General features: G+C 73.6%; 40 protein-coding genes. 26 read left to right on the top strand and 14 right to left on the bottom strand.

The genetic code is table 11. The features are described 5' to 3' along the window. Positions 1-81 precede the first annotated feature (81 nt). Entirely contained in the window at positions 82-1,110 is a 1,029-nt protein-coding gene (locus AB0D08_RS25240; RefSeq protein ID WP_359891788.1) for a DUF4349 domain-containing protein, read from the bottom strand. Positions 1,111-1,426: 316 nt separating this feature from the next. After that, a complete protein-coding gene (cutA, locus tag AB0D08_RS25235) occupies positions 1,427-1,750 on the bottom strand; it encodes a divalent-cation tolerance protein CutA (protein ID WP_033820744.1) in 324 nt (107 codons plus the stop codon). Positions 1,751-1,873: 123 nt separating this feature from the next. On the opposite strand from cutA, the gene AB0D08_RS25230 reads away from it, so the two are divergent. The 4 genes from AB0D08_RS25230 (at position 1,874) to hemQ (ending at position 6,639) form a co-directional block, all read left to right on the top strand. Continuing rightward, the gene (locus tag AB0D08_RS25230) at positions 1,874-2,638 is read left to right on the top strand and encodes an SDR family oxidoreductase (protein ID WP_033820745.1); all 765 of its coding nucleotides are present in this window, start codon (positions 1,874-1,876) and stop codon (positions 2,636-2,638) included. Between the two features lie 92 nt (positions 2,639-2,730). Next, on the top strand, positions 2,731-4,380 hold the full coding sequence (locus AB0D08_RS25225; protein WP_359891784.1) for a leucine-rich repeat domain-containing protein: 1,650 nt from the start codon (positions 2,731-2,733) through the stop codon (positions 4,378-4,380). A gap of 52 nt (positions 4,381-4,432) precedes the next feature. Further along, entirely contained in the window at positions 4,433-5,929 is a 1,497-nt protein-coding gene (hemG, locus tag AB0D08_RS25220) for a protoporphyrinogen oxidase (protein WP_051812546.1), read from the top strand. Next, a complete protein-coding gene (gene hemQ, locus AB0D08_RS25215; protein WP_033820748.1) occupies positions 5,926-6,639 on the top strand; it encodes a hydrogen peroxide-dependent heme synthase in 714 nt (237 codons plus the stop codon). Before hemG ends, hemQ begins: the two co-directional genes overlap by 4 nt. 24 nt (positions 6,640-6,663) lie before the next feature. Here hemQ and AB0D08_RS25210 read toward each other — a convergent pair whose 3' ends face one another. The 4 genes from AB0D08_RS25210 to AB0D08_RS25195 all read right to left on the bottom strand — a co-directional run bounded on the left by AB0D08_RS25210 (position 6,664) and on the right by AB0D08_RS25195 (position 9,886). After that, positions 6,664-7,434: a TIGR04222 domain-containing membrane protein gene (locus AB0D08_RS25210; RefSeq protein ID WP_359891780.1), complete on the bottom strand. Its 771-nt coding sequence runs from the start codon at positions 7,432-7,434 to the stop codon at positions 6,664-6,666. Between the two features lie 81 nt (positions 7,435-7,515). Continuing rightward, entirely contained in the window at positions 7,516-8,550 is a 1,035-nt protein-coding gene (locus tag AB0D08_RS25205) for a TIGR04222 domain-containing membrane protein (protein ID WP_051812548.1), read from the bottom strand. 66 nt (positions 8,551-8,616) lie between these two features. Then, positions 8,617-9,045, bottom strand: a complete 429-nt coding sequence (locus AB0D08_RS25200) for a hypothetical protein (RefSeq protein ID WP_063794369.1) — start codon at positions 9,043-9,045, stop codon at positions 8,617-8,619. After that, entirely contained in the window at positions 9,038-9,886 is an 849-nt protein-coding gene (locus AB0D08_RS25195) for a DUF692 domain-containing protein (RefSeq protein ID WP_051812551.1), read from the bottom strand. Before AB0D08_RS25195 ends, AB0D08_RS25200 begins: the two co-directional genes overlap by 8 nt. Before the next feature lie 243 nt (positions 9,887-10,129). Between AB0D08_RS25195 and AB0D08_RS25190 the strand changes: the two genes are divergently transcribed. Continuing rightward, positions 10,130-11,038, top strand: a complete 909-nt coding sequence (locus tag AB0D08_RS25190) for a GNAT family N-acetyltransferase (protein ID WP_359891776.1) — start codon at positions 10,130-10,132, stop codon at positions 11,036-11,038. A 19-nt stretch (positions 11,039-11,057) separates the two neighbouring features. Here the strand turns inward: AB0D08_RS25190 and AB0D08_RS25185 are convergent, their stop codons facing one another. From AB0D08_RS25185 to AB0D08_RS25165, 5 genes are all read right to left on the bottom strand, one after another. Further along, positions 11,058-13,265, bottom strand: a complete 2,208-nt coding sequence (locus AB0D08_RS25185; RefSeq protein WP_359891773.1) for a restriction endonuclease — start codon at positions 13,263-13,265, stop codon at positions 11,058-11,060. A gap of 144 nt (positions 13,266-13,409) precedes the next feature. Further along, positions 13,410-13,817, bottom strand: a complete 408-nt coding sequence (gene msrB / locus AB0D08_RS25180; protein WP_033820133.1) for a peptide-methionine (R)-S-oxide reductase MsrB — start codon at positions 13,815-13,817, stop codon at positions 13,410-13,412. A gap of 204 nt (positions 13,818-14,021) precedes the next feature. Further along, positions 14,022-15,398, bottom strand: coding sequence for a UDP-N-acetylmuramate--L-alanine ligase (gene murC / locus AB0D08_RS25175; RefSeq protein WP_359891791.1), 1,377 nt, complete (start codon positions 15,396-15,398; stop codon positions 14,022-14,024). Positions 15,399-15,526: 128 nt separating this feature from the next. Beyond that, positions 15,527-15,991, bottom strand: coding sequence for an indole-3-glycerol phosphate synthase (locus AB0D08_RS25170; RefSeq protein WP_149038103.1), 465 nt, complete (start codon positions 15,989-15,991; stop codon positions 15,527-15,529). Positions 15,992-16,123: 132 nt separating this feature from the next. Next, a complete protein-coding gene (locus AB0D08_RS25165) occupies positions 16,124-16,903 on the bottom strand; it encodes a pyrimidine reductase family protein (RefSeq protein ID WP_051812255.1) in 780 nt (259 codons plus the stop codon). 64 nt (positions 16,904-16,967) lie between these two features. Between AB0D08_RS25165 and zapE the strand changes: the two genes are divergently transcribed. Continuing rightward, positions 16,968-18,038 (top strand): cell division protein ZapE, encoded by a 1,071-nt coding sequence (gene zapE, locus AB0D08_RS25160; RefSeq protein ID WP_033820134.1) that lies wholly within the window; start codon positions 16,968-16,970, stop codon positions 18,036-18,038. 78 nt (positions 18,039-18,116) lie between these two features. Here zapE and AB0D08_RS25155 read toward each other — a convergent pair whose 3' ends face one another. Next, positions 18,117-18,761, bottom strand: a complete 645-nt coding sequence (locus AB0D08_RS25155) for a lysophospholipid acyltransferase family protein (protein WP_359891768.1) — start codon at positions 18,759-18,761, stop codon at positions 18,117-18,119. A gap of 143 nt (positions 18,762-18,904) precedes the next feature. Between AB0D08_RS25155 and uvrB the strand changes: the two genes are divergently transcribed. The 5 genes from uvrB (at position 18,905) to AB0D08_RS25130 (ending at position 25,439) form a co-directional block, all read left to right on the top strand. Then, complete coding sequence (uvrB, locus tag AB0D08_RS25150) at positions 18,905-20,995, top strand: excinuclease ABC subunit UvrB (RefSeq protein WP_033820136.1); 2,091 nt, start codon at positions 18,905-18,907, stop codon at positions 20,993-20,995. Positions 20,996-21,186: 191 nt separating this feature from the next. Further along, on the top strand, positions 21,187-21,768 hold the full coding sequence (locus AB0D08_RS25145; RefSeq protein WP_033820137.1) for a TerD family protein: 582 nt from the start codon (positions 21,187-21,189) through the stop codon (positions 21,766-21,768). A gap of 79 nt (positions 21,769-21,847) precedes the next feature. After that, positions 21,848-23,704 (top strand): TerD family protein, encoded by a 1,857-nt coding sequence (locus AB0D08_RS25140; RefSeq protein WP_359891764.1) that lies wholly within the window; start codon positions 21,848-21,850, stop codon positions 23,702-23,704. Between the two features lie 240 nt (positions 23,705-23,944). Beyond that, positions 23,945-24,925: a TerC family protein gene (locus AB0D08_RS25135; RefSeq protein ID WP_359891761.1), complete on the top strand. Its 981-nt coding sequence runs from the start codon at positions 23,945-23,947 to the stop codon at positions 24,923-24,925. 163 nt (positions 24,926-25,088) lie between these two features. Continuing rightward, positions 25,089-25,439 carry a hypothetical protein gene (locus tag AB0D08_RS25130; RefSeq protein WP_033820140.1) on the top strand — a complete coding sequence of 117 codons (351 nt, stop codon included), beginning with the start codon at positions 25,089-25,091 and terminating at the stop codon, positions 25,437-25,439. 49 nt (positions 25,440-25,488) lie between these two features. On the opposite strand, the gene AB0D08_RS25125 is transcribed toward AB0D08_RS25130, so the two are convergent. Both AB0D08_RS25125 and AB0D08_RS25120 read right to left on the bottom strand, forming a co-directional pair. Then, positions 25,489-26,142: an MBL fold metallo-hydrolase gene (locus AB0D08_RS25125; protein ID WP_359891757.1), complete on the bottom strand. Its 654-nt coding sequence runs from the start codon at positions 26,140-26,142 to the stop codon at positions 25,489-25,491. A gap of 81 nt (positions 26,143-26,223) precedes the next feature. After that, a complete protein-coding gene (locus tag AB0D08_RS25120) occupies positions 26,224-26,988 on the bottom strand; it encodes a maleylpyruvate isomerase family mycothiol-dependent enzyme (RefSeq protein ID WP_051812258.1) in 765 nt (254 codons plus the stop codon). A gap of 313 nt (positions 26,989-27,301) precedes the next feature. Between AB0D08_RS25120 and uvrA the strand changes: the two genes are divergently transcribed. From uvrA to AB0D08_RS25045, 15 genes are all read left to right on the top strand, one after another. Then, on the top strand, positions 27,302-30,289 hold the full coding sequence (gene uvrA, locus AB0D08_RS25115) for an excinuclease ABC subunit UvrA (protein WP_033820142.1): 2,988 nt from the start codon (positions 27,302-27,304) through the stop codon (positions 30,287-30,289). 162 nt (positions 30,290-30,451) lie between these two features. Then, on the top strand, positions 30,452-30,898 hold the full coding sequence (locus AB0D08_RS25110) for a Rieske (2Fe-2S) protein (protein ID WP_033820143.1): 447 nt from the start codon (positions 30,452-30,454) through the stop codon (positions 30,896-30,898). Between the two features lie 224 nt (positions 30,899-31,122). Further along, complete coding sequence (locus tag AB0D08_RS25105) at positions 31,123-32,175, top strand: winged helix-turn-helix domain-containing protein (RefSeq protein ID WP_033820144.1); 1,053 nt, start codon at positions 31,123-31,125, stop codon at positions 32,173-32,175. Between the two features lie 104 nt (positions 32,176-32,279). Next, a complete protein-coding gene (gene uvrC, locus AB0D08_RS25100) occupies positions 32,280-34,391 on the top strand; it encodes an excinuclease ABC subunit UvrC (RefSeq protein WP_051812260.1) in 2,112 nt (703 codons plus the stop codon). A gap of 118 nt (positions 34,392-34,509) precedes the next feature. Next, positions 34,510-35,394: an RNase adapter RapZ gene (gene rapZ / locus AB0D08_RS25095; protein ID WP_033820145.1), complete on the top strand. Its 885-nt coding sequence runs from the start codon at positions 34,510-34,512 to the stop codon at positions 35,392-35,394. A 69-nt stretch (positions 35,395-35,463) separates the two neighbouring features. Continuing rightward, the gene (yvcK, locus tag AB0D08_RS25090) at positions 35,464-36,543 is read left to right on the top strand and encodes a uridine diphosphate-N-acetylglucosamine-binding protein YvcK (RefSeq protein ID WP_033820146.1); all 1,080 of its coding nucleotides are present in this window, start codon (positions 35,464-35,466) and stop codon (positions 36,541-36,543) included. Further along, on the top strand, positions 36,534-37,514 hold the full coding sequence (whiA, locus tag AB0D08_RS25085; RefSeq protein ID WP_033820147.1) for a DNA-binding protein WhiA: 981 nt from the start codon (positions 36,534-36,536) through the stop codon (positions 37,512-37,514). The genes yvcK and whiA overlap by 10 nt, the downstream gene beginning before the upstream one ends. Before the next feature lie 204 nt (positions 37,515-37,718). Beyond that, positions 37,719-38,723 carry a type I glyceraldehyde-3-phosphate dehydrogenase gene (gap, locus tag AB0D08_RS25080; RefSeq protein WP_033820148.1) on the top strand — a complete coding sequence of 335 codons (1,005 nt, stop codon included), beginning with the start codon at positions 37,719-37,721 and terminating at the stop codon, positions 38,721-38,723. A 194-nt stretch (positions 38,724-38,917) separates the two neighbouring features. Beyond that, complete coding sequence (locus AB0D08_RS25075; protein WP_033820149.1) at positions 38,918-40,123, top strand: phosphoglycerate kinase; 1,206 nt, start codon at positions 38,918-38,920, stop codon at positions 40,121-40,123. A 4-nt stretch (positions 40,124-40,127) separates the two neighbouring features. Beyond that, positions 40,128-40,913, top strand: coding sequence for a triose-phosphate isomerase (gene tpiA, locus AB0D08_RS25070; RefSeq protein ID WP_033820150.1), 786 nt, complete (start codon positions 40,128-40,130; stop codon positions 40,911-40,913). Between the two features lie 88 nt (positions 40,914-41,001). After that, positions 41,002-41,238, top strand: coding sequence for a preprotein translocase subunit SecG (gene secG / locus AB0D08_RS25065; RefSeq protein WP_033820151.1), 237 nt, complete (start codon positions 41,002-41,004; stop codon positions 41,236-41,238). A gap of 224 nt (positions 41,239-41,462) precedes the next feature. Continuing rightward, a complete protein-coding gene (locus AB0D08_RS25060; RefSeq protein ID WP_082526474.1) occupies positions 41,463-41,798 on the top strand; it encodes an RNA polymerase-binding protein RbpA in 336 nt (111 codons plus the stop codon). A 165-nt stretch (positions 41,799-41,963) separates the two neighbouring features. Next, a complete protein-coding gene (locus AB0D08_RS25055) occupies positions 41,964-42,386 on the top strand; it encodes a GntR family transcriptional regulator (protein ID WP_051812270.1) in 423 nt (140 codons plus the stop codon). Continuing rightward, complete coding sequence (locus AB0D08_RS25050; RefSeq protein WP_033820153.1) at positions 42,383-43,315, top strand: ABC transporter ATP-binding protein; 933 nt, start codon at positions 42,383-42,385, stop codon at positions 43,313-43,315. Before AB0D08_RS25055 ends, AB0D08_RS25050 begins: the two co-directional genes overlap by 4 nt. After that, positions 43,312-44,313 carry an ABC transporter permease gene (locus tag AB0D08_RS25045; RefSeq protein ID WP_051812265.1) on the top strand — a complete coding sequence of 334 codons (1,002 nt, stop codon included), beginning with the start codon at positions 43,312-43,314 and terminating at the stop codon, positions 44,311-44,313. The genes AB0D08_RS25050 and AB0D08_RS25045 overlap by 4 nt, the downstream gene beginning before the upstream one ends. Positions 44,314-44,427 lie beyond the last annotated feature (114 nt).

Genomic DNA, 44,427 nt, shown 5'->3' with positions numbered 1-44,427 from the left:
CGCGCGGGCCCGGCCGCGCGCCCCGCGGCCGCCCGGCCGCCCGCCCCCCCGGGGGCGTGGCAGCCGGGCGGCGCCGTCGGGTCAGCTCGGCGGGGCGGCGTCCTCCGCCGGGGCCACCGGGGGCGCCGGGGGTGTCCCCGGTGCGGTGGCCGGCGGCGCCGGAGCGGCCCACGGGCCGGCGCCCGTCACCCGGACCGGGGCGGCCGCCCGCACGGCGGCGGGGCGCGCGGCACGGCGCCGCAGCAGCACCCGGACCAGTACCCCGACCGGCACGGCCACCAGCAGGAACGGCGCGACCGCCGCCAGCGCCACCAGCAGCCCCTGGACCAGCAGCACCAGGACGTGCCAGCCACCCGCGGCGGCGTGTCCGACCGAGGCCGCCAGGCCGGTCCTCTTCTTCGCGGCGGGCTCCGGCGCCGGCGCCCGTTCGGTGTGCAGCTCCAGCGTGATGGTGGAGAAGGAGGTCCGCGCCGACAGCTCCTGCTGCTGGCGCTTGAGCGACTCCAGGTCGGCCTCGCGCCGGCTCAGCTCGCTCTCCAGCGACACCACCTCGGCCAGCGTCTTGGCGTCCGCCATCAGCGCGCGGACCCGGTCCACGCTCGCCTGCTGGGTCTTCACCCGGCTGTCGACGTCCACCATCTGCTGGGTGAGGTCCTCGGCCTGGCTGGTCAGCCGGAGCGTCCTGGTACCGAGCGCGGCCAGCTGGTCCAGCATCCGCTGGTGCCCGGCGGAGGGCACCTTGAGGGTCAGCTGGGCGTCGCCGGCGGACACCGACTGGCTGCCGACGTAGCCGCCGGCCGCCTGCACCGCGTCGGTGGCCGCGGTCACCGTCCGGCCGACGTCCTTCACCTCCAGGCTCAACTGGGCCTTGTACTCGATGTACTTGGGGTCCACCGCCGGGGCCTGCGCCGCGCCGCCCCCGGACTGCTTCGCGTCGGCCGGCGCCTTGCCGTCCGCCGCGGCCGGCTGCCCGCCGCCCGGGGCGGCCACGGCCGGCGCCGCCGCCCGGTCGCCCGTCGCCGACTTCGTGCTCCCCGAGTCCGCCGAGCAGCCGCTCAGCAGGAGCACCGCCGCGACCCCCACGGCTGCCACGATTCTTCGTCCCGTCACGATTCCAGGCCCTCCCCGTTGTTCTCGGCCGCGCCCGCCGTGGGCGCGTACTGCGGGTTCGACGCAGCCGCCTCCCCGCAGGATCCCGTCGGTTGGTCCCAACCCGGTCACGTACCGGACGCGTTCGGATGTAGAACGGCGGCGTGGACGAGATCAGCGGGGGACTGTTCACCGGACTCGCGCTCCAGGCCGACCGGATGGCGATCGGTCAGGCCGCGCACCGCGCCGGCGCGCCACCTCGCGGGCGGCCGCGGGGGGCGTGGGGAGGAGGCCGGGCGGGTCCGGGAGCTGGTCGCCGCGAGGGCCGCGGACGGGCTCAGCCGCGCGCCGTCTGCTCCACCACCCACGCCAGATAGCCGGGACTGCCCGCCGTGACCGGCGTCGCCAGGACCTCCGGGGTGTCGTACGGGTGGCCGTCCACCAGGTGCGCCTCCAGCTCCGGATAGCGCGCCACGGTGGTCTTGAGCACCACCCGCCACTCCCGTGCCGTCTCCAGCTCGCCCTGCCACCGGTAGACGGAGGTGATCGGGCCGTCCACCTGGGCGCAGGCGGCCAGTTTGGCGGTCACTGCGGAGCGGGCCAGCGCGGCCGCGAACTCCGCGCTGTCGGTGGTGGTCGTCACGGTCAGCACGTCGGTCATACCGCGATCCTGGCACCCCCGGGTGGTCCCGGTCTCCTTCCGTCCGTCCGCCGGACCCCGCCACCGCGGCCGGTCTACGCTGCCGGGCAGATGATCGTCCGTCGATGTGGACCGGGGGCAGGGATGACCGAGCGGCTGGCAGTGGTGTCGGGTGGCGGCAGCGGGATCGGGCGGGCCATCGCCGGCCGGCTCGCCGAGGACGGCTGCCGGGTGGTGCTGCTCGGCCGCCGTGCGGAGCCGCTGGAGCGCGCCGCCGGGGAGATCGGGCGGCTCACCGGGCCCGGTACGGCCCTCGCCGTCCCCGCCGACCTGACCGACCCCGGGCAGGTGGAGGCCGCGGCCGCCCGGATCCGGGCGCTCGGACCGGTCGACGTCCTGGTCAACAACGCCGGTGCGATCATCACCCCGCCCGCCGACGACACCCTCGCCGCCCTCGCCGACTCCTGGCGGCGGGACCTGGACACCAACCTGCTCACCGCGGTGCTGCTCACCAGCGCCCTGCAGGGTGCGCTGCGCCGGCCCGGGGGCCGGCTGGTGGTGATCAGTTCGGCGGCCGCCCAGCGCGGCGGGGCGGGCCCGCACTCGGCGGGATCGTACGCGGCGGCCAAGGCGGCCCTGCACGGCTGGGCGTTCGGCCTGGCCAGGCAGCTCGGTCCGGACGGTGTCACGGTCAACGTGCTCGCCCCCGGGTACGTCGCCGACACCGAGATCTTCGGCGCCGGCTGGACCCCGGAGTTCCACGCCGGCAAGGTCGCCGACACCCTGGTCGGCCGGGCCGGCACCCCGGCGGACGTCGCGGCCGCCGTCGGCTACCTCGCCTCGCCCGACGCCGGCTACCTGACCGGCCAGGTCATCGGCCTCAACGGCGGCGCGGTCCTCGGCCGTTAGACCGCGGAGCCCGCCCGCCCTCCTGCCTGCCCGGCTGTCCGGCTGTCCGCCCGCCCGCCGGGCTGTCGGTGTGCGGCACTAGCATCCCCGGCATGACGACCCACGGCACGGCGGCGCCCGGCTACCGCATCATCGGCGCGGACGAGGCCGAGGCCCGCTTCCAGGTCTCGGCCGAGGTCGAGTACCCGTTCCGGGAGTTCGCCGACGAGCAGGAGATCCGCCTCTACGAGGGCGGGCTCGCCGTCCCCGGCGACCTGGCGGCGGAGAGCGACGGCGACTGGGTCCCGTACAACGTCATCGTCGACGGCGACCTGACCGTCGGCGGCGCGCTGGACTGGTGGGACTCGGCGGGCGGCAACTTCCTGCTGGTCACCGGCGGTCTGACGGCCCGTGCGGTGCTGCTCTCCGGCTGCCCCAACGTGGTGGTCCGCGGCGATCTGACCGCCGCCGACGGCGTCCAGGGCAGCTACGGCGACGACGGCGGCCTGCTGGTGGTCGGCGGCCGCACCACCGCACCGGTGGTCATCAGCGGCCTGTACTTCTCGATGTCCTTCGGCGAGCAGCCCGCCGCGCTGCTCGCCGCCGACCCCCACCGCACCGACCGCCCGGTCGACTTCACCGACGACGAGCTGGACCAGGTCGTCCTGCCCGCCCTGCTGGACGCCGACGGCGACGTGGACCTGCGCCGCACCGCCGCCGAGCTGCGGGCCGGCCGGACCGTGCTGCGGCCCGGCGTCCGGCCCGCGCACCTCGCCGCCCTCGACGAACTGGACGCCCTGCTCGTCCGCGCCGGCGAGATCACCGAACTCGACCTCTCCGGCCGCAAGCTGCGCGGACTCCCGGCGCAGCTGTTCCGCTTCCCCGCGCTGCGCTCCCTCGACCTGTCCGACAACCCGGACCTCGGCGACCTCGACCCGCGCCTCGGCACCCTGACCGCCCTGCGTGAGCTCGACCTCTCCGGCACCGGGCTGCGCCGGCTCCCCGACACCGTCGGCGACCTGGCCGAGCTGCGGGTGCTGGACATCTCCGGGAACCGCTTCGAGGCGCTGCCCGACCGGCTCGGCGCCCTCGCCCGGCTGGAGGTGCTGCGCGCGGCCGACCTGAGCTGCGCGGTGCCCGAGGCCCTGGCCGGCCTCGGCGCGCTGCGGGAGCTGGACCTGTCCGCCCTGCAGCCCGGCGGGTACGACGACCCGGTCGCCTTCCCGCTGCCGGTGACCGCCCTGACCGGCCTGCGCGAGCTGTCCCTCGCCCGCACCTGGCTCACCGAGGTCCCGGACGCGCTGCTGGCCCTGACCGGGCTGGTCCACCTCGACCTGCGCGGCTCGCTCTCGGCCGGCCTCCACCGGCTGCCCGACCTCGCCCGGCTGCCGCACCTGCGGGTCCTGCGGCTGAGCGGCCACACCCCCTGGACCTTCCAGCCCGAACCGGACCACGCGCTGCTGGACGCCGTGTGGGGCATCACCACGCTGGAGCACCTGGAGATCGACCGCTGGGGCGAGAAGAAGAACGGCGGCCGGATCCTGCGGCCGGCCCTCACCGCCCTGCCCGACGACGCCTTCGCCGCCACGCCGGGCCTGCGCCGGCTCGACCTGTCCTTCAACGAACTCACCACGCTGCCGGAGTCCTTCTTCGCGCTGCGCCACCTCGAAGCCGCCGACCTGCGCCGCACCCGGCTGGACCACCGCACCGCCGAGCGGGTGCGCACGGTCTTCCCCCTGCTGCGGTCGCAGTTGCGGGAATGAGCCGCCCGGGCTGGTTCGTGGCCGGTCCGTAAGACCTGGAAGACTTCCGGGCATGGCAGAACCTCATGTCGTGCCCCCTGTCGTGCCGCCCGTCCTGCCGCCTGCCGTGCCTCATGTCGTGGTCGTGGGCGGCGGCATCGCGGGACTGGCCGCGGCCGCCTTCCTGAGCGGGCCGCCCGGCGGCGCCCCCCGGGCCCGGGTGACCCTCCTGGAGGCGTCCGGGCACCTGGGCGGCAAGCTGATGTCCGGCCTGGTCGGCGGGGTCCGGGTCGACCTCGGCGCCGAGTCGATGCTGGCCAGGCGGCCCGAGGCGGTCGAGCTGGCCCGCCTGGTGGGCCTGGACGCGGAGCTGGAGCCGCCGACCACCGCAAAGGCCGCGGTGTGGACCAGGGGGGAGCTGCGCCCGCTGCCGGCCGGCCAGCTGATGGGGGTCCCCGGCGACCTGGCCGCCCTGGCCGCCTCCGGTGTGCTCTCGGCCGAAGGCCTGGCCAGGGCCGGCCGGGACGTCCCGGCGGAGCTCGGCGAGGACACCGCCATCGGCCGCTACGTCGCCGAGCGGCTCGGCCGGGAGGTGGTCGACCGGCTGGTCGAGCCGCTGCTCGGCGGGGTCTACGCCGGCCGCTCGGACGAGATCTCGCTGCGGGCCGCCGTCCCGCAGCTGCTGGCCGCCGCCCGGGACGGCGGTCCGCTGGTCGACGGCGTGCACCGGCTGCTCGGCCGGGCCCACGCCGCGGGCGGGGCCGCCGGCCCGGTGTTCCAGGGGCTGCGCGGCGGCATCGGGACCCTCCCGGAGGCCGTCGCCGCGTACTGCCGCAAGGCCGGTGCCGACCTGCGCACCGGCACCGCGGTGTCCGGGCTGGCCCGGACCGCGGACGGCTGGCGGGTGACCGCCGGCGAGGAGGAGTTCACCGCCGACGCCGTGGTGCTGGCCGTCCCCGCGCCGCAGGCCGCCGCCCTGCTGCGGGCCGAGGTCCCGGCGGCCGCCGCCGAACTGGCCGGGGTGGAGTACGCCGGGATGGCCCTGGTGACGATGGCCTTCCACCGCGCGGAGCTGGACCGCCCGCTCACCGGCAGCGGCTTCCTGGTGCCCCCGGTGGACGGCCGTGCGATCAAGGCCGCCACGTTCTCCTCCAACAAGTGGGGCTGGCTGGAGCGCGCCGCACCCGACGCCTTCCTGCTGCGCACCTCGCTCGGCCGCCACCGCGAGGAGCAGGCGCTCGGCCTGCCGGACGGGGAACTGGTCGCCCGCTCGCTCGCCGACCTGGACCGGGCGGTGGGCCTGCGCGCCCGGCCGTACGACACGGCGGTCACCCGGTGGGGCGGCGGCCTGCCGCAGTACCCCGTCGGGCACCTGGACCGGGTGGCCCGGATCAGGGCCGCGGTGGCGGGCGCGGGGGCGCTGGCGGTGTGCGGCGCCGTGTACGACGGGGTGGGCATCCCGGCCTGCATCGCCAGTGCCCGCCGGGCCGTCGACGAGCTGGGTGGCGCCGGCGGCGCCGCCGACCCCGTGCGGGGCACCCCGCACGGTGAAGGGAGAATGGACGCATGACTGAGACCACTGCAGACCAGCCCGTGAAGAAGAAGGCCCGTGACCTCAACCAGGTCATCCGCTACACCATGTGGTCGGTGTTCAAGCTGAAGGGCGAGCTGCCCGAGGACCGGGCCGCGCTGGCCGCCGAGGTGGACGAGCTGTTCGCCCAGCTCGACGCCAAGGACGTGACGGTGCGCGGCACCTACGACGTCTCCGGGCTGCGCGCCGACGCCGACCTGATGATCTGGTGGCACGCGGAGAACTCGGACGACCTCCAGGAGGCGTACAACCGCTTCCGTCGCACCGCTGTCGGCCGGGTGCTGGAGCCGGTCTGGTCGAACATGGCGCTGCACCGCCCGGCGGAGTTCAACAAGTCGCACATCCCGGCGTTCCTGGCCGACGAGCGGGCCCGCGACTACGTCTGCGTCTACCCGTTCGTCCGCTCCTACGAGTGGTACCTGCTGCCGGACGAGGAGCGCCGGGCGATGCTCGCCGAGCACGGCATGATGGCCCGCGGCTACCCGGACGTCCGGGCCAACACGGTGGCCTCCTTCGCGCTCGGCGACTACGAGTGGCTGCTCGCCTTCGAGGCGGACGAGCTGCACCGGATCGTCGACCTGATGCGCGACCTGCGCCCGTCCCGGGCCCGGCTGCACGTGCGCGAGGAGGTGCCGTTCTTCACCGGCCGCCGCAAGCCCGTCGCCGACCTGCTGGCCGGCCTGGCCTGACCGCCGTCGCGGGCGGCGCCGGCCTCAGTGCAGCAGCGCCGCCCGCAGCCGCGCGTCCGGTACGGCCTGCGGGCCGACCATGGCGACCGCTGTGAGCAGCTCGCGCTCGGCGTCGTCGACCGGTCCGCCGTGCTGCTGCGGCAGCCGCGCCGCCCGCAGCACCCGCTGTCCGGCCGGTGCGGCCCACCGGGTGTACGGGTGCACGTCGACCCGGGCCATCAGCAGCGTCCCGCCGGTGAGGACCAGCGGGAGCGCGAACCAGGCCGCCGCGGGCCCCGCCGTCCCGGGCCCGCCCAGCAGCAGAGCCACCGCCAGCAGGGCCAGCGCCGCCAGGAACGCCGTCCTGACCTGACGGACCGCCAGCACCGTGGCCTCGCGCACCCGTGGCGGGGTCGCCAGCCCGGCGGCGGCGAGCCGTTCGCCGATCTCCAGCACCGTCGGGTGCCCGGCCAGCGCCGTGCGCAGCCGGGCGGTCCGGCACTGGCCGTCGCGGCCGACCGAGCCGATCAGCGCCCGCTCCAGCCGGCTGCGGCCCTGCGGGTCGACCACGGTGGTCCAGCCGGTGTGGGCCAGGTGCAGCCGGCCCCGGGCCGCCATCAGCACCAGTACCAGGTCGACCACCCGGGTCGGCCCGCCGGCCAGGTACGCGGTCTCGTACAGGCCGACGCCGGCCGATCGCCCGCTCGCGTCCGCCGGGCCGTCCGGGTCGGGGCCGAAGGTGGCGGCGACCCGGACCAGCCGCAGGCAGGAGAGGACGGCCGTGACGCAGGCGGGGATCAGCAGGAGCAGCCACATGGGGCTGTTGTATTCCGGTCCGGGACACCGGCGGAACACAACCCCGGAGCGCGATACCGAACTGTGACCGAACCGTCCCGGTCAGGACCCGCAGCCGCCGCCACCGCCGCAGCTGGATCCGCAACTGCTGCTGGAGCCACAGCTGCTGGACGATCCGCAGCTGGACGAGGAGGACCCGCAGCTGCTCGACGAGCCGCAACTGCTGCTGGAGCCGCAGCTGCTGGACGATCCGCAGCTGCTGGAGGAGGAGCCGGAGTCCGAGCTGCTGCCGCACCAGACGGCGGTCGAGCAGGTGGAGCCCGAGGAGTCCGACGAACCCGCCGAGGGCGAGCCGATCCGCGGCAGCAGGCTCTGGCGCAGCACGTCGTCGCCGAGCACCGCCGCCCCGCCGAGCGCCACCCCGCCGAAGAGCAGCAGGTCCGCGGTCGAGGTGGAGCCGGTGTCGTGGGGCTGCCAGGGCGCGCCCTGCTGCATCAGCGCCAGCTGCCGCTTGCCGGCCGGGGTGATCCGGGCCCGGCCCGGCCGGGTGGACACCAGACCGATCAGACCGACGATCAGCAGGACGGCGAACGCGGGGAACGGGGGGAAGGAGAAGTCGTTCTCCTCGGAGATCCGGTCGATCCAGGCGAACGAGGCCATGACCGCCAGGACGACCGTGGCCGCCATGGCAAGCAGCCAGAAGCGGCGGGCCCGTACCACCGCCCGGTGCAGGTCCGGACGGCGCATCAGGCCCCGGTCGGCGAGCCGGTCGCCGATCTCCTGCACCGCGTCCGCGCGGGCGACCTTGCGGCGCAGCGCGTCGAGGTCCAGGCGCCGGGCCGGGCCGGCCGCCTCGATCAGTGCCGCCTCCACCGCGTCGCGCGGCGCCGGGTCGGTGATCGTGACGGTCCGGTCGCGGGACACCACGATCCGGCCCTCGCGCTCCATCCGGACGATCGCCGTGTCGGCGACCCGGCCCGGCCCCCCGGCCAGGAAGGCGGCGTCGAACAGCGCCAGGCCGCGGCCCGGCAGCCCCTGCGGGTTGGGGACCCGCCGCATCCGCCGCAGGGCGGTGGAGGTCCAGATCATGCCCACGGCCACCAGGGCGCAGGCGATGAGGAAGTGTGTGTGCCACATGGTGTGTCGTCCCCCGTCGGATGGGTCGTGAGGTGGTGCTGCGGCCGGCCGGCGGGCCGGCCCGGCTCAGCGGCCGAAGCGGCGGCGCAGCCGCCCGGTGCCGGCCGGCCGGAGCCACTGGGTGAGGGCGCCGCGCCACGGTGTCGCGGGCTCGGCGGTCAGCGCCCATTCGGCGAACGCCCGGGCGTCGGCCCGGTAGCCGCCGCTCTGCCGGTGCTGCCGCGCGTACCGGCGGAACAGCGGGTCGTACGCCTCGCCGAGGATCGCCGCCAGGTCCGGGGCCACCCGGGCGACGGTGTCCCGGCGCTTGGCGGCCAGGCCCTCGGCCTGGGTGCGGACCTGTTCGGGGTCGAAGCCGTCGGGCACCGGGCCGTCGGCGACGAGGGCGGCCAGCAGGTCGGTCTGCTGCCGGGCGAGCCGGGCGCGGGCCATCAGCAGTTCGGGGTCGGCCTCGCCGTCGCCGCCGCGCAGCACGTACTCGTCGCGCTCAGACATGCTGCACCTGCTGGGTCAGGACCCGGCGGATGGCGTCGAGTTCGCCGGCCAGTTCGGCCGGCGGCGGGAAGTCGGTGTCCCGCTCCAGCAGGACGCCGGGCGGTGCGGTGCGGGCGCACAGTTCGGCCAGCACCTCCAGGACGGGTGCGGTGACCGGATGGGCGTGGGTGTCGTGCCAGACGCCGCCGCGCTCGATGCCGCCGGCCACGTGGACGTAGGCGATCGCCTCCAGCGGCAGCCGGTCGAGTTCGGCACTGACGTCGAGGCCGAGGTTGACCCGGTTGGTGTGCAGGTTGGCGACGTCGACCAGCAGCCGGACCCCGGTCCGTTCGACCAGTTCGGCGAGGAACTCGCCCTCGGTGAACTCGTCCTGGGGCCAGCGCAGGTGGGCGGCGATGTTCTCCAGGGCCAGCGGCACCGGCAGCTCCTGCTGGGCGATCCGGATGTTCTCCGCGATCACCCGCAGCGACTCCCGGGAGCGCGGCACCGGCAGCAGGTGTCCGGCCTCCAGGCCGCCCGCCCGGACGAACGCCAGGTGCTCGGTGACCAGCGGCGCGGCGACCGCCTCGGCCACCTCGGCCAGCCGGGCCAGCCGGGTGCGGTCCGGCGGCTCGGCGCCGCCGAGGCCGAGCGAGACGCCGTGCGGGACGACCGTGACGCCCCGGGCGCGCAGTGCGGTCAGCGACTCGGGCAGGTGCCCGGCGCAGATGTTCTCGGCGACCACCTCGACCCAGTCGAGGCCGGGCAGCCGCTCCACCACGGTGTCGATCTCGGACCGCCAGCCGATGCCGACGCCCAGCCGGGGTGCGGTCGCAGCCGCGGTCGCGGTGCGGTCTGTCATGGTGACGCCTCCTTCCGGAGGTGCTGCCGAAACGGCATGGGAGAGGAAAGACAGGGAAGAAGGGCAAAGGTACCGGCCCGGGCGGGGGGCTCCGTCGCGCGCCCGCCCTGATGCTGAGGGTGTATCCCCGGGGGCCCACTGCCAACCCGTCCCCGGCAATCTCAGAGCTGAACTTGAGCTTTCCGCGGGGCCCCGGATATTTCAGCGGCGCCCGGCCACCGGAGTGGCTAACGTGGCCCGCCTATGACTGTCACCGTCCGTGCCTTCCGCCCGTCCGACGCCGTCGCGGCGACCGCCGCCCACCAGGCCGGCCGGCCGCATCTGATCTCCACCCCCGAGGTGGTCCGCTGGCTGGCCGCCCGCCCGCACTACCACCTGCTGGTCGCGGAGTCGGACGGTCTGGTCGTCGGTTCGGCCAGGTTCGGCGAGCTGACCGACAGTGTCACCCCGCACCAGGCCTTCCTCAACGTCAGCGTGGTGCCGGAGCACCGCCGCCGCGGCGCCGGGGCGGCGCTGCTGGCCGCCGCCGAGCAGGTGCTGCGGGCCGGGGGCACCACCCAGGCGCACGGCTGGGTCGACGACCGGCCGGGTGACCTGGCCTTCGCCGCCCGGTACGGCTACCGCGCGGGCCGCGTCGCCTACTTCGGACACCTGGACCTGACCGCCGGCCTGCCGCCGCTCACCCCGCCGCCGCCCGGCGTCGAACTGCGCCCCGCGGACGCCTTCCTGGCCGACCCGTACCCGCTGTACCTGATCGACGTGGCCGGGTCCCTGGACGAGCCGGGCGACCTGCGGCTGGACGCCCAGCCGTACGAGGAGTGGCTCGCCGAGGTCTGGGGCCGCCCGGACCTCGACCGCGCGCTCACCACGGTCGCGGTGGCGGACGGCGTCCCGGCGGCGCTCAGCGCGGTGCAGACCGACGGCGCCACCCGGTACTGGTCGGCCTTCACGGCGACCCGTCCCGAGTTCCGCGGCCGGGGCCTGGCCAAGCTCGCCAAGCTGGACTCCCTGCACCGGGCCCGCGCGGCCGGCCTGACCGCGGCGTACACCAGCAACGACGGCACCAACGGGCCGATGCTGGCGATCAACGCCTGGCTCGGCTACCGGCGTTGCGCCGGCGAGCTGAAGCACGTCCGGGACCTCGCCTCCTGACGGTGTCGGGCGGCTCCGGCTACTCGATCTCCACGCCGTGGGCGCGGGCCAGGCCCGCCAGGCCGTCGGACCAGCCCTGGCCGACCGCGCGCAGCTTCCACACCTCGTCGGCGGCGCCGGCCCGGTGCCGGTAGACCTCGGCGACCAGCATCGCGGAGATGCCGGGGTCGGCGGGCGGCGTGAAGGTCCAGCCGGTACCGGCGGCGCCGCGCACCTCCAGCCGGGCGTCCCGCAGCTGCCCGCAGTCGGTGCCCGCATCGGTGTCCATGTTCACCGAGACGGCGACCCGCTGCACCGCGGCCGGCAGCGACCGCGGCCGGATGGTCGCGGTCTCGGTCGCGAGGCCGCCGGACGTCCCCTTCGGGCCGAGCACCACGGCGCCGCCGGCCGCCCGCAGCTGGTGGTAGAAGACGAAGTCCTGGTCGCCGCGGACGGTGCCGTCGGCGGTGAGCAGCAGCAGCGTGAGGTCGGCCTCGGCCCCGGCGGCGCCGAACACGACGGACAGCTCGGCCAGGTCGGCGTCGGGCAGGACGACGTTCTGCCCGGGCGCCAGCGGCTCGGCCCGCGCCGCCCGGGCCGGGACGCCGCGGGGCCGCGCGGCACCGGCGGTCCCGGGGCGGGCGCCGAGCCGGCCGGACAGGCCGTGCTGGTGCAGCAGTTCCACCAGCTGTTCGCCGTCGACCAGGGTCAGCGGCTTGCCCTTGACCCAGTCCCGGGAGCCCTTGCCGAAGGTCGCGGTGGTCACCAGGATGCCCTTGTTCGCGCCGTGGTGGACCCGGGTGGCGTCCAGGTCGCGGACCGCGGTCGGGTCGACCCGCCCCCGGTAGCGCTTGGCCTGGATGACGATCTGTCCGCCGGTGATCGGGTCGGGGTCCTCGGCGACCACGTCCACGCCCTGGTCGCCGCTGCGCGCGGTGGTCCTGGTGAGGAAGCCGCGGCGGCGGAACAGCTCGGCGACCAGTTCCTCGAACTCCAGCGGGTCCATCACGAACAGGTCCGGCTCCTCGCCGTCACCGGACGGCGGTCGGAGGGCCGCGACGGGCGCCGCGGGCGCGGGCGCCGCGGCGGTGGTGTCGGCGGGTCGGGCGGGTGGGACCGGCTGGAGCTTCTCCGGGCGGGCCGAGAGCGCCCCGCCGAGCCCGTCGACCAGGCAGCTCACCGGTTCGACCCGGTCCAGCGCGAGGGACAGCAGACCGGTCCGGGTCACCGTGACCGACAGCAGGTACCGCCGGTCCGGGCGGCCGGTGGCCGGATCGGGCGCCGCCACGTAGCCGTTGAGCGCCACCGAGTCGAGCAGCCCGTCGGCGTCGGCGCGGAAGAGCTCGGTCAGCACCCGCAGCGCGCACTGGGCCAGTACCTCGCGGTAGACCTCCTTGCGTTCGGTGGCCGGCCGGTTCACCTCGGCCTCGCGGTCGTCCGCCTTGACGTAGCGGTAGCGGGCCAGCGCCGGGACGACCTCGTACCCGGGCAGCAGGACGTCGACCGCGAGCAGCCGCCGGTCCGGCTCCCAGACGGCCGAACTCTCCTGCGGCACGCCGTCGGGCCAGTCGCCGCGCCAGGCCAGCGCGGTCTCGAAGTACTCCGCCACCGCGGCGGGTTCGCCCGCCGAGAGCCGGGCGGCCAGCCGCCTGGCCGGTTCGCCCTGCGCGGCCGCCGACCGGCGCTGCCCGGCGGCCCAGGCGTCGTACTGCGCCCGGTACTCCTCGAGTTGGCGCAGCCGTTGCTGCTCGGCGGCCTGCGCCGCGTACCAGTCGTGCTCGAAGCGGGCCCGGGCGTGCGCGAGCCGGTCCTCGTACTCCCGGCGGATGCCGGGGTCGAGCAGCTGCTGACCGGTCGGCGGGACCACGTGGTACCAGGACTGGTCCGGCAGCGTGACCGGCACGCCCAGCTGCCCGGGGTCGAACGGGGCCGGCTCGACGGCCTGTCCCAGCTGCGCCAGGCCGAACGCCGGACCGGTCAGCCCCTGCGCCAGGATGCCCCGCAACTGCGCCATCCGGGCGTCGAGTTCGGCGGTCCGCCGGGCCGCGTCGTCCTCCCTGGCCTGCCGGTACGCGCGCAGCGCCTCGCGCTGCCCCTGTGCGGCGGCACGCTGGGCGGACCGCTGGTCACGTTCGTACCGGGCCTGCGCCGCGGCGGCGGAGCGGCGCTGGGCCTCCGCCTGGCGGTGCTGTTCGCGCTGGGCCTGCGCCAGCATCCCGAGTACCCCCGTGCCGTACCGCTGTGCCACCGCGCGCCTCCCCGCCGTCCTGACCGATGATCAGTCTGGCACGGCGCGGGCGGCCCGGCGGTGGCGGTGATCGGACGGTTACTCAGCGGCTTCCGGGCGCGCCCGCCGCCCGCCGGCACCGCGCCGCCCGGACCCGGTCCCCGCTCAGCCCTCGGCGGGCCGCAGGGTGAGCGAGATGCTGTTGATGCAGTACCGCTGGTCGGTCGGCGTGCCGTAGCCCTCGCCCTCGAAGACGTGCCCGAGGTGGCCGCCGCAGCGGGCGCAGCGGACCTCCACCCGGCGCATGCCGAGCGTGGTGTCCTCGATGTACTCGACCCGGTCCCCGGCGAGCGGCGCGTAGTACGAGGGCCAGCCGCAGTGGCTGTCGAACTTGGTCTCGCTGCTGAACAGTTCGCTGCCGCAGGCCCGGCAGGCGTACACCCCGACGGTCTTGGTGTCGGTGTACTCGCCGACGTGCGGGCGCTCGGTGCCGGCCTCGCGGAGCACGTGGTACTCCTCCGGGGTCAGCTGGTCGCGCCACTCGGCGTCGGTCTTCTCGATCTCGTAGCTCACGGCTGGCTCCCCGGCTCGCTGGTGTCAGGCCTGTCGCTCGCAGACCCGGCGCGCCTCCCGCGGATCGGGCCGGGCCGGCGACGCACCGCTGCCGGTGCGTGGACGGCGCCCCCGGCCGCCGGCCGGGAGCACCCCCATCCTGCGCCCGGCGGGCGCCCGTCCGGTACGCCGCGGGCCGCCCGGGCCCGATCCGTAAGACACGCGTTAGCTTGCAACGTCCGCGAGGCGCGCCAGAATTTCGGGGCCCAGGTTGGTGACGTCACCGGCACCCATGGTGAGCAGCAGGTCGCCCGGCCGGGCCAGGCCCGCCAGCAGGGCGGGGGCGGCCGCGAAGAAGTGCTCGGCGGTGACGTCGGCACCGGCCCGGCGGGCCGCGTCGATGATCAGCTCGCTGGTGACACCGGGGATCGGGTCCTCGCGGGCCGGGTAGATGTCCAGCACCACCGAGGCGTCGGCCAGCGCCAGCGCCTGCCCCATCTCCTCGGCCAGCTGCTGGGTGCGGCTGAACAGGTGCGGCTGGAAGACCACCAGGACCCGGCCGGTGGCGGCCTCCCGGATGGCCTCCAGGTCGGCGGTCATCTCGGTGGGGTGGTGGGCGTAGGAGTCGATCACCTGGACGCCGGCCGCCTCGCCCTTGAGCTGCAGACGGCGGCGGACGCCGGTGTAGCTGCCGATGGCCTTGGCCAGGTCGGCGGCCGGGACCCCGAGGGCGACGCCCGCGGCCAGCGCGGAGACCGCGTTGTGCGCGTAGTGCCGGCCGGGCACCGACACCGTGAAGACCAGCTCGGCGCCGTCCAGCTCGACGGTGACCTCGCTGGTCATGCCGCGGGCGACCACCGAGCGCACCCGCACGTCGGCGTCCTCGGCGGCGCCGACGGTGACGACGTTCAGGCCGGGCCGGCCGGCCACCCGGGCGGTCAGCTCCCGGGCGCCCTCGTGGTCGGCGGAGACCACCAGGGTGCCGCCGGGCACGATCCGGCCGACGAAGGTCTCGAAGGACTCGTAGATCTCCTCCATCGACGCGTAGTTCGCGTGGTGGTCCAGCTCCACGTTGAGCACGATCGCGACCTCGGGCGCGTACTTGTGGAAGCTGCGGTCGCTCTCGTCCGCCTCGGCGACGAAGATCTCGCCGGTGCCGTGGTGGGCGTTGGAACCGGGGGCGTCCAGGTCGCCGCCGATCGCGTAGGACGGGTCCAGGCCCAGCTCGGCCAGGCTGACCGCGAGCATGCTGGTGGTGGTGGTCTTGCCGTGGGTGCCGGCCACCGCCAGCGCCCGGCGCCCGCCCATCAGCGCGGCCAGCGCGTCGGAGCGGTGCACCACCGGGATGCCGCGCTCGCGGGCGGCGGCCAGCTCCGGGTTGTCGGTGCGGATCGCGCTGGAGACCACCACGCTGCTGGTGCCGGCGGGCAGGTTCTCGGCGGCGTGGCCGATGTGCACCTCGGCGCCGAGCTCGCGCAGCGCCAGGACCGTCTCGGACTCCTTGGCATCGCTGCCGGACACCTTGGCGCCGCGCACCGCGAGGATCTTCGCCAGGCCGGACATGCCGGCGCCGCCGATACCGATGAAGTGCGGGGCGTGCAGGTCGTGGGCGGCGTCGTTCAAGAGAGTGCTCCGTACTCGGGTGCGGCGGGGCGGCCGTGGCGGCAGGACGGCGAATCGTCCTCGCGGAGGATCCGCAAGGACGATTCTGCACTACCGGACGGTGGGGCCTAGGAGTCCCGGGCGAACAGTTTCAGGACCGGGACACCCACCTTGTGCCGGGCCTGGGAGGCCCAGTCCCGGTGGAAGAACTCCTCCACGAAGTGCGGGGAGGTGAGCACCAGCACCTCGTCGGCCCGGTGCTGCTCGACCACCTCGCGCAGCCGGTCCAGCGGGCTGTCCTGGACCACCTCGCCGCTGGCCTCGGCCCCCGCACGCTGCAGGTGGCGCAGGCTGTGCGCCAGGGATTCGCTCGCAAGAGTGGGGCTGTCGGCCGCCTCCCCGTCGTGTTCGTGCACCGCCTTGTCGAGATGGCCGAGGGCCACGTCGTCGAGCGCGCGCAGCAGTTCGTCCTGCCGTCCGCGCGGCTGCATCAGGACGACGAAGGAGACCTTCTCCTCGCCGTGGAGGGTGGTGACCAGCTCCACATCGGCGTCGGAGAGTGCTTTTTCGATCATCAATACGGTCTTGAACACGTGAGTCCCTTCGCGGTTGCAGGCCCCCGGGTCCGGCGTCCCTTCTCATACTGCCCGGAGGAAGCTTTCCTCACGCTGCTCACGCGCCACATGGGCCACGGTGGGGCGGGATCGCCCGGTTCCCGGGACCGATCAGGCCTCGGCCGCGGTGTCGGCGGCGCGCAGGTAGCGGGTGAACAGGAACCCGTTCTGCTCGATCAACGACACCAGCCGCATCCGCGCGGCGGACGGCAGCGCCGGACCGTGCAGGATCCGCGGCGACTCCCCGCCGCTGAGCACCGGCGCCAGCGACAGGCAGAGTTCGTCCAGCAGACCGGCCGCCGCCAGCTGACCCAGCAGCCGGGGACCGCCCTCGGTCAGCTGCCGCTGCCAGCCCCGGCCGGCCAGCTCCGCGAGCGCCGTCGGCAGGTCCACCGCGTCCTCGCCCGCCACCACCAGGTCGGCCGCCGCGGCCACCGCCCGGCGGGCCTCGGCGGGCGCGCTCTCGCAGGTCACCACGACCGTCCTGACCAGCGGCGCGGTGAACAGCGGCGCCGTCAGGTCGAGGTCCAGCCCGCGCGAGACGATCGCGATCACCGGCGCCGGCGGCTGCCCGGCCGCCGCACGGGCCGCCGCGAACTCCGCCCGCGCCCGGGCCGGCCGGTACCCCTCCGCCCGGACCGTCTGGGCCCCCACCAGCACCACGTCCGCCAGCGCCCGCAGAACACCGAAGATCCGCTTGTCGGCGTCGCCGGACAGCCCCTCCGAGAGACCGTCGAGCCGGGCCGCGCCGTCCAGACCGCTGACCATGTTGGCGCGCAGCCACGGCAGGCCGCGGCCCACCTGCTCCGGGTACGCGTACACCTCGGCCAGCGACTCGAGCGACCACAGGTCGTCCACCGGCCCGGACAGGGGATTGATCAGCTGCTGCATGGGCCAGAGTCTCCCACCCCCTCGTGCCGTCGGCGGGGCGCGCGCCAAGGCGTACCCTTTCCACGTGTCTGCTGCCCCTCACCCCGAGACCGCCGAGGCGATACCCGTGACCCGCCCGGCCGCGCTCGCCGACCGCCGCCCCGTCGTCTCCGCCGAGCGCCTGGTCGCCGAGATGGTCCCGCCGCCGCGCTTCACCGGGGTCAGCTTCGGCAGCTACCTCCCCGACCCCACCCAGCCGAGCCAGTACGAGGCCGTGCAGGTACTGGAGCAGTTCGCCGCCGGGCTCAACGGCGCGGCCGCCGGCGCCCCGAAGCGCAGCTGGTTCCGGCGCTCGGCCCCGGCCCCCGCCGGCCCGTCCGGGATCTACCTGGACGGCGGCTACGGCGTCGGCAAGACCCACCTGCTGGCCTCGCTCTGGCACGCCACCCCCGGCCCCAAGGCGTTCGGCACCTTCGTCGAGCTCACCAACCTGGTCGGCGCGCTCACCTTCAAGGGCGCCGTCGAGACGCTGTCCGGACACCGCCTGCTGTGCATCGACGAGTTCGAGCTCGACGACCCGGGCGACACCGTGCTGGTCTCCACCCTGCTGAGCCGGCTGGTCGAGAACGGCGTCAAGCTCGCCGCCACCTCCAACACCCTCCCGGAGAAGCTCGGCGAGGGCCGGTTCGCCGCCACCGACTTCCTGCGCGAGATCCAGGGCCTGTCCGCGCACTTCCGCCCGCTGCGGATCGACGGCCAGGACTACCGCCACCGCGGCCTGCCCGAGGCGCCGCCGCCGTACTCCGACGCCGAGGTCGCCGAGCGGGCCGGCCGGGCGCCCGGCGCGGTGCTGGACGACTTCGACTCCCTGCTGGAGCACCTCAAGGAGGTGCACCCGAGCCGCTACGGCGCGCTGCTGGACGACGTCCGGTCGGTTTTCCTGCGCGGCGTGCGCCAGGTCGACGACCAGTCCACCGCGCTGCGGCTGGTCGTCCTCGCCGACCGGATGTACGACCGGGAGCTGCCGATCACCGCCTCCGGCATCCCGTTCGACCGGGTCTTCCCCGAGGAGCTGCTGCGCGGCGGCTACCGCAAGAAGTACCTGCGGGCGATCTCCCGTCTGGTCGCCCTGGCCCGCGACAGCGCCAAGTCCTGACCCCGGCCCCGCCGGCGGCCCCGGTGCCGCGTCGGGCAGCCTTCGCCCCGTCGCCGGGCGGAGCTGCCTGACGCGGCCCTACCGGGCGGCCGCCCGCGAGGCCGTCCGCCAGGCGGCCGTCACCGCCGCGTGTGCCTGCGCCGTCGCCGCCGTGACATCGCCGGCCAGCCGCACCGGCGCACCGACGTGCACGTGCAGCACCGGCCGGCGCAGCGGCGCGGTCGCCAGACCCGCCAGCTGCTTGGCGGTCGACCCGGAGCTGATCCGCCGGGAGCCGGCCTGGCCGAGCGGGACCACCGGCGCGCCGGTCGCCGCCACCAGCCGGGCCAGACCGGTCCGGAACGGCCCGGGCGCGCTGTCCGCCGCGTCCACCCGCCGGGGCAGCCGGCCCTCCGGGTAGATCACCACCACCCGGCCCGCCGCGAGCGCCTCGGCGGCCGCCTCCAGCGCCTCGGCGGCCCGCTCGCTGCCCCGGTGCACCGGGACGTGCCCGCCGCGCACCAGCGCGCCGCGCAGCACCGGGATCCGCCACAGCCCGGCGGTGGCCAGCACCACCGGCCGCACCCCCAGCCGGTCCAGTGCGGCCAGCACCACGCCGGGGTCGGCCAGCGACGAGTGGTTGGCCGCCAGGACGCTGCCCGGCGCGATCCCGGCGCCGTCCTCGGTGCTGACCCGCAGCCGGCCGAGGGCCGGGACGACGGTACGGGCGACGGTGCTGAGCATCTGCGGTCCTCGGGTCGGCGCTGAACGGGCACCCCAGTGTCCCGCCCGTCCGCGACCGCCGGCCTGAGCCCCCGTACTCATCCCGGGCCCCCGCACCGCCGCATCCCGCCCGGACTGTCGGTGCCTGGCCGTACGGTGGTGTCGTGCGTCCCATCACGAGTATCGAGCGGTCCGTGGCGCCCTTCGAGGTCGTCAGCCCCTACCAGCCGAACGGAGACCAGCCGGCGGCCATCGCCGAGCTGGAGCGCCGGATCCGGGCGGGCGAGAAGGACGTCGTCCTGCTCGGCGCCACCGGCACCGGCAAGTCGGCCACCACCGCCTGGATGATCGAGAAGCTCCAGCGGCCCACCCTGGTGATGGCGCCGAACAAGACCCTGGCCGCCCAGCTGGCCAACGAGTTCCGCGAGCTGCTGCCGAACAACGCGGTCGAGTACTTCGTCTCGTACTACGACTACTACCAGCCCGAGGCGTACGTCCCGCAGACGGACACCTACATCGAGAAGGACTCCTCGATCAACGAGGAGGTCGAGCGGCTGCGCCACTCCGCCACCAACTCGCTGCTCACCCGCCGCGACGTGGTGGTGGTCGCCTCGGTCTCCTGCATCTACGGCCTCGGCACCCCGCAGGAGTACGTGGACCGGATGGTGCAGCTCAAGGTCGGCGAGGAGGTCGACCGGGACGCCCTGCTGCGCCGCTTCGTCGACATCCAGTACACCCGCAACGACCTGGCCTTCACCCGCGGCACCTTCCGGGTCCGCGGCGACACCATCGAGATCTTCCCGGTCTACGAGGAACTCGCCGTCCGGATCGAGATGTTCGGCGACGAGATCGAGGCCCTCTACACCCTGCACCCGCTCACCGGCGAGATCATCAGCCAGGACGACTCCGTCTACGTCTTCCCCGCCTCCCACTACGTGGCCGGCCCGGAGCGGATGGAGCGCGCGGTCAACGACATCGAGCAGGAGCTGGGGACCACCCTCGCCAGGATGGAGAAGCAGGGCAAGCTGCTGGAGGCCCAGCGGCTGCGCATGCGGACCACCTACGACCTGGAGATGCTCCGCCAGATCGGCACCTGCTCGGGCGTCGAGAACTACTCGATGCACTTCGACGGCCGCGAGCCCGGCTCCCCGCCCAACACCCTGCTCGACTACTTCCCGGAGGACTTCCTCCTGGTGATCGACGAGTCGCACGTCACCGTCCCGCAGATCGGCGCGATGTACGAGGGCGACGCCTCCCGCAAGCGGACCCTGGTCGAGCACGGCTTCCGGCTGCCGTCCGCGATGGACAACCGCCCGCTGAAGTGGGAGGAGTTCCTGGAGCGGATCGACCAGACCGTCTACCTCTCGGCCACCCCCGGCAAGTACGAACTCTCCCGCGGCGACGGCGTGGTCGACCAGATCATCCGCCCGACCGGCCTGATCGACCCCGAGGTGATCGTCAAGCCCACCGAGGGCCAGATCGACGACCTGGTGCACGAGATCCGCAAGCGGGTCGAGCGGGACGAGCGGGTGCTGGTCACCACCCTCACCAAGAAGATGTCCGAGGACCTCACCGACTACCTGCTCGGCCTCGACATCCGGGTCCGCTACCTGCACAGCGACATCGACACCCTGCGCCGGGTCGAGCTGCTGCGCGAGCTGCGGGCCGGCGAGTACGACGTGCTGGTCGGCATCAACCTGCTCCGCGAGGGCCTCGACCTGCCCGAGGTCTCGCTGGTCGCGATCCTGGATGCGGACAAGGAGGGCTTCCTGCGGTCGGGCACCTCGCTGATCCAGACCATCGGCCGCGCCGCCCGCAACGTCTCCGGCCAGGTCCACATGTACGCCGACAAGATCACGCCGGCGATGGAGCTGGCGATCTCCGAGACCAACCGCCGCCGCGCGGTCCAGCAGGCGTACAACGAGGCCAACGGCATCGACCCGCAGCCGCTGCGCAAGAAGATCGGCGACATCCTCGCCACCATGTCCCGGGAGGACGTGGACACCGAGGAACTGCTCGCCACCGGCTACCGGCAGCAGGGCAAGGGCAAGGCCCCGGTGCCCTCCCTCGGGGCCGGCAGCAAGCCGCCCAAGAGCCTGCCCGCCGCCGAACTCGCCGAACTGATCCAGGACATGACCGACCGGATGCACACCGCCGCGGCCGAGCTGCAGTTCGAGGTGGCGGCCCGGCTGCGGGACGAGATCCGGGAACTCAAGAAGGAGCTGCGGCAGATGCGCGAGGCCGGGATGGCCTGACCCGCCGCCCGGACGGCGCTCCCGGGGCCCGCGGTCCGTCCCACGGTTTGTCTCAGGAGCGCCACAAACCACCGGTCCTGACCTGGCGACCCCCGGTCAGGCCATAGGGTTGGCCGCGGGAAGCTCTGCGACCCGCCCGTACGGGCCTCGACCGGTGTCGGCACCGAGGCCATCCGAGAGAGGACAGCACCGTGTCGGTGAACCTGGCAAAGGGCCAGAGCGTCAGCCTCCAGAAGTCCACCGGTGAGTCGCTGACCGTCGTGCGCATGGGCCTCGGCTGGAAGGCCGCCGCCCGCCGCGGCCTGTTCGGCCGCCGCACCAAGGAGGTCGACCTCGACGCCTCGGCGCTGCTGTACGCCGAGAAGACGCCCTCGGACGTGGTCTTCTTCCAGCACCTGGTGAGCAACGACGGCTCGGTGCGGCACACCGGCGACAACGTGGTCGGCGGTGTCGGCGCCGGCGGTGACGACGAGTCGATCCTGGTCGACCTGGCCCGGGTGCCGGTGCACATCACCCAGATCGTCTTCACGGTGAGCTCCTACACCGGCCAGACCTTCCAGGAGGTCGAGAACGCCCACTGCCGCCTGGTCGACGAGACCAACGGCACCGAGCTGGCCCGCTACGAGCTCGCCGGCGGCGGTGCGCACACCGGCCAGATCATGGCCAAGGTGGTCCGGGACGCCTCCGGCGGCTGGCAGATGACCGCGATCGGCGCGCCCGCCAAGGCCCGGACCTTCCAGGACATGCTCCCGGACATCGCCCCCTTCCTCTGACCGGTCCGGCCCCGGCCGCGGCCGCGCCCGGAGCCGGCGTCGTAGCGGGAGAGCAACGCAGCGGGAGAGGAACAGCACCATGGCCGCCGAGCTGGTGCGGGGGCAGAACCTCCCGCTGCCGCACACCGCAGTGACCATCCGCCTCACGGCCGCCGGGCAGCCGGCGGCCGTGGTGCTGCTCGGCGACGCCGACGGCCGGGTCCCCGGGACCGGGCACGTCGCCCACCCGGGCGCGCCGGTACTGCCCGGGGTGACCGTGCCCGGCGGCCCGGCGGAGCGGCACGAGGTCCGCGTCGACCTGGCCGCGCTCCCGCCCGGCGTGGAGCGGCTCTCGGTGGCGCTGGTGCTGCCCGCGGGTGCCGCGTTCACCGCCCCCGCGGCCCCCCGTGCGGCGCTGGCCGGCCCGGACGGTACGGACTTCGCCGTCTTCCCGCTCACCGGGCTCGGCCACGAGACCGCCGTGATCGCCGTCGAGCTGTACCGCCGCGGCGGGACCTGGAAGGTCCGCGCGGTCGGCCAGGGGTACGCCGAGGGCGCCGAGGCGCTGCTGCGCGACCACGGGGTGGACCGGCCCGCCGACCTCGCCGCCGCCCTCACCCCGGCCCCCGCCGTCCCCGCCGGGGCCCCGGCCCCGGCCGCGACGCCCGCCCCGGCTCCGGTACCGGCCGGCGGTTGGAGCGGCCCGCTGAACATCGCCCACCCGAGACGCCCCGCCCCCGGCGCCACCCCGCCGCCGTCGACGCCGCCGCCTGCCACCCCGCAGCCTGCCGCCGCACCGTCCGCGACGACCCCGCCGACCGGTCCCGAGGCGCCGGTCGCCGGTGACGCCCCCGGCTGGACCATGGACGAGCGGCTCTACAACCAGGTCTGGGGCATCTTCGAGGACGCGGCCCGGTCGGCCGCCGCGTACCGCTCCGCCGTCGAGTACGCCGACCGCCGCCAGGACCAGGAGATCGAGAACCTGCTCGCCGACCCGCGCAGCCGCTTCGGCGCCGAGGCCGAGCTCGGCCGGATGCAGGCCCGCGCCCGCCGGGACGACCTGGAGTCGCGCGCCCGCGAGGTGCTGGACCGCGACAGCGCCCAGCTGCTGGCGGAGCTGCGCGTGGTCGAAGAGGCCCTGCCGGCCCCGATGGCCTCCTGGGACAGCGCCGTCTGGGCCGGCTGGACGCCCGCCGCCGAGCCGCCGCACGGCGTGCGGATCGGCGAGCTGAACCTGCCCGAGAACCCGGGGCTGCGGGTCCCGATGCTGCTGCGGTTCCCGCTGGGGCGCGGGCTCTGGGTGGACCACGGGTCCGCCCCGGAGTCCGCCGGCGGCGCGTCCGCCGACGCGGCCGAGCGCAAGGCCGCGGCCTGCGCCGTGGCCGCCGCCACCGCCGCCCGGCTGCTGGCCTGCCACCCGCCGGGCGGCCTGCTGCTGCACGTCGTCGACCCCGGCGGCGGCAGTACCTCGCTCGCGCCGTTCGCCCGGGCCGGGCTGCTCACCACCCCGCCGGCCACCGACGCAGCCGGTGTCGCCGCCCTGCTGACGGCCCTGGTCGAGCGGGTCGACCTGATGCAGATGGCCCGCCGCGCGGGGGCGCCCGAGGCGCTGCCGCCGCACGTCGACCCGGCCGCCCGGCTGCTGCTGGTGCACGACTTCCCGTACGGCTTCGACGACGGCACCATCGCCAAGCTCCGCTACCTGGCCGAGGAGGGCCCCGAGGCCGGGGTGCACCTGCTGGTGGTGGCGGACCGGGCCGAGGCGCGGGCGTACGGTCCGGTGCTCGACCCGTTCTGGCGCGGGCTGACCCGGATGGCCCCGGTGCCCCAGGAATACCTGGCTGACCCCTGGGTCGAGCACCTGTGGACGTACACCCCGGCGGTCCCGGAGCCCGGCGGCCTCGTGCTGCCCGCGCTGCTGGAGCGGATCGCGATGGCCGGCCGGGCGGCCCGCTGACCCGGCCCCCACCCCGGTCTTTTACCTTCCGGGTAGATCCCTTTACCTTCTCTTGGTGTTTTTTGGTACGGTGGACCGAAGCGGAGGGGAGTACTCCCGTCGCAGTGCGTCCGTCATCACGGCAGCCGGCCGTCCGGCAGCCCGGGCCACTGGTCCGCGCGCCCCTCTCGTCGGGCGCGGCGGGCGGAGGAGACCTCCGGCAGACGACGTGTGTCCCGCCGACCTGCCGGAGGAGCAGCAGTGGACGTTTCCGTAGCGATGTGGGCCGGCACGATCGGGGTCCTGGTGGCCCTGATCGTGGCCGATTTCTTCATCGGCGGCCGCAAGCCGCACGAGGTGTCGATCAAGGAAGCCGGGATCTGGACGGCGGTGTGGGTCGCCCTCGCCGTCGCCTTCGGCGGCTTCCTGTGGTGGTACGGCGGCTCGCAGCCGTCCGGCGAGTTCTTCGCGGGGTACATCACCGAGAAGTCGCTGAGCGTCGACAACCTCTTCGTCTTCATCCTGATCATGGGCAAGTTCGCGGTGCCGCGGATCTACCAGCAGCGCGTGCTGATGGTCGGCGTGATCATCGCGCTGATCCTGCGGGCGGTCTTCATCGCCGGCGGCGCGGCCCTGGTGACCACCTTCTCCTGGGTGTTCTACATCTTCGGCGCGTTCCTGGTCTGGACCGCCTGGAAGCTGATCAAGGACGCCCGGGCGGGCGAGGAGGACGAGGAGTTCGAGGAGAACCGCCTGCTGAAGTCCATCGAGCAGCGCTTCCCGTCGACCGACAGGTACCACGGCACCAAGCTCTTCATCCGGGAGAACGGCCGCCGGCTGATGACCCCGATGCTGATCGTGATGCTGGCCATCGGCACCACCGACGTGCTGTTCGCGCTGGACTCCATCCCCGCGATCTTCGGTCTGACCCAGGACCCGTACATCGTCTTCACCGCCAACGCCTTCGCGCTGATGGGCCTGCGCCAGCTGTACTTCCTGATCGGCGGCCTGCTGAAGAAGCTGGTCCACCTCAGCTACGGCCTGTCGGTGATCCTCGGCTTCATCGGGGTGAAGCTGGTGCTGCACGCCCTGCACGAGAGCGGCGTGCACGTCCCGGAGATCGGCATCCCGCTCTCGCTCGGCTTCATCGTGGTGGTGCTCGCGGTGACCACCGTGACCAGCCTGATCGCCTCCAGGAAGCAGCAGGAGCGCGAAGAGGAGCACGAGAAGCTCAACGCCTGACGCCTGACGCCTGACGCCCGACGCCTCACGCTTGGCGCCCGGCGTCCACGGACGGGACCCGCGGCCGGTTCGACCGGCCGCGGGCCCCTGCCGCTGTCCGGCCGGGACCGACCGGAACCCCCGCCCGTTCTGGGTGCGGCGCCCGCACTCCTATGCTCGGCACATGGACCAGACCGAGGTACTGAAGCGGGTCATCGGCATCCTGACGCAGGCCGGAGCGTGGATTCACGAACCCGAGGAGCCCACCGACCCCGAGCTCGAGGGCGGGCCGGGGGTGGTGACCCAGCTGCTGAACGACGTCATGCCCACCATCACCATCCCGGCCGAGGCGACCGCCGACGAGATCGGGCCGCTGCTCAGCGAGGCGCTCGGCGGCCGGATCCTCCAGCTCTCCTCGGCCTTCGCGATGGCCTTCTGGGAGCTCGCCGAGGTCCACGACAGCGGCCGCACCGACATCTCCTCCCAGGACGTCCTGCGCGAACTCGCCCTCCGCGCTGAGACCGACCTGGACTGACCGGACCCGGCCACCCCGGCCGCCCCGCGGGGCGGCCCGGGCGGGTGGGTCACCAGCCGCGCTCGCGCCACTCGTCGAGGTGCGGGCGTTCGGCGCCGAGGGTGGTGTCGTTGCCGTGGCCGGGGTAGACCCAGGCCTCGTCGGGGAGGACGTCGAAGATCTTCTCGTTGACGTCGCGGAACAGGCTGGCGAAGGCCTGCGGGTCCTTCCAGGTGTTGCCCACCCCGCCCGGGAACAGGCAGTCGCCGGTGAAGACGTGCGGGTGCCCCTGCGGGTCGTCGTAGACCAGCACGATCGCACCCGGGGTGTGCCCGACCAGGTGGCGCACGGTCAGCTCGATCTGTCCGAAGCGCAGCTGCTCGCCGTCCTCCAGGAGCAGCTCGGTGGGGACGTCGATGCCCTCCGCGTCGATCCGGCCCGCGGCTGTCCGGGCGCCGGTGGCGGCGGCCACCTCGGCCAGCGCGGCCCAGTGGTCGTGGTGGCGGTGGGTGGTCACCACGGTGTCGAGCCGGTCACCCACCGTCTCCAGCAGGGCCGGGGCGTCCGCCGCCGCGTCGATCAGCAGCTGGGTGTCGGTGGCCCGGCAGCGCAGCAGGTAGGCGTTGTTGTCGAACGGGCCGACGGCGATCTTGGTGATGATCAGGTGGGCCAGTTCCCGCACGTCCGGCGGGCCGCCGACCTTGACCGTTCCGTGGTACGTCATCGCGCCGCTCCTTGTGATCCTGATGATTGCTGGTCCTGATGGTCGCTCAGGAATCCGCTGTCCCCTGGCATGATGCCGCGTTCAGGCCATCGCGGGCAGCCGGGGCAGCACCGCGCGCGGGTCGGCGGCCTGTTCGCCGCCGAGGTGGACCTGGAGGCCGTCGCCGTCCGCCCGGCCGGAGAGCCACCCGGTGAGTGCGCGGACCGGGCCCTCGACGGTGAGCGCGGGCTCGCCCAGGTCCGGGCCGAGCCGCTCGCGCAGCCCGGCGTCGTCGGCGATCAGCAGCATGGCCGGGACGCCCTCGGCGGTGCGGAAGACGTCGGACAGCTTCAGGAACTCGGCGGTGGCGAAGAATTCCGGCCAGTGCGCGGGGGTGTGTCCGGCGGCCAGGTCGACGTGGTGGTACTCGACCTCCGCGAGCCGCTTCCAGGGCAGCTCGTGGGCGGGGAACAGGTAGCCGGCCCGGTGCCGCAGCTGGACCTGCCAGGCCGCGTCGGGCAGGGTGGCGGCGGTCTCCATGAACCGGCGGTGGCTGGCGCGCAGGTCGGCGAGGTGCTCGTCGAGCGGCCGGGCGGCGCCGTCCCGGATGCCCTGCTCGCGGGCCTCGGCGGAGGCGTACTGCGGGATGTCCACCCCGGTGCGGGCCGTCTCCAGCAGGTTGACCAGGGAGTCCGCGTTGCGCGACAGGTGCGCCAGGACGTGTCCGCGGGTCCAGCCCGGCAGTGCGGAGGGCTCGTGCACGGCCTCGGGCTTCAGCTCGGCGACGCCGTGCAGCAACTGCTCGGTGCTCTCCTCGACGGCGCGCAGCAGGTCGGCCGCGGTCCGGGCGGCGGTCGTCTCGGTCATGGGTGGCTGTCCTCCGATTGGCGCGTTCGGGGCGTTGCCCGTAGGGGCGGTCCGTCGTTGACAACGGTGACGCTACCCGTGATTCCTGCGCTGAGCAGGGCCTTCGGGCAGGTCGCGGCCGCGGGGCCGGTCGGCGCCTTCACTCGTTCGGGTGGACCGGGCTGGACATGGTCGATAATCGAACGCCTGAGCTAGTAGGCTGCCTGGGGCAAGCTGGAAGTAACAGCCCCCTGGAAGAAACAGCCCGTCTCGCACGTTGGTCTCCCCGGAGGGGACACCAGAGACCTCTCCCCGGAGAAAGGCGCCAGAAGCAGTGGCCGACCGCCTCATCGTCCGCGGTGCTCGCGAGCACAACCTCAAGAACGTCTCGCTCGACCTGCCGCGTGACTCCCTCATCGTCTTCACGGGCCTCTCCGGGTCCGGCAAGTCCTCGCTGGCCTTCGACACGATCTTCGCCGAGGGCCAGCGCCGCTACGTCGAGTCGCTGTCCTCGTACGCCCGGCAGTTCCTCGGCCAGATGGACAAGCCCGACGTGGACTTCATCGAGGGCCTGTCGCCGGCCGTCTCGATCGACCAGAAGTCCACCAGCCGCAACCCGCGCTCCACGGTCGGCACCATCACCGAGGTCTACGACTACCTCCGGCTGCTGTTCGCCCGGATCGGCAAGCCGCACTGTCCGCACTGCGGGCGCCCGATCGCCCGGCAGTCCCCGCAGGCCATCGTCGACCGGGTGCTGGAGCTCGCCGAGGGCACCCGCTTCCAGGTGCTCAGCCCGGTGGTCCGGGAGCGCAAGGGCGAGTTCGTCGACCTCTTCGCCGATCTCCAGTCGAAGGGCTACGCCCGCGCCCGGGTGGACGGCACCACGGTCCAGCTGACCGAGCCGCCGACGCTGAAGAAGCAGGAGAAGCACACCATCGAGGTGGTCATCGACCGCCTCACCGTCAAGGAGAGCGCCAAGCGGCGGCTGACCGACTCGGTCGAGACGGCCCTCAAGCTCTCCGGCGGCATGGTGGTGCTCGACTTCGTCGACCTCCCCGAGGACGACCCGGAGCGCGAGCGGATGTTCTCCGAGCACCTGTACTGCCCGTACGACGACGTCTCCTTCGAGGAGCTGGAGCCCCGCTCCTTCTCCTTCAACTCGCCGTTCGGCGCCTGCCCCGACTGCTCCGGCCTCGGCAACCGGATGGAGGTGGACCCGGAGCTGGTCATCCCCGACGAGGAGAAGACCCTCGACGAGGGCGCCATCCACCCGTGGTCGCAGGGCCACACCAAGGAGTACTTCCAGCGCCTGGTGGACGCGCTGGCCGGCGAGCTGGGCTTCCGCACCGACATCCCGTGGGCCGGCCTGCCAGCCCGGGCCCGCAAGGCGCTGCTGTACGGGCACAAGACCCAGGTCGAGGTCCGCTACCGCAACCGCTACGGGCGCGACCGCTCGTACACCACGTCCTTCGAGGGCGCGGTCCCGTTCGTCACCCGCCGCCACTCCGAGTCGGAGAGCGACTCCAGCCGTGAGCGGTTCGAGGGGTACATGCGGGAGGTGCCGTGCCCGGCCTGCTCCGGTACGCGGCTCAAGCCGGTGGTGCTGGCGGTGACGGTGCAGGACAGGTCGATCGCCGACGTCGCCGCGATGTCGATCAGCGACTGCGCGGAGTTCCTCGGCGCGATGCGGCTGACCGCCCGCGACAAGCAGATCGCCGAGCGGGTGCTCAAGGAGGTCAACGAGCGGCTGCGGTTCCTGGTCGACGTCGGCCTGGACTACCTCTCGCTCAACCGCGCGGCCGGCACCCTGTCCGGCGGCGAGGCCCAGCGGATCCGGCTGGCCACCCAGATCGGCTCCGGCCTGGTCGGCGTGCTGTACGTGCTGGACGAGCCGTCCATCGGTCTGCACCAGCGGGACAACCACCGCCTGATCGAGACCCTGGTCCGGCTGCGGGACATCGGCAACACGCTGATCGTGGTCGAGCACGACGAGGACACCATCAAGACCGCGGACTGGGTGGTCGACATCGGTCCCGGCGCCGGCGAGCACGGCGGCAAGGTGGTGCACTCCGGTTCGCTGAAGGAGCTGCTGAAGAACCCCGAGTCGCTGACCGGCCAGTACCTCGCGGGCAAGCGGTCGATCCCGATCCCGGCCGCCCGGCGCCCGCAGGACAAGCAGCGCCGGCTCACCGTGCACGGCGCCCGCGAGCACAACCTCAAGGACGTCACCGTCGGTTTCCCGCTCGGCACCTTCACGGCCGTCACCGGGGTCTCCGGCTCCGGGAAGTCGACCCTGGTCAACGACATCCTCTACACCCACCTCGCCCGCGAGCTGAACGGCGCGCGCAGCGTCCCCGGCCGGCACACCCGGATCACCGGCACCGACCTGGTGGACAAGGTGGTGCACGTGGACCAGTCGCCGATCGGCCGCACCCCGCGCTCCAACCCGGCCACCTACACCGGCGTCTTCGACCACGTCCGGCGGCTGTTCGCGGAGACCCAGGAGGCCAAGGTCCGCGGGTACCTGCCGGGCCGGTTCTCCTTCAACGTCAAGGGCGGCCGCTGCGAGAACTGCTCGGGCGACGGCACCATCAAGATCGAGATGAACTTCCTGCCGGACGTCTACGTGCCGTGCGAGGTCTGCCACGGCGCCCGGTACAACCGGGAGACGCTCGAGGTGCACTACAAGGGCAAGTCCATCGCCGAGGTGCTGGACATGCCGATCGAGGAGGCGGTCTCCTTCTTCGAGGCCGTCCCGGCCATCGCCCGCCACCTGCGCACCCTGCACGACGTCGGCCTCGGCTACGTCCGCCTCGGGCAGTCCGCGCCGACCCTCTCCGGCGGCGAGGCGCAGCGCGTCAAGCTCGCCTCCGAGCTGCAGAAGCGCTCCACCGGCCGGACGGTCTACGTGCTCGACGAGCCCACCACCGGCCTGCACTTCGAGGACATCAGCAAGCTGATCAGGGTGCTCGACGGGCTGGTGGAGAAGGGCAACACCGTGATCGTCATCGAGCACAACCTCGATGTCATCAAGACCGCGGACTGGGTCGTCGACATGGGTCCCGAGGGCGGCAGCGGCGGCGGCAGCGTGGTCTGCGAGGGCACCCCCGAGGAGATCGCCGCGGTGCCGGACAGCCACACCGGCAAGTTCCTCCGCGACATCCTGGGTGACCTGCCGGTCCAGGCGGCCCCGGCGAAGGCGGCCGGCCGGGCCTCCGCCGCCAAGGCGGCGGGCACCAAGAGCGCGGCTGGCAGGACCACGGCCACCAAGGCGGCAGCGGCCAAGCCGGCCCGCAAGCGGGCGGCGGCCGCCAAGAAGTAGCCGCCCGGGCAGCCCGGCCAGGTCCCGTGCGGGCAGGGCGGGCACGAAGCGGTACGCGGCGTCCCGGTGGCCCGCCCCGGCTGATCCCAGCCGGGGCGGGCCACTCATTTTCCGGGCATAGACTGCCCGCCGACCCCGACCCCGCAGAGACCGGAGCGCCCGATGTCCGAGGCCAACGACAGCCACGCCGCCCCCTCCCGTCGCACCCTGCTGTGCTGCGCCGCCGCCGTGCTGGCGGCCGGTTCGACCGTCGCGGTCTCCGGCTGCTCCTCCTCGGACGGCGACTCCCAGGGCTCGGCGGGCTCCGCCGGCGCTCCGGTCGACCTGGGCGCCGCCACCGACGTCCCGGTGGGCGGTGGCAAGGTCTACCGCGACCAGCGGATCGTGGTGACCCAGCCGGAGGCCGGCCAGTTCAAGGCGTTCAGCGCCAAGTGCACCCACGCGGGCTGCGTGGTCGACCAGGTGAAGGGCGGTCAGATCCTCTGCCCCTGCCACGGCTCCAAGTTCGCGATCGCCGACGGCGCGGTCGCCGACGGTCCGGCGCCCACCCCGTTGCCCGCGTACCCGGTCACCGTCCAGGACGGCAAGCTCCAGGTCACCCGCGGCTAGCGTTCGGGGAGTCGCCCGGTGCCCGGTGCCCGCACCCCCGTGGCGGGCACCGGGACCGACGGTGTCGTCCGGCGTCGACAGGCCCAAGTCTGGGTGCTGCGGCGGATGTTGCCCAGGCCTTTCAGCGGTGGCCGAAAGGCCCTCGCTGGACGGGTGTTCCGGCGCCCGGTCACAATGGCCGCGGCGCCGGGCGCGGTGCCCGCGGGCGCCTGGGGAGGGCGGCAGTGTTACGGATCCACTTCACCACCGGCGATCTGATCCGCACCCGGTTCACGGCCACCGCCGGTCCGCTCGCCGAGACCTTCAACAGCCTCTACCAGCCCCACCGCGCGGACCGCGCGCACGGAGGCGGCCACGGACCCGGCGCGGGCGGCGCCGACCGGTGGGACCCCGACCTGCCCTTCCGCCCCTGGCGCCGGCGGCTGGCCGCCCGGGTGGACGAGGCGAGCCGGCCGCTGTGGACGCTGACCGGCCCGGGCCCCTGGCTCGACCTCGCCGCGCTGGCCGGCACCGATCCCTCCGTCGAGGTCGGACTGCAGACGCTGCTCGGCGCCCCGGACGCGCTGGTGCGCAGCGAACTGGAGCACGTGACGATGCCGCACGCCGACCGCGCCTGGCTGGCCGGTCTGACCGGCGGCGACCTCGCCGCCCGCCGGCTGCTCGCCGACTCCCTGCACGCCGCCTACCGGGACCGGATCGGCCCGTACTGGGACCGGATGCGCGCCCACCTCGACGGGGTCCGGGCGGACTGGGCCCGGACGCTGGTCGACCACGGGATCGAGCGGCTGCTGGAGACCCTGTGCCCGGGGATGGTGCGGTGGCGGGCCCCGGTACTGGAGGTCCGCTTCCCGCGGGAGCTCGACCACCGTCCGGCGGGCCGCGGGCTGGTGATCACCCCGATGGTGTTCCTGCCGGGCGGCCCGGAGCTGCTGTTCGACCCGGCCGACGAGACCGTCCCGGCCACCCTGCTGGTGCCGACCGTCCGTGACCCGCTGGTCGGGGCCGGGCTGTGGGAGGAGCCGGGGCGGGGCGGGGAGCCGCCGTTGGCCGCGCTGCTGGGCCGGACCAGGGCGGCGGCGCTCGGCGTCGTCGCCCAGGGCTGCTCCACCACCGAGCTGGCCCGCCGTCTCGCGGTCTCGCCCGCCTCCGCCTCGCAGCACACCACGGTGCTGCGCAACGCCAACCTGATCACCACCCGCCGCCGCGGCGGCGCGGTGCTGCACACCCTGACCCCGCTGGGCGCGGAACTGTTGCACCGCGGCAGTGCGGCGCACTGATCGGGCGGGCACTGACCGGGCGGGCACCGGTCGACCGGCGGGCCCCGGCGGCGAGAAGTGGATCAGGCCACGGAGTGTCCTCGCCAATCGGTAGGGTGATTGCCATGGCTGACCCGTCCACCTACCGTCCGGCACCCGGCGCGATCCCGGTCTCACCGGGGGTGTACAAGTTCCGCGACGCGCACGGGCGGGTCATCTACGTCGGCAAGGCGAAGAGCCTGCGGCCGCGGCTGTCCTCCTACTTCCAGGACATCGCGAATCTCCACCCGCGCACCGCGACCATGGTCACCACCGCGGCCTCGGTGGAGTGGACGGTGGTCGGCACCGAGGTCGAGGCGCTCCAGCTGGAGTACTCCTGGATCAAGGAGTTCGACCCGCGCTTCAACGTCAAGTACCGCGACGACAAGAGCTATCCGGAGCTCGCGGTCACGCTGAACGAGGAGTTCCCGCGGGTCCAGGTGATGCGCGGGGCGCACAAGAAGGGCGTGCGCTACTTCGGTCCGTACGGCCACGCCTGGGCGATCCGCGAGACGGTCGACCTGCTGCTGCGGGTCTTCCCCGTCCGCACCTGCTCCAACGGCGTCTTCAAGCGCGCCCAGCAGGTCGGCCGCCCCTGCCTGCTGGGCTACATCGGCAAGTGCGCGGCGCCCTGCGTCGGCAAGGTCTCGGCCGACGAACACCTGGCGCTGGCCGAGGAGTTCTGCGAGTTCATGGCCGGGCGCACCGGTGGCTTCCTGCGCCGCCTGGAGCAGCAGATGCAGCAGGCGGCCGAGGAGATGGAGTACGAGCGGGCGGCCCGGCTGCGCGACGACATCGGGGCGCTGCGGCGCGCGATGGAGAAGAACGCGGTGGTCCTCGCCGACGGCACCGACGCCGACCTGCTGGCGCTGGCCGAGGACGAGCTGGAGGCGGCCGTCCAGATCTTCCACGTCCGCGGCGGCCGGGTCCGCGGCCAGCGCGGCTGGGTCACCGACAAGGTCGAGGACGTCGACACCGCGGCCCTGGTCGAGCACGCCCTCCAGCAGCTGTACGGCGCCGGTACCGAGCCGGTGCCGCGAGAGGTGCTGGTGCCGGAGCTGCCGGAGCCGGCCGGGCCGGTCCGCGAGTGGCTGTGCGGACTGCGCGGCGGGCAGGTGGACCTGCGGGTGCCGCAGCGCGGTGACAAGAAGGACCTGATGGCCACCGTCGGCCGCAACGCCCAGCAGGCGCTCGCGCTGCACAAGACCAAGCGCGCGGGCGACCTCACCACCCGTAGCCGGGCGCTGCAGGAGATCGCGGACGCGCTGGAGCTGGACTCCGTCCCGCTGCGGATCGAGTGCTTCGACATCTCGCACCTGCAGGGCGAGGACGTGGTGGCCTCGATGGTGGTCTTCGAGGACGGGCTGGCCCGCAAGAGCGAGTACCGGCGCTTCCAGATCAAGGGCTTCGCCGGGCAGGACGACGTCCGCTCGATGCACGAGGTGATCACCCGCCGGTTCCGCCGCTACCTCCAGGAGCGCGAGCAGACCGGCGAGTGGGCGGTCCCCGAGCAGGACGAGGACGAGAGCCCGCTCGGGACCGACGCCGACATCCCCGCCGACACGGACACCCCCGCCGGCACCGACACCGATGCCGCCGATGCCGACGCGGCCGCCGGCCCGCTCGGGGAGAACGGCCGCCCGCGCCGGTTCGCCTACCCGCCGCAGCTGCTGGTGGTCGACGGCGGCCGGCCGCAGGTCGCCGCCGCGCGGCGGGCGCTGGACGAGCTGGGCATCGACGACGTCGCACTGTGCGGCCTGGCCAAGCGCCTGGAGGAGGTCTGGCTGCCCGGCGAGGAGGACCCGGTGGTGCTGCCGCGCAGCAGCGAGGGCCTCTACCTGCTGCAGCGGGTGCGTGACGAGGCGCACCGCTTCGCCATCCGCTACCAGCGCACGAAGCGCTCCAAGCGGCTCACGGCGGGGGAGCTGGACTCCGTCCCGGGGCTCGGCGAGACTCGCCGCCAGGCCCTGCTCAAGCACTTCGGTTCGCTGAAGCGGCTGCGCGCGGCCACCGTGGACGAACTGTGCGAGGTCCCGGGCATCGGCCGTCGCACGGCGGAGACTGTTGCGGCAGCGTTGTCCTCCCGTACACCCGCCACATTCGCGGTGAACACCGCCACGGGCGAGATCATTGACGACAGTGTTGAGTCTGACCGCGCGGGCCGGGGACCGGCCGGCGCACCCCAGGAGACGCCATGACGGCCGACGTCGCCCGTCAACACCGTGTCCGGGACCTGCCCCGACGGGGTGAGCCCGGGAAGCCGGACGGCCTCGGGCGCGTTCTCCACAGCAGAACCATCGAGAGCGGGGATCCGAAGTGACTGTGTCGAGTACGGGCGAGACCGGACCGGAGCTGGTGATCATCTCCGGCATGTCCGGAGCCGGCCGTAGCACCGCCGCGAAGTGCCTGGAGGACCTGGGCTGGTTCGTGGTGGACAACCTGCCGCCGGCCCTGATCCCGACCATGGTCGACCTCGGCGCGCGCTCCCAGGGCGCAGTGCCCAGGATCGGCGCGGTGGTCGACGTCCGGGGCCGGACCTTCTTCGACGACCTGCTGACCTCCTTGGAGGAGCTGGAGAAGCGCGGGGTGCGGCTGCGGGTGGTGTTCCTGGAGTCCTCCGACGAGGCGCTGGTCCGCCGCTTCGAGTCGGTCCGCCGCCCGCACCCGCTGCAGGCCGACGGCCGGATCGTGGACGGCATCGAGCGCGAGCGCGACCTGCTGCGCGAGCTGCGCGGCGAGGCCGACCTGGTGATCGACACCTCCAACCTCAACGTGCACCAGCTGCGCGCCAAGCTGGACGCCCAGTTCGCCGACCACGACGAGCCCGAGCTGCGGGCCACCGTGATGTCCTTCGGCTTCAAGTACGGCCTGCCGGTCGACGCCGACCTGGTGGTGGACTGCCGGTTCCTGCCCAACCCGCACTGGGTCCCCGAGCTGCGGGCCCGCACCGGCACCGACCCGGACGTCGCCGAGTACGTGTTCAAGCAGCCCGGTGCGCAGGAGTTCCTGGACGGCTACACCGATCTGCTGCGGGTCATCACGGAGGGCTATCGCCGCGAGGGGAAGCGCTACATGACTCTTGCCGTAGGCTGCACCGGTGGCAAGCACCGCAGTGTCGCCATGTCGGAGCGGCTGACCAAGCGTCTGATCGCGGACGGTGTGGAGACGGTGCTCGTCCACCGCGACATGGGCAGGGAGTGACCGGCCGGGAGTGACAGCAGCGCCCCGTCCGTCGCTCACAGGAGCATGAGACAGGAACATGGGGTCGGTGTGACGGGATACTCGCCAGCGCGGCAGCTCCAGCACAGGCCTTCCGAGCGGGCCCAGGCGACCGGGCCCGCCCAGGCCGGGCAGAAGCCCCGCCCGGGCGCGCCCAGGATCACCGCCCTCGGCGGCGGCCAGGGCCTGTCGGCCTCGCTGTCCGCGCTGCGCCGGCTGACCAACGAGCTGACCGCCGTGGTCACCGTCGCCGACGACGGCGGCTCCAGCGGCCGGCTCCGCAGCGAGCTGGGCGTGCTGCCCCCGGGCGACCTGCGCAAGGCCCTGGCCGCGCTGTGCGGCGACGACGACTGGGGCCGTACCTGGTCCGAGGTGATCCAGCAGCGGTTCACCGGCAACGGCGGCCTCGGCGGCCACGCGGTCGGCAACCTGCTGATCGTCGCGCTGTGGGAGAAGCTCGGCGACCCGGTCGAGGCACTGAACTGGGTCGGCCGGCTGTTGAACGTCCAGGGCCGGGTGCTGCCGATGTCGGCGGTCCCGCTGGACATCGAGGCCCAGGTGCGCGGCCACGACCCGGCCCGCCCGGCCGAGGTCTCGGCCGTCCGCGGCCAGGCCAGCGTCGCCGTCACCCCCGGCACGGTGCTCTCGGTGCGGCTGCTCCCGGACGAGCCGCCGGCTGTGCCGGAGGCCGTCTCGGCGGTGCTGGAGGCGGACTGGGTGGTGCTCGGCCCCGGATCCTGGTTCACCAGCGTGCTGCCGCACCTGCTGGTGCCCGAGCTCGCCAAGGCGCTGATCGGCACCCGGGCCCGCCGGCTGCTCACCCTCAACCTCGCCCCCCAGCCGGGCGAGACCGAGGGCTTCACACCGCAGCGCCACCTCGACGTGATAGCCGACCACGCCCCCGACCTCGCCGTCGACGCCATCCTGGTGGACGAGCGCGCGGTCACCGGAGGGGCGTTCGGCCTGGCCGACCTGGCCGGGCTGGAGAAGGCCGCCGAACGGATGGGCGCCGCACTGGTGCTCGACCGGGTGGCCCGGGCGGACGGGTCGCCGCGACACGACCCGGAGCTCTTGGCGGCTGCGTACGACCGGATTTTCCGGACACATGGAAGGATCGGCCCATGGCGATGACGGCAGCGGTCAAGGATGAAATCAGCCGGCTCCCCGTCACCCGGGCCTGCTGCCGCAAGGCGGAGGTCTCGGCGATCCTGCGGTTCGCGGGCGGCTTGCACATTGTGAGCGGCCGCATCGTGATCGAGGCGGAGCTGGACACCGGCATTGCGGCGCGGCGGCTGCGCAAGGACCTGCTGGAGATCTTCGGGCACTCCTCGGATCTGGTGGTGATGGCCCCCGGTGGGCTGCGCCGCGGCAGCCGGTACGTGGTGCGGGTGGTCAAGGACGGCGAACTGCTGGCCCGGCAGACCGGGCTGGTGGACGGCAGGGGAAGGCCCATCCGCGGGCTGCCCCCGGCGGTGGTCTCGGGTGCGACCTGCGACGCGGAGGCCGCCTGGCGCGGGGCGTTCCTGGCGCACGGCTCGCTCACCGAGCCCGGCAGGTCCTCCTCCCTGGAGATCACCTGCCCCGGCTCGGAGGCGGCGCTGGCCCTGGTCGGCGCGGCCCGCCGGCTCGGCATCCCGGCCAAGGCGCGCGAGGTCCGCGGGGTGGACCGGGTGGTGATCCGGGACGGCGACGCGATCGGCGCCCTGCTCACCAGGCTCGGCGCGCACGAGTCGGTGCTGGCCTGGGAGGAGCGCCGGATGCGGCGCGAGGTCCGGGCCACCGCCAACCGGCTGGCCAACTTCGACGACGCCAACCTGCGCCGCTCGGCCCGCGCGGCCGTCGCGGCCGGCGCCCGGGTGCAGCGTGCGCTGGAGATCCTCGGCGAGGAGGTGCCCGAGCACCTGGCCGCCGCGGGGCAGCTGCGGATGCAGCACAAGCAGGCCTCGCTGGAGGAGCTGGGCGCGCTCGCCGAGCCGCCGCTCACCAAGGACGCGGTGGCCGGCCGGATCCGCCGGCTGCTGGCGATGGCGGACAAGCGCGCGGCCGAGCTGGGACTGCCCAACACCGAGGCCAATCTGACCGAGGAGATGGCCCTCAGCTGAACCGATCTTCATAGCACACGCGCCGCGAGGGCACCGGAGGGACCCCGGTGCCCTCCGTGCTGCCCGGGCGCCCCTTGGTGCCGTCTCACGCCGGAGAGGCGATGTGCCCAGGGCAGCGCCGGGAGGGTAGGGTCGTTCCTGGTCGGGGACTTCCCATTTCCACTTCGCCGGCAGTGTCCGGCGTACCTTAGAGGAGATCGGTTCGTGACGATCCGGGTAGGCATCAACGGATTCGGCCGCATCGGCCGCAACTTCTTCCGTGCGGTCAAGGCTCAGGGCGCGGACATCGAGATCGTCGGTGTCAACGACCTGACCGACACCAAGACCCTGGCGCACCTGCTGAAGTACGACTCCATCCTGGGCACCCTGCAGTCCGAGGTCTCGCACACCGCGGACAGCATCACCGTGGACGGCAAGACCTTCAAGGTCATCGCCGAGCGCGACCCGGCCAACCTCCCCTGGGGCGAGCTGGGGGTCGACGTCGTCATCGAGTCCACCGGCATCTTCACCAAGGCCGACCAGGCCAAGAAGCACGTGACCGCCGGTGCGAAGAAGGTCATCATCTCGGCGCCCGCCACCGACGAGGACGTCACCATCGTGATGGGCGTCAACGACGAGAAGTACGACGCCGCGAAGCACACCGTCATCTCCAACGCCTCCTGCACCACCAACTGCGTGGCGCCGCTGGCGAAGGTGCTGAACGAGAACTTCGGCATCGTCAAGGGTCTGATGACCACCGTGCACGCCTTCACCAACGACCAGGTCACGCTGGACTTCCCGCACAAGGACCTGCGTCGCGCCCGTGCCGCGTCGCTGAACATCATCCCGACCTCCACCGGTGCCGCCAAGGCCACCGCGCTGGTCCTGCCGGAGCTGAAGGGCAAGCTGGACGGCACCTCGCTGCGCGTCCCGGTCCCGACCGGCTCGATCACCGACCTGGTCGTCACGCTGGAGCGCGAGGTCACCGTCGAGGAGGTCAACGCGGCCTTCCAGAAGGCGTCCGAGGGCTCCCTCAAGGGCATCCTGCAGTACACCGAGGACCCGATCGTCTCCTCCGACATCGTGAACTCGCCGTTCTCCACGATCTTCGACTCCCTGATGACCATGGTCCAGGGCAACCAGGTCAAGGTCTTCGGCTGGTACGACAACGAGTGGGGCTACTCCAACCGCCTCGTCAACCTGACCACCCTCGTCGGCGGCCAGCTCTGACCCGCGGCAGCCGCGTGATGTGAGAGGCAGGGCCCGGTCGGCGAACTCGCCCCCGGGCCCTGCCTCTGCACCGCCGCCCAGGTACTGTTCGCGCCCGGGCGGCCCGTTTCGCCGAGCTCCCTCACCGCTGCTCCGGCGGCCCGTCGCCGTGCCGCTGCCTCATGCACCACCTTCTCCCCGGGAGACCGAAGACCGTGAAGACCATCGAAGACCTTGAGGTCGCCGGCCGGCGGGTGTTCGTCCGCGCCGACCTGAACGTGCCGCTGTCCAACGGCACGATCACCGACGACGGCCGGATCCGCGCCGTCGCCCCGACCATCGCCAAGCTGCTGCAGGCCGGCGCGAAGGTCGTGGTCGCCTCCCACCTGGGCCGTCCCAAGGGCGAGCCCGAGCCGCAGTTCTCCCTCGCGCCGGTGGCTGTCCGCCTCGGCGAGATCCTCGGTACCCCCGTGTCCTTCGCGACCGACACCGTGGGCGAGAGCGCGAAGGCCACCGTCGCCGCCCTGGCCGACGGCGAGGTCACGCTGCTCGAGAACCTGCGCTTCAACGCGGGGGAGACCAGCAAGGACGACGCCGAGCGCGGCGCCTTCGCCGACCAGCTGGCGGCGCTGGCCGACCTGTACGTCGGTGACGGCTTCGGCGCGGTGCACCGCAAGCACGCCTCGGTCTACGACCTGCCGGCCCGCCTGCCGCACGCCGTGGGCGACCTGATCGCCACCGAGGTGGGCGTGCTCAAGCGCCTCACCGAGGAGGTGGAGCGCCCGTACGTGGTGGTGCTCGGCGGATCCAAGGTCTCCGACAAGGTCGGCGTGATCGACAACCTGCTGGGCAAGGCCGACCGGATCCTGATCGGCGGCGGCATGGCGTACACCTTCCTCGCGGCCCTCGGCCACGAGGTCGGCATCTCGCTGCTGCAGAAGGACCAGATCCCGACCGTCCTGGAGTACCTGGAGCGGGCGAAGGCCAACGGCGTCGAGTTCGTGCTGCCGGTCGACGTCTCGGTCTCCGCGAGCTTCCCCGACCTGAAGACCTTCGCCCCGGTCGAGGACTTCGAGGTGGTCGACGCGGACAGGATCCCCGCGGACAAGGAGGGCCTGGACATCGGCCCGCGGACCCGGGAGCTGTTCGCCGCCAAGCTGGCCGACGCGAAGACCGTGTTCTGGAACGGCCCGGTCGGCGTCTTCGAGCACCCGGCCTTCGCCGAGGGCACCAAGGCGGTCGCGCAGGCGCTGCTGGACAGCGAGGCGTTCACCGTCGTCGGCGGTGGCGACTCCGCCGCTGCCGTCCGCATCCTGGGCTTCGACGAGACGGAGTTCGGGCACATCTCGACCGGCGGTGGCGCAAGCCTCGAGTACCTGGAGGGCAAGACCCTCCCCGGTCTCGCCGCCCTGGAAGGCTGATCGCATGAGCACGCGTCTCCCGCTGATGGCGGGCAACTGGAAGATGAACCTCAACCACCTCGAGGCCATCCAGCACACCCAGAAGCTGGCGTTCGCGCTGGCCGACAAGGACTACGAGGCCGTCGAGGTCGCGGTCCTGGTCCCGTTCACCGACCTGCGCTCGGTGCAGACCCTGGTCGACGGCGACAAGCTGAAGGTCAAGTACGGTTCGCAGGACATCTCCGCGCACGACTCCGGTGCCTACACCGGTGAGATCTCCGGCCCGATGCTGTCGAAGCTGAAGTGCACCTTCGCGGCGATCGGCCACTCGGAGCGCCGCCAGTACCACGGCGAGAACGAGGAGATCGTCAACGCCAAGGTGAAGGCCGCCTACCGCAACGGCATCACGCCGATCCTGTGCGTGGGCGAGCCGCTGGAGATCCGCAAGGCGGGCACCCACGTCGAGTACACCCTGGCCCAGCTGGACGGTGCGCTGGACGGGGTCCCGGCCTCGGACGCCGAGTCCGTCGTGGTCGCGTACGAGCCGGTGTGGGCGATCGGCACCGGCGAGGTGGCGACCCCGGAGGACGCGCAGGAGGTCTGCGCGGCGATCCGGGCCAGGCTCGCCGAGCTGTACTCCGCCGAGCTGGCCGACAAGGTCCGGGTGCTGTACGGCGGTTCGGTGAAGTCCTCCAGCGCGGCCGGCCTGATGGCCAAGCCCGACGTGGACGGCGCCCTGATCGGCGGTGCCTCGCTGGACGCCGACGAGTTCGTCAAGATCGTGCGGTACCGTGACCAGGCAGTAGGCTAACGCCGCCGCAGCAACGTAGGCTTTGGGGCCGGACCGCTTCCACGCGGCCCGGCCCCTTCGCCGAAGATACGAGAGAGTTGGTCCCGTCGTGGTTCTCGGGTTCTCGATTGCCCTGATCATCCTGAGTCTGCTGATGATCCTCCTGGTGCTGCTGCACAAGGGGAAGGGCGGCGGCCTGTCCGACATGTTCGGCGGTGGCGCGATGTCGACCGGCGGCGGATCCGCCGTGGCCGAGCGCAACCTGGACCGGATCACCATCCTGGTGGGCGCGGCCTGGTTCGTGTGCATCGTGGTGCTCGGCCTGGTGCTCAAGTACAAGAACTGAACCGGCTTCCCCGCGGATCTGACGAGCTGTCGCCGCGCCGCCTATCCTGGTAGGGCCCGGCGGTGGAGGCGGTGGTGGCAGATCCTTAACTCCCGCTTACACTAGGACGACTTCGCCACCGTCCGCAGGCCGCGGCCGGGCGGCAGTGGGTCCCGGCCGCAGTCCGGGCCGGATCCAGGGCATCGGTCGAGGTCGCATCGCATCAGCACGCAGGGAGTCAGACCGTGGCAAGTGGCAACGCCATCCGAGGCAGCAGAGTCGGCGCCGGCCCGATGGGCGAGGCGGAGCGCGGCGAGTCCGCCCCGCGCAACCGGATCTCCTTCTGGTGCGCCAACCGGCACGAGACGCGGCCCAGCTTCGCCGCGGAGGCGGCCATCCCGGACACCTGGGACTGCCCGCGCTGCGGCTTCCCGGCCGGCCAGGACGAGGACAACCCGCCGGCTCCGGCCCGCAACGAGCCGTACAAGACCCACCTCGCCTACGTCCGCGAGCGTCGTACCGACGCCGACGGCGAGGCGATCCTCGCCGAGGCGCTGGCCAAGCTCCGCGGCGAGATCTGAACACACGTCACCTTCGCGAAGAGGGGTCGGGCCCGGTGGCCCGGCCCCTCTTCGCGTTCCCGCCTCCCCTGATCGGTGTCCTCCCGGGCCCCGCCGTGTCGGTTTGACGGCGGGGCCCCTCTTCCACCACCATTCCACTAACTACTTAGTGGAATGGTGGTGGAAGTGCTCGACTATCGGATCGACCGTCGCAGCGGCGTGGCCACCTACCTCCAGATCGTCCAGCAGACCGAGCACGCCCTGCGGCTCGGCCTGCTCCGGCCCGGCGACCGCCTGCCGACCGCCAAGGAGGTGGTGGCCGCCACCGCGGTCAACCCCAACACGGTGCTCAAGGCGTACCGGGAGCTGGAACGGCGCGGCCTGGTCGCACCCAGGCCCGGCCTCGGCACCTTCGTCCTGCGGTCGCTGGCCCACCAGGAGGCGGCCGCCGACTCGCCGCTGCGCGCCGAGCTGGCCGACTGGGCCTCCCGCGCCCGGTCCGCCGGGCTGGGACGGGACGACGTCGAGGCGCTGGTCGCGTCAGTGGTCGACGAGGAGTACCAGGCCCGCCCGCAGGGCGGGGCCCAAGCACAGGAGGGGAACCAATGAACGCTCTGTACCCCGACGGGTCCGCGGAGGGCGGGCCGACGGCGGTGGAGGTCAGCGGCCTCGGCCGCCGCTACCACCGCGGCTGGGCGCTGAAGAACTGCTCCTTCCGGATCCCGGCCGGGCGGATCTGCGCCCTGGTCGGACCGAACGGTGCCGGCAAGACCACGCTGATGTCGCTGGTCGCCCAGCTGCTCGCCCCCACCGAGGGCAGCGTCCGGGTGTTCGGCCACCCGCTCGGCGACCTCGCCGTCCGCGGCCGGATCGGCTTCGTCGCCCAGGACAAGCCGCTGTACCCCGGCTTCACCGTGGCGGAGACGCTGCGCCTGGGCCGGGAGCTGAACCGCAGCTGGGACCAGGCCAAGGCCGAGTCCGTGGTGGCCCAGGGCAAGGTGCCGCTGACCGCCCGGATCGGCACCCTCTCCGGCGGCCAGCGCACCCGGGTCTCGATGGCGCTCGCCCTCGGCGCCATGCCCGACCTGCTGATCCTCGACGAGCCGATGTCCGACCTGGACCCGCTCGCCAGGCACCAGCTGATGGGCCTGCTGATGTCGGAGGCCGCCGAGCGCGGCATCACCGTGCTGATGTCCTCGCACGTGATCGCCGAGCTGGAGGACTCCTGCGACTACCTGGTGCTGCTCTCCGAGGGCGGCGTCCTGCTGGCCGGTGACATCGAGGAGATCCTCGCCGCCCACCAGTTGCTGGTCGGCGACGACGGCGCCGAGGCCCCCGCCCCCGACCGGGTGGTCGAGCTCAACCGCACCGGCCGCCAGATCACCGCCCTGGTCCGGACGGACGGCCGTGCGCCGGCCGGCTGGGAGGTCAACCACCCCACCCTGGAGGAAGTCCTGCTCGCCCACCTGCGTTCCGGCGCGGTGCCCGCGCTGCTCACCGCCGAGGCCCGGCCCGCCGATCGGACGGTGGCGGCATGAGCAGCACCCTCGCACCGACCCGTGCCGCCGCCCGCCCCTCGCGCCTCGCGCCGCGCGGCATCTGGTGGCTGATGTGGCGTCAGCAGCGCCTCTCGGTCCTGCTCTGGCTGATCGCGGTGGTGGCCGCGGCGGTGGTCGTCCCGTTCCTGCGCGCGGCCATGGTGGACTACATCGACAGCCACCACATCGCGGGCTGCGCGATGATCACCTTGGACCCGGCCTGCCAGGGCGACGGGATCCAGCAGGCCGTCAACGGCTTCCGGACCAAGTACACCCCGTTCCTGCAGGCCATGGGGCTGCTGCTGACGGCCCTGCCGGCCGGGCTCGGCCTGTTCGCCGCCGGCCCGCTGTTCTCCAGGGAGTACGAGAGCGGTACCTGGCGGCTGGTGCTCGGCCAGAGCGTGACCCGCACCCAGTGGCTGCGCGCCAAGCTCGCCTCGGTCGCGGTGCCGGCGCTGCTCGGCTCCGCCGCGCTGATGGGCCTCTACCGGTGGATGTGGGCGCCCTCGGCGAACTTCGTCTCCGGGGTGGGCTGGTCCGGGACCTTCTTCGGCTCCGGCGGGCCCGTGCTGATGGCCACCGTGCTGCTCGCCCTCGCGGTCGGGGCCACGGTCGGGGCGCTGGTGCGCCGGGTGGTCCCGGCGATGGGGGCCACCTTCGGCGTGGTGCTGGTGCTCCAGTACCTGATCTCCGAGGTCCGGCCGTACCTGGTGCCGAGTCAGGTCCGGATGGTCCCCCGCTCCGAACTGCCCAACGATGTCTGGGGATTCGGCCAGGGGTTCATGACCTCGGGCGGCAAGCGGCTGCCGTACGACCTGTGCGACAGCTCCGCCGACTACGCCGACTGCCTGGCCAAGGCGGGCAACGCCCGCGAGTTCAGCGACGTCCACGTCGCGGCGGACTACTGGCCGCTGCAGGGCGTGGAGTCGGCGCTCTGCCTGGTGCTGGCCGCCGCCCTGGTGGGCTTCCTGTACTGGCGGACCCGCACGGCGGACTGACCCGGCGCGCAGAACGGCAGAAGGCGGGCGGACGTCGATGACGGCCGCCCGCCTCCGGGGTTAGCTACGCCGCGGGGGTGCGGGGGGGGGGCGGGCGGGGGAGCCGGGGCAGCG

It is taken from the genome of Kitasatospora sp. NPDC048540 (assembly GCF_040651175.1).
In the GTDB taxonomy this organism is placed as follows: Bacteria; Actinomycetota; Actinomycetes; order Streptomycetales; family Streptomycetaceae; genus Kitasatospora.
The sequence above is the reverse complement of the archived record's forward strand: the minus strand, read 5'-3'. Positions and strand labels throughout refer to the sequence as shown.

Bases quoted from the DNA above. Each gene is read 5' to 3' on its own strand.
- AB0D08_RS25190 (WP_359891776.1), top strand. From the start codon at position 10,130: ATGACTGTCACCGTCCGTGCCTTCCGCCCGTCCGACGCCGTCGCGGCG.
- tpiA (WP_033820150.1), top strand. From the start codon at position 40,128: ATGAGCACGCGTCTCCCGCTGATGGCGGGCAACTGGAAGATGAACCTC.
- AB0D08_RS25225 (WP_359891784.1), top strand. From the start codon at position 2,731: ATGACGACCCACGGCACGGCGGCGCCCGGCTACCGCATCATCGGCGCG.
- cutA (WP_033820744.1), bottom strand. From the start codon at position 1,750: ATGACCGACGTGCTGACCGTGACGACCACCACCGACAGCGCGGAGTTC.
- AB0D08_RS25230 (WP_033820745.1), top strand. From the start codon at position 1,874: ATGACCGAGCGGCTGGCAGTGGTGTCGGGTGGCGGCAGCGGGATCGGG.
- hemG (WP_051812546.1), top strand. From the start codon at position 4,433: ATGGCAGAACCTCATGTCGTGCCCCCTGTCGTGCCGCCCGTCCTGCCG.
- AB0D08_RS25205 (WP_051812548.1), bottom strand. From the start codon at position 8,550: ATGTGGCACACACACTTCCTCATCGCCTGCGCCCTGGTGGCCGTGGGC.
- AB0D08_RS25110 (WP_033820143.1), top strand. From the start codon at position 30,452: ATGTCCGAGGCCAACGACAGCCACGCCGCCCCCTCCCGTCGCACCCTG.
- AB0D08_RS25210 (WP_359891780.1), bottom strand. From the start codon at position 7,434: ATGTGGCTGCTCCTGCTGATCCCCGCCTGCGTCACGGCCGTCCTCTCC.
- AB0D08_RS25140 (WP_359891764.1), top strand. From the start codon at position 21,848: ATGGCCGCCGAGCTGGTGCGGGGGCAGAACCTCCCGCTGCCGCACACC.
- AB0D08_RS25200 (WP_063794369.1), bottom strand. From the start codon at position 9,045: ATGTCTGAGCGCGACGAGTACGTGCTGCGCGGCGGCGACGGCGAGGCC.
- AB0D08_RS25155 (WP_359891768.1), bottom strand. From the start codon at position 18,761: ATGCTCAGCACCGTCGCCCGTACCGTCGTCCCGGCCCTCGGCCGGCTG.
- uvrC (WP_051812260.1), top strand. From the start codon at position 32,280: ATGGCTGACCCGTCCACCTACCGTCCGGCACCCGGCGCGATCCCGGTC.
- AB0D08_RS25050 (WP_033820153.1), top strand. From the start codon at position 42,383: ATGAACGCTCTGTACCCCGACGGGTCCGCGGAGGGCGGGCCGACGGCG.
- AB0D08_RS25165 (WP_051812255.1), bottom strand. From the start codon at position 16,903: ATGCAGCAGCTGATCAATCCCCTGTCCGGGCCGGTGGACGACCTGTGG.
- AB0D08_RS25125 (WP_359891757.1), bottom strand. From the start codon at position 26,142: ATGACGTACCACGGAACGGTCAAGGTCGGCGGCCCGCCGGACGTGCGG.
- AB0D08_RS25130 (WP_033820140.1), top strand. From the start codon at position 25,089: ATGGACCAGACCGAGGTACTGAAGCGGGTCATCGGCATCCTGACGCAG.
- AB0D08_RS25120 (WP_051812258.1), bottom strand. From the start codon at position 26,988: ATGACCGAGACGACCGCCGCCCGGACCGCGGCCGACCTGCTGCGCGCC.
- hemQ (WP_033820748.1), top strand. From the start codon at position 5,926: ATGACTGAGACCACTGCAGACCAGCCCGTGAAGAAGAAGGCCCGTGAC.
- AB0D08_RS25195 (WP_051812551.1), bottom strand. From the start codon at position 9,886: ATGACAGACCGCACCGCGACCGCGGCTGCGACCGCACCCCGGCTGGGC.
- AB0D08_RS25045 (WP_051812265.1), top strand. From the start codon at position 43,312: ATGAGCAGCACCCTCGCACCGACCCGTGCCGCCGCCCGCCCCTCGCGC.
- whiA (WP_033820147.1), top strand. From the start codon at position 36,534: ATGGCGATGACGGCAGCGGTCAAGGATGAAATCAGCCGGCTCCCCGTC.